Genomic DNA, 55,213 nt, shown 5'->3' on the forward strand with positions numbered 1-55,213 from the left:
TGGTACTGCGACCGGGAGGTCGTGGGAGAGTAGGACGCCGCCGGACATTCACACTGTTAAGGGCCACCCCATCCGGGGTGGCCCTTAACATTTGTCTGAGTAGATCCCCCACAGCCTGGGATGTCCTAGTGCCGTGACAAGAAACGTTGAGGTCGTCCATCAGCTCAGCGCGTCCCCCGGTTATCCGACCCTGGAGAGTCTCCCCAGCCAGGCATTCGAGCGGTTCACCCCTGATGTTGTCCCTGAGCAGTTGGCATGCCGCGTGGGAACGGACCATTTCTGAGGTGAACCCCTAAAACGGCGCCAGACTAAAACGGCGCCACGACGGCGCGTGCAGAGCCGGCTGAGGTCATCGCTGTCAGGGGCGGCAAGGGCCTGACAACCGAAGGCTTCTTGACGCGGCACTAGTGTCCTGAGTGGGAGGTTCGACGGCGCTTTCGGCGCCCAGGCACGCACCTCACGGCACGTGGCCAGCGCCCACGATGCTCCGCATCGAGGCCACTGACCACGCACCGCGATGCACGCACCTGACCACCGAAATCAGTCGCCGCGCCTCCGACTCAGGACACTAGGCTCTGGGGATGGCTGTACTGGTCTTGCTTGTAGGACTCCCGGGCGCGGGAAAGACGTTCTGGTCTCGCCGGCTCGAGGAAGAGCGTGATGCGCTCAGACTGACGCCTGACGAATGGATGCAGGCACTGTTCAACACCAACGAGGTCGACGGACGACGCTGGGTCCTCGAGTCGGAGATGTTCTGGGGTGTTGCCGCCAGAATGCTGGTGCTCGGCGTCGACGTGATCCTCGACTACGGCTGCTGGTCCATGGAAGAACGAGATCTCTTCCGCACCAGAGCCCACGAGCTCGGCGCGACCACAGAGATCATCCTGCTGAACCCGCCGTTCGACGTGCTGTGGGAGCGGATCGACAAGCGGAACGCGAATCTCCCGCCGGGCACGTTCCGGATCACTCGGGACGAGCTTCTCGAGTACCAGACGAAGTTCGAGGTGCCGACCGCGGAGGAGCTCGGCCGCTGGGACCGGCAGCGCGTCGTGACGGACTAGCTTTCCTGAGGCGCGATGCCGACGAGCGCGGCCGCGGCGCAGATGTGGACCGGCGTCAGGTCGACGGGGGACACCGGTGCCTGCAGCAGGGTGCCACGCTCGTACGGCGTGAGGTCGATGTCGATACCCGGTGCGCCGGCCACCATGCCACGGACGTACGTGAGCCAGCCCATCATCGGGATGCCGCGCCGGAACACGCCGGCGGCTGCCGCGAGCTCGGTGTCGGCGATGCTGGCCCACTGCGGTTCCCAGATCGTCACGACCGCGCGGAGGACCTGGGCGAACCGCTCCGACTGCAGCAGTGCGTCCTCGTCGCTCCAGTGCAGCGTGAGCTGATCCGAGATCGTCGTCATCGTGCCGCCCATGGACAGATCGAACAGCCACGGGAGGTCGCCGGTGCTCTGCAGGTGCAGACGGGTCGTACTCGTGCCGTTCGCGAGCACCTTCGTGGTCGCCTCGACCATCTCCTGCAGCGGCGTCGAACCGTCCGCCTCGAGGACGTGGTATCCCCAGCGCTCGTCCTGGGTCCAGTTGTGTACGTCGGGAAACGCGACAGCGACCGCGGTCAGCGTCCGCCCGACGCGGAGTGCGCGGTGCTCGACGGATTCGTCACGGTGCGACCATTGGGCGCGGAGCAGCCAGGAAGCCATTCACGCCCTCCGATCATGAGGCGGTCGGTGCTGCGGAGGTGACACCAAGCCCGGGAGCGGGCCGGATGCAGGCGACGGTACGCCGTCATACGACCGCTTGACCAGAGGTCCGCCTACTCGGTGTGAGGGGGTACGGCGGCGCTCCGGAACGATCACCGCACCAGTCTGCTGCACTCCCCGGTCGAGGGGCAGCACCGGGGTCCGATTTTGGTAACAACGCATCGAAATCTGGACAACTGTCAAGCCGCGCGCGGGCGACGTGATCGGGCCCGCCCCGCCCCGACGACTCAGGTGCCGCTGATCAGGTGATGCGCAAGCAGTGGCGAGAAGGCTCGAGTGGGTAGGTCCGGCGTGAGCCCGCACGGCCCGTCGGATTCTCCGGGGGTACGCAGCCAGAGGTGCAGATCGACCGGCGACGTCGACTTGGCAGGCGCTGTGCCGAGTTTCCTGGCAGGTGGGTTGCAGGAGCTGCCGTCGGAGCCGTTGCCGTTCCGGCTGGTGTCGATGACGTAGTGGGTGCCGCCGCCGAGCGCCTTCAGAATCTCCGTGCCGCGAGCGACGGACTGGTCGGTGGTGAAGTAGTTCGCGGTGTTCAGGGCGAACCCGCGGACCTTGCCGACATCGGCGAGCCGCAGCCGGCGTGCCATCTCCTTCGCGTCGCCGGACGTCGCGTTGCCCGCGTCGAGATACGTCCACGTGTTCGGGTTCTTCACCGCGAGCAGCCCGACGGCGTACTTCAGGAGCGCGAGCCGCCCGTCCCACTCCGACGTCGGATAGCAGTCGAGGCGCGCCAGCGCGTCCGGCTCGAGAACCAGCACCGCGGGCCGCGCCCCGATTCCGTCCGAGACGGCCGCGATCCACTGTCGGTACGCCGCGGCAGTCGGCGCACCGCCCCCGATCCCGCACTGCCGCCCGGGCAGGTTGTCCGTCACCAGTACCGGGAGCTTGCCGGCCTGGTCCGCAGCCGTCGTGTACGCCGTCACGCCCGCCTTCACGTCGCCGCTCCAGGCGCCGAGCCAGCGCGCCGACGGCTGGGATGCGATCTTCGACGCGAGTTCGGTGTCCTCCGGATGCCGTCGTACGTAGGCCGCCGCCGAGGAAGCCGGGTCCGCGTACATCCCGCTGGTCAGCTTCAGCGGATCGCCGGTCGCTTCGGCCAGCCCGGATTCGGGCCGGCCGAAGCCGAAGAGTGCGGCGGACAGCACGAGTCCTGCGGTCACCGACCGCAGGACCGGACGCACAGGACGCAGAGTCGGCATCGGTGAAGAATCCTTCCGTCCACGGAGCGATCACCCAACGTGCCGACGACATTACTCTCAGACGCCTCAGCTGTTCTCGTCGACCTCGCAGAAGGAGGCGTAGTGGTCGCTGGTGTAGTAGACATGTTCAGGCGTGGTCTTCGCGCCGCCGCCGATCAGCCGGCGGGCGCCGCGGTCCGGTGAGCCGGGCGTGATCACGGTGTACTCGTGGTAGTACCCGGACGACTCGGACGGAAGAATGCCCTCCCGGTTCGAGAACACCGTGCCGTCCTGCCGATACGGGAACGGCCCGCCGGAGTGGATCAGGTCGAGGGTGTCGGAGGCCTGGGAGGGCAGCGAGCTCAGTGCACAGGTGTCGATCGCGGCCGGTGCCGTGCCGGCATGCGGCGCGACGTACGACGAGGTGGTCGGGGCGGTTGGGGCGGCGTAGGCCGTGGACCCGAGGGTGGCGGTGGTCGCCAGGGTCACGGCAGCGATGAGGGTTCTCATGCTCGAGACGCTTCCCCGTCGAAGTGGCGCCGGTACATCCCAGCTGTGAATAACAGCTGGACTATGACCCGGCCGCTGGCCTAGAGTCTCCCGCGGCGAGAACATCCCGCGCAGTGGAAGGAGCGACCGATGAACACTCTGACTTGTTTTCCGGCGCGTCCCCTCCGCTCGCACAGCTCGCACTGAGCGGAGCCGCGCCTCCTTCTGGAGGATCTGTGACCATCCGCACCACCGTCGAGGCCGACCTCGACACCATCCTTGCTCTCATCGAGAACCAGTCCGTCAACACCGTCACGCTCGACCGGTACCGCGAGTACGTTGCCGCAGGCTACTACCGGCACGACTGGACCTGGGTCGTCGAGGAGAACGGCGCGATCCAGGCCCTCGCCATCTGGTGGGGCGGCCCGGATGACGAGTACCCGTTCAGCATCGACGGCTTGTACTACGCCGGCGACGGCGACGGCGACCCGGTCCCGGTGTGGACCGAGCTGATCAAGCACGGCATCGCGAGCCGGCCGTCCGGTGCCGAGCCGCCGGAGTACCACTTCTTCCTGGACAGTGACTGGGAGGACCAGCCCGACGTCGTCACCGCCCTCGAACAGCGCTCCCAGGCGGGTGCGGCGGCTGGTCTGACCGAGATCACCGACCGGCTGCGGTACGAGTGGAAGCCGGAGTACGGGCTGCCGGAGCGGTCCACCCGGCTGCGGTTCGCCGAGGCCGACGACGAGGCGTTCGTCGCTGTGTTCATGCAGGTCAGCCAGGGCAGCCTGGACGCCGCGACCGCGCGGGAGATCGCCCGGGTCGGTGTCGAGGCCTCGGCCCGCGAAGAGCTCGAGCTCTACAAGTCGATGCCGAACAGCGACCGCTCCTGGTGGCGGCTGGCGTACGACGGCGAGGGCAAGCTGATCGGGTTCGCGATCCCCTCGTCGAACGCGGCCGGCCCGACGGTCGGGTACCTGGGCGTCCTGCCGGAGCATCGCGGTCACCGGTTCAGCGACGACCTGCTGGCCGAGATCACGCACCTGCAGTCCGAGCTCGGCGCCACTCAGGTGCGCGCCGACACCGACTTCGGGAACGTGCCGATGGCGAACAGTTTCGAGCGTCAGAAGTACCGGAAGTTCGCCGTACGGCGCGTGCTGTCGTTCCCCGAGAGCTGACCTGAACCAGCACCGTTCGAGGTGCAGACGAGCGACGCCCCGACCCCTATGCTCCCTGACATGTCAGTTGGCTCGGGGGTCGGGGAGTCGCCGAAATGCGTGATATCGCGCTGATCCTGCACGTCGCGTCCGGGAGCCTCGCCGTCGTGTTCGGTCCGTTGGCGATCGTCCTGACGCTGCGCCGTCGCCGGCTGAACTGGGCCGGCGAGACGTACCACTGGGCGATCGCGCTGGTCTGCCTGACCGCGCTGGTGATGGTCCCGTACGACTGGGGCGGGCTCTGGTACTTCTGGCCGATCACAGTCGCGTCGTACCTGTTCGTGTACTTCGGTCAGCGCGCCGCCGAAGCGCCTGGCGGACTCTGGTACCGCGGTGTGCTGCGCGGGTACGGCGGTGGCTGGATCGCACTGTGGACGGCCGTCGCGATCGTCAGCCTTCCGCACCAGCCGTGGGCATGGGCGATCCCGATCGTCCTCGGCTCGGCCGCCGTCGAGTGGCTGTGCTTCAACCCCGCCCCGGGCTGGACCCGCGAGATCCAGCCCGGCACTACTCCTTAGGTCGTGTCTGGCCATTCCCTGCCTACTGCGCGGAATTGCCAGACACCACCTAGGCCTGGCCGGCGAGTTCTTCCGGGGTGGCCTTGCGGACGACGAGACGAGTCCAGGCGCCGACGTAGATGCGGTCGTCGGCGTTCAGCTCCTGGCGCTGGCCCGGGATGATCGGGGTTTCGGGGAGCGGGCCGGCCGCGGAGGCGACGTACGTGCCGTTGGAGGACTGCAGGTCCTCGACCCACCAGCGCTGGCCGTCGGTGGTGAGCTGGGCCTGGCGGCGGCTGACGCCGGTGTCGTCGCCGCAGTCGACCTCCGGCGAGATGCCGCGGCTGCGGGACGGGCGGCCGATCAGCAGGCTCTTCTCGGTCAGCGGGATGACGGCCGGGAGGCCTGGCGACGGGCAGGGGTCGTCGCTCTGCTGTACGGCGTACCAGTCGGGGTCGACCCAGCGCTCGACGACCCACTCGGCCACCGCCGCAGGTGCGGGCGGGGTTGCCGGCGCCGGGCCGCTGGACAGGTCGAGCGGTGACGCCGGACGCGGCATGGTGCCGGTGGTGAAGTCGTAGCCGCAGTTCTCGCAGAACAACGCGTCCGCCGAGGCAGGCTCGGAACAATTAGGACAGCTCTGCCCAGCTGGAGCTGCTTCCGGAACAGGAGGAGCTGCCGCAGCTTCTGGGGCAGCTGCCTCCGAAGCTGCGGTCATGGGGAGGCCGCAGACGTCGCAGTAGTCGGTTGACGTGGAGGGGTGTCCGCTCGGACAGTTCACGGTCATTTCCGCACCCGGGTGGTCTTGGTGGAGGCTGTGTCGAGCGCCATTTCGTCGGCCTTCTCGACCGTGCGCTTGAGCCGCACCGTACCCGTTTCCTGGTCGTCGATGTCCACGACCTTGCGCAGCCGCGTGGTCGCTTCCTCGTTCCCGGTCGCCGCCGCGAGCTGTACGGCGCGGCCGAGCTTCGTGGTCGCCGTCGCGGTGTCACCGGCCGCCTTCGCCGCCAGACCGTCCTGGATCGCCTGCGCCAGCTCGGTCTGCCCGGTGTAGTGCGCGACCTCCGGGCTGATCCGGGTGGTGAGCGCCTCGTCGGCCGACCACAGCGCCTTCACCAGGCCCTGCGCGACCACGTCGTCACCGAGCACCAGCTGTACGCGAGCGGCCAGCTGCTCCTGACCGATCGCCTTAGCGGCCAGCCGGATCGCCACGTGGTAGTCGCGCGACTCGTCACCCCACGACCCGGTCGGGTACGAGCCGGTCAGCGGGTTGACCGCCGTACGCCGGCTGGTCAGGTCCTCGACCGTCGGGGCGACCTGGCGGACGAACAGCACCTCGGCACCCTGCGGCGCCCAGACCCGCAGATCGGCCTGCGCGACACCACGGCTCATCGCGTTCTGGATGATCTTGGAGAACTCGGCGGCCAGCTGGTCCGGTGCCGGAATGATGTCGACCGTCCCGAGCAGCGCCTGCGCGATCCGCCGTACCTCGTCGACCTGCCAGGCCACGCCGACGCCGCGGGTGTCGCACTGGAACTGACCAGTCACCGACTCGATCGCCTGGGTCAGCGCCTCCGGCGTCTCGTGCTGGTTCTCGCCGTCGGTCAACAGGATCGCGTGCTTCTGCGACAGCGACGGCACGGTCGCGAAGACCCGCGACGCCAGTCGCAGCCAGGTGCCCATCGCCGTACCGCCGTCGGCGTAGAACCGGGACACCGCGTCCTTCGCGGCCTGCCGGGTGTACTGGTCCATCCGGACCATCACCGGTTCGGCGGACGGCGGGAACGCCAGCTGCGCCCGGTCGTTGCCGGAGATCACCGCGAACCAGACACCGTCGAGGATCTGGTCGATCGCGGTCTGCGCGGCGAACGCGGCAGCCTGGACGCCGTCGCGGCCCATCGAGCCGGAGGTGTCGACGATGATGATCTCGCCCGCGTCACCGGTGCCGGACTGCCCGGCGGAGCCGGCGCCGGCACAGTTCACCGTGACGATGGCGTGCACGTCGGTCCCGCCGTCGGGCAGGAACTCGTTCTGGTACACGGAGGCGGTGAAGTCGGCCATCTCGGGTCCTCTGTCTGGGGTGGTGGGGTGGGAAAGGCTAGATCCGTGCCAGGGCGACGGTGATGTTGTCCTGACCACCCTGGGCGTTCGCCCAGTCGACCAGGGCGGACGCGGTGGCCTTCGGCTCGTCACCGTTGCCCGCAGCTGTCTGACGTACGAGGTCGGCCAGCGGTGCCGCCTCCGAGCAGTAGTTCCACAGGCCGTCCGAGCAGACCAGCAGCCAGCCCGGCGCGGTCACCTGGACCGTCATGGTCCGCGGCGTGTGGTCGGGCGCGTCCTTGCCGAGCCAGCGGGTGATCGCGTGCGCGTGCGGGCCGGACTCGGCCTCAGCGCGGGAGATCCCGGTGGCGATCAGCTCGGCCGCCCACGAGTCGTCGACGGTCAGCGCGACCGCCTCCGCGTGGTCCGGGAACCAGTACGCGCGACTGTCCCCGACATTGCCCGCCACCAGCAAACCGTCCTCCAGCACCGCCGCCACGAACGTGCAGGACGCCGGGTTCGGGCTGTCCGGACTCGTGCTGTCCAGTACGGCGTCACTCGCAGCGTCGGCCGCCGCCTTCAGCCGGGCCGCGATCGCACTGCTTCGGGACGACTCGGTCCCGAGACCCTGCGCGTGACCGGCCGACAGCACCTCACACGCCGCGCGAGCCGCGGCGAGGCTGGCGACGTCGGAGTCGAGCGACGAGCTGACCCCGTCGCAGACGACCAGGAGCGCGCGGCTGCCCGGTGCCTCGTCCGCGGCGATCGCCATCGCGTCCTCGTTGCGGCTGTGCCGGATCCCGCGGTCGCACACTCCGGCGACCCAGGCGGCCGGCTGCTCCTCGAAGTGGTCCCGCGGCTTCGCGGCCTTGGTCCCACACGTCTCGCAGTACCCGTCGGCGCCGACCGTGCCGCCGCACGACCTGCACGGGCCGGCCGGGTCCGCCTCCGGAATCGCCGCCGTGGTGATCTCCACGGTCGGCTCGGTGTCGGTGTCCAGCGCCGGCGTGTTCGGTGTGGCCGCTTGCGGCAGCTCGGTACCGCAGGCCTCGCAGAAGCGGTCTGCCTCGGACACCGGGCCGCCACAGCTTGGGCAGACCGTCTCGGTCTTACTCGTCATCGCAACGTCCATCCTCGAACCTCGTTGGCCAGGTCGACCAGGGCGATCCGTTCCGGCCGGGTCTGGGCCTGGCCGGCCAGCAGCCGGTAGGTGGCCTCGAGCCCGTCCCGCAGAGCGGGCTCGGTCGCCGCCCGGCCGTCGATCCGCAGAGCCTCCTGCGGACCGGACTGCTGGACCTCGGTCAGCGCGGTCCGGAACACGTTCGCGGCCAGGTTGGCCCGGTCGACCGGGTCGATGGTCAGCGTCGCGATGCTGTCCATCGCCTCGGCGAGCGCGGGAAGGCCACGCCCCGATCCTGCCAGCAGACCGGCTCGCTGGCGACGGGCCCGTACGTACTCGCCGCTGGTGCGGGGCACCAGGTCGAGGGCGCCGAGCGCTCCGTCCAGGTCGTTGCGCTGCGTCCGGATCGTGGCCAGACCGAACGCCGACGGTGCGATGTAGTTGGCGTCCGTCCGCGCACAGGTCAGGTAGAGGCCCTCGGCAACGTCGTACTCGTTGCTGTGTTCACAGGCGATGGCGAGCGCCAGCTTCGGTGCCAGCTCACCCGGCACCTGGCCGTAGACGGCGTTGAACGCGGACTGGGCCGCAGCTGAGTCGCCACGGGCCAGCGCGACCAGTCCGGCCATCCAGACCGCTCGCCACTCCCACGGGTCGGAGTTGAGCAGGTCGGCCACCGCCGTGTCGACCATGTCGTAACGCTCCGGTCCGATCTCCAGAGCGGCCTCAGCGACCTCCAGCAGCGTCTGCGGGGACTGCTCCGGTGCGTCGACCAGCAGCTCCAGCCGCTTGGCCGGGTCCGGCACGCTGACCGTCTTGAGCCAGCCGGCCATCTTGTCGCCCTCGTCCGGCGCCAGTGACGGCAGCTGCTGCCACGGCGCGGCCGCCTCACCCAGTCCGGCTGCCTTGTCGCCCGGCGTCCCGAACAGCAGCGAGGACGCCGAGTGCTGGGCCGCCTTGACGCCCTGCTTGTCCGCCACCACCTCACGCAGTACGCCGAGAAGCTGCACGCGGAACTCGTCAGCGGACTGGAAACGGTCCGCAGGGTCCTTCGCGCACGCCTTGGCCAGCAGGCGGTACACCGAGTCGTACTTCTGGAACAGCGGTACTTCGCCGACCGGCGGCAGCGAGTCGACGTACCGGCCCTGGTAACCGCGGAACTCCATCGCCAGCACGCACAGTGTCCGGCCGAGCGTGTAGATGTCGGAGGCAACCGACGGGCCGACCTCGGCGACCTCGGGGGCCTGGAAACCGACCGTTCCGTAGATCGCCGAGTCGAGGTCGTCGATCCGCCGGACACCACCGAGGTCGATCAGCTTGACCGCGTCACCGACCTGGATGATGTTGTCCGGCTTGAAGTCGCAGTACACCAGGCCGAGGTCGTGCAGGTACGAGAACGCGGGCAGGATCTCCAGCAGGTACGCGATCGCCTGGTCGATCGGCAGGGCGTTGTACTGCCCGTGGTTCTCCGCCATCCGTTGCTTGAGCAACGTCTTCAGCGACGTGCCGCCGACGTACTCCATCACGATGTAGCCGGCGCCGTCGTGGGTGACGAAGTTGTAGATCTCGACGATCAACGGGTGCTCGACGCGGGCCAGGAACTGCTGCTCGGCGATCGCCGCCGCGACCGCGTCCGGGTCCTCGGAGTTCAGCAGGCCCTTCAGCACCACCCAGCGGTCGGACACGTTCTTGTCCTGGGCCAGGTAGATCCAGCCGAAACCACCGTGCGCCAGGCAGCCGCGGACCAGGTACTGGCCGCCGACCAGGTCGCCGTCCTTCAGCTTCGGCGCGAACGAGAACCGGTTGCGGCACTTCGGGCAGAAGCCCTCGGTGCGGCCGGGCTGTCCGTTGCGGGACCGGCCGACCGGGTTGCCGCAGCTCGGGCAGTTCCGGCGGTCCTCCGGGACCATCGGGTTCGCCAGGATCGCCTTGCTCGCGTCGATCGCGGGGATCGACGGTACCTGCGTCAGTCCGGCACCGAGGCGCGCGCCGCGCAGCCGCGTGGACGACGTACCGAGCTTGCGGGTCAGCTTCGAGCCGGCCTGCGCCGCGCGGGCCGAACCGAGCGGCGTCGAGGCCAGGCGGTTGGACGCGCGAGAGACCGTCGACGGGCTGCTGAGCGGGTCCGCCTCGTGGACGACGGCGGGAGCGCCGGAGACAGCCGAGGGGCTGGACGAGCCGTCGGGCGCGGGCGAGCCGCAGACGTCGCAGTACCCGTCGACGTACGTGCCGGTGCAACCGGGCTGGGTGCAGGCGCCCGTCGCGGGAGCCGACGCAGCCGGCGCGGCGGCGGGGGAGCCGCAGACGTCGCAGTACCCGTCCACGATCGAGCCGGTGCAGCCAGGCTGGGTGCAGGTCGTCATTTCGTTCCTTCCAGGTAGGCCTGGTAGGCCGCTACCAGTGCACCGAGGCGAGCCAGGTCCACCGGCTCGGCCTCGATCACCGCTCGGCCGCGCCGGTACAGCTCGGCGAGATCCTCGTTGCCCGGGGCAACACTTGCCGCCTTGACCTGATAGGCGTCCAGCAGCTGGGTCAGTTCGTCCCGTCGCCCGAGCGCCGCGCCGTACGCCGCCTGCGCCTGCCCGAGCGCCCGCCGCACGGCGTCCAGCCGGGTCAGGTACTGGGCCAGCTCCGCCGGGGTGTTCGGCACCGCTCCGAGCGCGGTCACATCCGGTACGGCGAGGCGCGGGGCCGGACTGACCGTCGCGACGGTCTTGTCGGCGAGCGCGCGGACCGCCGTACCTTGGGCCTCGAGCTCGCCTCGCAGCGCGCGGGCGCGGGCCACATCGGCGGCGCGTTCCTTGCGGGTCGCGGCGCCGACGATCAGGTCGCGTTCGGCCTTGGCCGCGTCGAGTTCGAGCGGGCCGATGAGCCCGCCGATGTCGGCGCCGCGTTTGTTGCGGTCGGCAAGGTCGATCAGGCGACGGTCGAGGTCGTGGTGTTCGGCGAGCGCCTTGTCGCGGACGTTCGCGGGCTCCTGCTTGACCAGGTCACTGATTCGCTCGACCTGGGCGCGCAGTTGCCGGAGGCGGGCGGCGAGGTCGGCGTCGCCGGGCTCCAGCGCGAGCTTCGCGCGCAGGCTGGAGGCCAGTGCGTCGGACAGTTTGCATGCCTCGGGCAACGAAACCGCGAGCGAGCCGCCGGCCGCGCCGGCATCCAGCCCACCCCAGATCAGCGCCGAGATCTGCTCGGTCTCCTTCGCGCCGACCCGGCCCGAGTCCCAGGTCACCAGGATCAGCTCGTACCGATCCGAGACCGCCTTCCAGACCGTCATGCTGAGCACGACGTCCGCACTCAGCGCGTCCGCCTCGGCCGCATGCAGAGCAGCCTGATCCAACTCGTCCAACTCGGCCTTCCGCCGATCCCGCCACTCCCCGAGAGCGTTCAAATAGGCCAGCAGCTCCGAAGCCGGAACGCCACTCCCCATCCTCCCCGGCGAAGCGGGCGCCGAGACAATCGGCGTACGAACGGTCATGAGCGTCCGTAGGCGGGCGTCGGTGGGGTCGTGAGCGCGCCCAGATCCGGGGCCAGCCACTTGTCGTACGAGATCATCCAGTCCGACGTCTTCTTGCCGGGCTTCGTCTGCTTCATCTGCTCGAGCACACCGTTCACGAACCGGACGAAATCGACGTTGTCCTTGTTGATGCCCAGGCCGTAGGGCTCATCGCTGATCCGCTCCTTCAGCACCTTCGCGTACGGGTCCTGGGCGGCGTCACCGGCCAGCACTGTGTCATCGCCGCTGATCCCGGCAGCCTTGCCCTGCTGGAACAGCACCAGGCACCCGGTGTCGGTGTCGGCGGTGACGGGCTTGATCTTCGGGTTCGCCTTCTTCAGGTTGTCCAGGCTGGTCGACCCGGCCGGGGCGCAGATCGTCTGGTCGGACAGGTCGGCCAGCTTGGTGGCCTTGGAGTCACTCTGGACCAGCGTCTTCTGGCCGGAGCGGTAGTACTCCGCCGAGAACGCGATCTGCTGCCAGCGCTCGCAGTTGATCGTCATGTTCCGTGCGACGATGTCGACGCTCTTGTTCTGCAGCGACGGGATCCGCTGTGGGCTGGAGATCACCCGGAGCTCGAGGTGACCCTTCCAGGTGCCGAAGATTGCCGTGGCGACCGCCTTCACCATGTCGATGTCGAAGCCCTCGATCACGCCGGTCAGCGGGTTCCGCGCACCGAGGTGCAGGCTGTCCGCCGAGACCCCGGCGATCAACCGGCCGCGCGCCTGGATGTCCGCCATCGTCGTACCCGCCGGCATCTGGTTCGGCGCGGGCAGCGGGCCCTCGGGCTGGTACGACTGCAGCTCGGTGGTCTTGTCGCAGCTCGACGGCGTTGCCGGCGCGGCCGACGGGGTAGTCGGCGCGGGCGCAGGCGGCAGCTGGGTCGCGGCGTAGTTGCCGTTGCCGCAGGCGGTGAGGAGCAGGGCCGCGGTGGCGGCGATCGGGATCAGTTTCTTCATCGGTACTCCTCCAGGCGCTGCGACATGCCCCAGGCGACGAGCAGAGCGGCGACGATGCCGATCGGTACGCCGAGCCAGCCGATCGGCGGCAGTCCGTCCCGAGCGTCGGACAGTCGGCTCTGCACCGCCGTACTCGTGTCGTTGAGCTGCTCGTTCGACGCGGTGTCGAAGGCCTTGAACGTGTCGACGGAGTTGAAGCTTTTGTCGCCGCCGACCGCCATCGCGACGGCACCGTCCCAGTTGCCGTCCTTGGCGTCGGTCTGCCGGATCCTGGCGTGGACCGTCGAGTACTCGTTCCACAGGTTCCGCAGGCTCATGTCGGTCGTGCCGAGCTTGCCGAGCTGTTCGTTAACCTGCCCGGCCGCCGCGTTGTACGCCTGGTCGAAGTTGTCACCCGAGCCGCGGGCGATCAGCGTGAGGCTTTCGTTCGAGCGGGCGTCGTACGCCGCGATACGGGCGCGCGACAGTGCGAGGGTGCGTTCGTACTCCGTGCTGCGCGTGTCCTTCGCCGCGCCGGACGCGCTCGCCAGCGCGACCCCACCGATCACGGTCGTCAGCAGCACGAGGAGTGCGCCGGCGGCGATCGGGACGTTGAGGTAGCGGTGCGTACGGCCGGCCAGCCAGCGCAGCGTGATGCCGAAGACGACCAGTGCGAGCACGCCGCCGACGACGATCCAGATGGTGCCGTAGCTGATCCCGTCGAACTCGGTGTCGACCCGCTTCTCGTTCGCCTCGACGAGTGCCTTCACGAGGGGGAGCGAGTTCTCCTGCAGGACCGAGTTGGCGTCCTTCAGGTACTGCGAGCCGATCGGCAACCCCTGGCGGTTGTTCGCCCGGGCCTGCTCGATCAGACCTTCGTACGTGATCAGGGTCTTGTTCAGCGCACCGAGTGCCTCGCGGTCCGCGGGCTGTGCGCTGGCGGCGTCGGAGATCAGCCCGGCGGCCGCGGCCATCGAGTCGACGTAGTGCTGGCGCTGGTCCGGCGGCTCGAGACCGCCGACCAGGAACGCGTTCGTCGCGTCGGCGTTCGCGCTGACCAGGTTGGTGTGGATCGCCTGGATGCGGACCAGTTGCGCGGCGTTCGCCTGCGCGCGGTCGAGCGCGCCGTCGGACTGGCTGAAGCCCTGCGCCGCGGCGAGTCCGAAGACCACGCTCATCGCGGCGGCGATGATCAGGAGCGCGCGCATCCGGCCCGGCGTACCCGCGAACCACTGGGCGACCGCGCCGCGCCGGCCCTGGACCTGACCGCCCTGGGCCTGGCCGGCCGTCGCCTGCTGCACCGCACCCGGCGACCAGGTCGCGGGCGGCGCACTCTGCGTCTGGGTCACGCCTGTACTCCTTGCTCGGCTTGTTCTTCGTCCTCGTCGAGATCCGTCGCCACGATCTGACGCAACTGCTCGGTCGTCGGTGCCGTCACGTCGCGCAACCGCCAGGCCTGCCGGCCGATCGCGGCCTCCAGCACGTTGCGGGCAAACCGCCCGTTACCGAACGAACCGTCCCGCGGCGTCGCGGTGAGAATCTCGTGGAACCGCTCCAGCGCTTCCGGCACCAACTCGTAGTCGGCCGCTTCCGCGAGCCCGGTGAGGATGTCGGTCAGCTCGTCGTCGCTGTAGTTCTCGAACTCGATCGTGGTCCGGAACCGGCTGGCGAGTCCGGGGTTCGCGGCGATGAACGCGGCCATCGGCCCGGGGTACCCGGCAACGATCACGACCAGGTCGTCGCGCCGGTCCTCCATCTCCTTGACCAGCGTGTCGACGGCCTCGCGTCCGTACTGGTCGGCGCCGTTGTCACCGGCGGTCAGGCTGTACGCCTCGTCGATGAACAGCACGCCGCCCGCCGCGGACTCGACGACCTCGGCGGTCTTCGTCGCGGTCTGCCCGAGGTAACCGGCGACGAGTTCGGACCGGTCGACCTCGACCAGTTGTCCCTTGGACAGCAGGCCGAGCGCCTTGTAGATCCCGCTCACAAGCCGCGCGACGGTCGTCTTCCCGGTCCCGGGATTCCCCACGAACACCAGGTGCCGGGTGATCGTCGCGCTCTTCAGCCCCGCCTCGGTCCGCAACTTCTCGACCCGCAGTACGGCGACCTGCCGATGCACTTCCCGCTTCACCCGGGCAAGTCCCGTCAGCTCGTCGAGCTCGGCCAGCAACTCCTCAACCGTCTTCTCCGGAACCTCTTCGGCCTTCGGAGTTTCCTGTGCGGGGGGAGCGGTGGGAGCAGGAGTCGGGGTGACCTGAAGCGGTCGTGCGCCGGCGGCCTGCAGTTGTGCCGCGGCTGCCACCGAAGCGTTTCCGATGACCCGCATCGTTGGTTCACCCAACGTGCACGCCGCGGACGCGATCTCCGCGAGAGCTTCGGCGTACGCCGCCTTCTCGGTCGAACCCGCCGCGATCAACTCGCTCAGCACGGCCGTCGGCGCGCCACGCCACCGCCGGCCGCGGACGGCCGCGTCGAAGAAGTCCTGGGTCGTCGCGTCGTCGACCGCTTTGCCCCAGTCGGCGGGTGCGCCCGGCGCCGACTCCGCCAGCGCGGCGGCCAGCGCCAGCGCCTCGGACCGGGCCCGGTCCTCCGCGATCCCGGCGCGGCCGGCGACCTCCAGCAGCGCGGACAGCGCCTGCTGCAGCGAGCTTCCCCCCGCGCCGGTCATGTCCCTCCTCGTCCAGGTGGTGGTGTCAACGGCCCCGCCGGTCCGCTGCTCGGTCCAGCGGCCGGTCCGGTGTTCGGAGTGCTGTTCGGCCCCGTGTTGGGTGCTGTGGGCGGTGCTGGGGTCGACTCGGTCGGGCCGAGCGCCAAGCCTCCGCCGGTGGAGCCGGTGCCGAATTTCTCCTGCAGGAACCTGCCATGGGCGATCAGCGCCGCCGCGTCGGCGCGGTTCACCGCGTCGAAGACCTTGTCCATCGTCGCTGCCAAGAGGTCCAACTGGTCGATCAGGATCATCAGCGACGTCTTGCCGCGGTCCACCGGCCGGGTGTCGGCCCACTGCCGCGGCAGCCGCAGGTAGCCGCCGATCGCCTCCGGCAGGTAGTCGGTCGCCGTCGCCATCACGGAGTACGCCTGCGCACTGCCGCCCAGGTTGCCGAGCCGCGGGATCGTCTCCCGCACCACCCGGACCACCCGCCCGACCCGCGACGCGACGACCGCCGGTACGGCGCCGCCCGCGACCAGCTGCTCGACGCGGACCAGCGCCGCCAGCAGGTCGTCGTTCGTCGGCGGCCGGGGTACGGGGGCAGGCTCGGGCTCCTCCTTACGGCCGGTCAGCCGTGCGAAGAAGTCACCGAGCGCCATGCAGTCCCCCGTCTCCAGGTGGTGAGTTGGTGTCAGCGACCGAGGTCGAGGTCGAGGCTGCCGTGCACGACCTGCTGGTTCTGACTCGCGACCCGGTCCAGGTACGAGCGCGACTTGGTCACCTCGGTCTCCAGCGTGCCGATCGTTGCGGCCATGTTGTCGAGCGCCTCGACCTTGAAGGTGTCGATCGCGTCCATCGTGGCGTAGATGTTCGCGAACGCGGCCTGCAACTGCGGCAGCCCGATCGTCGCCGAAGCGGCCTGCTGCTGGATCGCGACCGAGTTGTCCCGGAGCATCTCCGAGGTGCGCTCGATCATCCCGCTGGTCGTGGTGTTCAGCGCGGTGATCTGGTCCAGCACGAGCTTCTGGTTGCCGAGCGCCTGCGCCACGATGACCGCGGTCCGCAAGGCCGAGACCGTGGTGGTCGACGCGCGGTCGACGCCCTTGATCAGCTCGATGTTGTTCTTGATCACGATGTCGATGGCCAGGTAGTTCTGGATCGAGACCGCGAGCTGGGTGAGCAGGTCCTGGTGCTTCTGCCGGACGTAGAACAGCACGTCCTCGCGGAACGCCTTCGCCTTGTCCGGGTTCGTCGCCTCCAGCTCCGCGATCGCCGCGGACAGTCGCGCGTCGAGGCGCTCCGCGACGTACACGTACTGGTTGAGCCGGGTCATCGCGTCCCAGAGGTTCTGCTTCTCCAGGTTCAGCGCGGCGTTGTCCTTGCCGAGCTCGTCCTGGCCGTTGCGCAGGCTGTGCAGGATGCCCTCGAGGTGGCTCTGCGCACTCTGGTACTTGCGGAAATAGTCCTCGATCTTGTCGCCGAACGGGATCATCCCGAGCAGCTTCTTCGGGCCGCTCGCTTCCTTCGGGTCCAGGTCCTCGACCGTACGGCGGAGTTCGAGCAGCGTCTTGCCGACGGTCGAGCCCTCCGACAGGCCACCGCTCTGCAGCGCCTTCACCGGGGACTGCAGCAGCCGGTTCGAGCTCTCGGCGGCGGCGCGGATGTCGACGTCGCCCATGCTGCGGACGTCACTCGCCTTCGCGGCGAACTCCGGCGACCGCGGCTCGGCGGCCATCAGCGAGTTCAGGAACGTGTCGACCTTGGTGTCCAGCCCCGGCAACGCGGCCGGGTCGACCGCGGGCGCCATACTCGGCGCCGCGGTTTCCGCGACTGGCTGTGACGGCGGCGGCGCGGTCAGTATCAGGCCCGGCGCAGTCGCGGTCGGCGGCTGCAGCGGCGCCGCGGCCGGCTGTGCGGCGGCAGGCTGAGCAGCGGCCGCACCTGCGGTGTTGTCAGCTTCAGTCATCGTCTTCCCCTCCGAGAGGCCACCCTGGTACCTCCGTGACGCGCGCCCAATCTACGCGGTTCCAGGTCTTCCCGGCCCAGTCGTTAGCTACTCGTTGCGAGGTGGGGTCTGGTGATCACACGCCTACTGCGCGGTACTCGGTGCGGCACCTCGCTGCGCGTGAGCAAAGGTCACGATGCTCCGCATCGAGCCCTTCGCTCCCGCCCACCGAGCTACCACACCGAGCACCTGCTCGCTACGGCGTGTGATCACCAGACCCCACCTAGCTGCGGCGATAACTGACGAAGGAGAAGCCGTCGCGCGGGTCGCGGGCTGTTTCGGTCCAGTCTGCCGCGTCGATGGTGGGGAAGGTGACGTCGCCCTCGGGGGACTGGTGGACCTCGGTGAGTTCGAGGTGGGTGGCGTGCGGGAGGGACTGGCGGTAGATCTCGCCGCCGCCGGCCACGTAGAGCGTGCCGTCGTACCGCAGGGCGTCGTCCAGGGAGTGGGTGACGTCGACGCCGTCGGCGGACCAGTCGGGCTGGCGCGTGACGACGACGGTACGCCGTCCCGGGAGCGGGCGGCCGATCGAGTCGTACGTCTTGCGGCCCATCACCAGCGTGTGGCCGAGGGTGAGCTGCTTGAAACGCTGCAGGTCTTCGCGGATCCGCCAGGGCAGGTCGTTGTCCCGCCCGATCACACCGTTGCGTCCGACCGCGGCGATCAGGATGAGACTCATACGGCGATGGGCGCCTTGATCCCCGGGTGCGGGTCGTAGCCGGCCAGCTGGACGTCGGCGATCTCGTAGGCGTCGATCGAGTCGCGCTTCGTCAGCTCCAGCGTCGGCAGCGGCCGGGGCTCGCGGGTCAGCTGCAGGCGGGCCTGGTCGAGGTGGTTCAGGTACAGGTGCGCGTCGCCGAGGGTGTGCACGAAGTCACCCACCTCGAGACCGGTCTGCTGCGCGACCATGTGCGTGAGCAGCGCGTACGACGCGATGTTGAACGGCACACCCAGGAAGATGTCGGCCGACCGCTGGTACAGCTGGCAGGACAGCCGTCCGTCCGCGACGTAGAACTGGAACATGGTGTGACACGGCGGCAACGCCATGTCGTCCACGTCCGCGACGTTCCACGCGCTGACGATGTGCCGGCGCGAGTCCGGGTTGGTCTTGATCGACTCGACGAGCTTGGTGATCTGGTCGACGTGCCGTCCGTCCGGGGTCGGCCAGGAGCGCCACTGGTACCCGTACACCGGGCCGAGCTCGCCGTTCTCGTCGGCCCACTCGTCCCAGATGCTGATGTTGTTCTCGTGCAGCCACTTGATGTTCGTCGAGCCGCTGAGGAACCAGATCAGCTCGCCGATCACCGACCGCAGATGCAGCTTCTTCGTCGTCACCGCCGGGAACCCCTCGCGGAGGTCGTACCGCGACTGGTACCCGAACACACTCAGCGTGCCTGTCCCGGTCCGATCCCCCTTCTCGGCGCCGTGGTCGAGCACATGCTGGAGGAGATCGAGGTACTGCCGCATGCCGCCAACCTACAACTTGTCGCGACCGGTCAACATGTCAGACTCGCGGGGTGGACGAGTATGTGCTGACGCTGGTGGTCCGGGTCGAGAAGAACGCTCGGCCCGCCCAGACCGATGCTCTGGAGACCGCCGCCCGTGCTGTGCTGGCGATCCTCGCGGACGACCGCTCGACGGGCGAGGGCGAGTGGGCGGGGTCGATGGCCGCATGGCAGGACAACCGGATCCGCAAGATCACGAAGCGCGCCCGAGGAGCCGAGTGGCGCCGGGTCGAGGCGCTACCGGGCATCACGATCACAGGAACCGGAGCGGGCGCTGCACAGCCGGAAACCGGGGACGTGAGTCCCGTGGCTGAGGTTCGGGTGTTTCCGCCCAGTGGGGTGGATGTGGTGCCGGTGGAGTTGTTCAAGCTTCAGGTGAGTGGGACGGACTTCGAGGACACCGCGGAGCTTGCGGCGCCCGAACCCGGCGTACCGGTGCTGTGGGTCAACCCCGATCTGGAGATGTCGAGCGGTAAGGCGATGGCGCAGTGTGGGCATGCGGCGCAGCTCGCGTGGTGGGGGTTGTCGGCAGCGGCGCGCAAGGAGTGGGCGGCGGCCGACTTCGCGCTGGCGGTGCGGACCGCAGGCCGCGCCCAGTGGCAGGAACTGCTGGCCACGCGGCTCCCGGTGGTGCAGGACGCCGGTTTCACCGAGGTGGCGCCGGGCTCCCGCACCGTGATCGCCGATCATCCGCTGCTGACGCGATAGTGCAGATGGGTGACCCGGTCACCCGCGACGATCCGTGGGTTGTCGAGCAGTACCTCCGGCCCGACGTACTCACCGAAGAACTTCACGCCGGAACCGAGTAGTGCGGGGACGAGGTTGTAGGCGATCTCGTCGACCAACCCGGCCGCGATCGCCTGACCGGTGAGGTTGCCGCCGGTGACGCTGACGTCGGCGTCGCCCGCGTACGCCTTGGCCTGCGCGATCGCCTCCTCGATCCCGTTGACGAAAGTGAACGGCGCATCCGGGAACGGCCAGTCGGCAGGCGGCTCGTGCGTCACGACGAAGACGTGCTCGCCGACCGCGGGTACGCCGTTCCACCCGTTGGTGATGTCGAACAGCCGGCGACCGATGACGCACGACCGCACCTTCGGCCAGGTCGACCTCAGGTACGCCGCACTCGCCTCACTGACCCGGAACGGCCGCCCCGGGTCGGTCCCGTAGATCTCGACCGGCCCGTTGCCGTACCAGTCGAACAGCGGCCCGACCTGGTCCTTCTCGTCCGCGACGAACCCGTCCAGGGAGACTGCCGCGGTGGCGATCACGTTGCCCATGGCTACTTCACCACCCGGTAGGTCAGATGCTGCGCCGCCGGCGTGGACACCGCCTCGATCAACTCGAGCCCCACACCAGCAGCCGGCTCGGCCGGGAACAACCGCGTCCCGGCCCCGAGTACGACGGGTGCCACGTGCAGCCGCAGTACGTCGGCCAGCCCCTCGGCGAGCACCGCATGACAGATCTGACCGCCGCCCATCACGACCACGTCCTTGCCGCCGGCAACTTCCAGCGCCTGCGCGACGGCCTCGCCGGGACTGCCGGCGAACCGGAAGCGGTCGCCCAGCCGGGTCTTCTCCGGCGGTGCATGGGTGACGACGAAGACCGGCGGGTTGATCTCGCCGGTCGGCTTCGCGCCGTACCCCATTTCCTCGCTCCAGCCGTCCGGGGCGTCGATGATGTCGAACAGGTTCCGGCCCTGGACGACCGCGCCGCTCGCCTCGAAGGCGGCGTCGAGGACGGCGCGGTCCGCGTCGGTGCCGTGGAAGACCCAGTCGTGCAGGGCCATACCGCCGTCACCGAGGCCGTTGCCGATCCCGGCGTTGGGTCCGGTCACGTACCCGTCGACGGACACCGAGATGTCCACCACGACCTGGGTCATGGGTCAGCCCTCCTTGGCGACGACTTCGGCGAGCCGGTCCATCGAGTCGCGGACGCCGTGCTCCATCCCGGACGCGACGAACTGGTCCCGGCTCCCGACCGACGGGAACACCGACTGCTGGTGCAGCCGGACCCCGGTCGCGGTCGGCTCGAGGGTCGCCTTCTCCAGGCAGACCTCGCCCGGCGCGCCCTCCCACTCGAAGGTCTGGATGATCAGCTTGTCCTGGTCGACGGTGTGGAAGACGCCGCGGAACGCGTACTCACCGGAGTCGTCGCGGTGGATGTAGCGGTACCGGCCGCCGGAGCGTACGTCGTACTCCTCGACGGTCATCTCCAGCTCGCGCGGGCCCATCCACTGCGCGACCAGGTCGCGGTCGGACAGTACCCGGAACAGCTGCGCCGGCGTGGCGTCGAACTCCCGGGTGACCTCCACGAACGGGGTTCCGGCGGGGGCGTTGATCGTGGTCTCGCTCATTGGTCCTTCTCCTTCACGGTGTTCAGCAGCGCGTCCATCCGGCGGAAGCGGCGCTCGGTCTCGAGCCGGTACTCGTCGATCCAGCTCGTCAGGGCTTCGAGGGCGGCCGGCACCAGGTGACACGGGCGGCGCTGGCCGTCCCGGGTCCGGGTGATCAGCCCGGCGGCCTCGAGCACCTGGATGTGCCGCGACACCGCCTGTTTGGTGATCGGGAACGGTTCGGCCAGTTCGTTCACGGTGGCCGGGCCGCGCGACAGCCGCGCGATCATCGCCCGCCGGACCGGGTCCGCGAGGGCCGCGAAGGACCGGTCGAGCTGATCGTCGTCAACCGTCATCTTTATCAACCATTCCCTTGATCAACCGATATGTTGACTATAGGGACGGGCTGTCGCCACCGTCAAGGGGCGAGCCGGATCAGATCGTTTCGAAGGCCGCCATCATCGCCATGTCCTCGTGCTCGAGGTTGTGGCAGTGGATCAGGTACTTGCCCTTGTGTGCGGTGAACCTGACCAGCACCTCGACGACCTCGGCCGGCCGGATGTCGACGGTGTCCTTCCAGCCGTGGTCGTACGCCGACAGCTTGCTCTTCCCGCCCCGCGTGAGGACCTGGAACGGCGCCAGATGGACATGCACCGGGTGGTGGACATCGGTGACGAACGACCAGATCTCGTACTGGTCCAGCTGCACCTGCGCCTGCATCACCGCGGGATCGAAGCCCTTCCCGTTGATCGTCCAGCCGCGGTGGTCCCCGGCGTCACCGCGGCGGAAGCGCCACTCCCGCCGTACGACGCCGGTCGGTCGGGGCGTCACGGCGTACGACGAGAGCGTCACCGGAATGCTGGTGTCGTCGGCGGCCTTGCGGGCGACCTTGAAACGCAGGACGTTCGCGAACTTGTCCAGCTTGTTGACGACCGTGACCTCGTCACCCGGCTGGTACTGCGAGAAGTCGACGATCACGTCGAAGCGTTCGGCCGGTGCGATCACGAGCGTCTGGTGCTCGACCGGCTTGTCGAGCAGTCCACCGTCGCTCCCGATCTGGACGAAGGTCGCGGGACCCTTGTCGAAGGCGAGCTCGTACCGCCTGGCGTTGCTGGCGTTCAGGATCCGGAAGCGGTAGCGCACCGCGTCGACCTCGTGCACCGGCCACGGCGCACCGTTCACCAGCGTGACGTCCGCGACGACACCTTCCATGTACGCCGACTCGACGCCGGGACCGTCTTTCGCGGCGGGGTACAAGAACGACCCGTCGGCGTCGAATGCCCGGTCCGCGATAACGAGTGGGATCTCCCGATCGCCCTTCGGCAGCGGGAGTTTCGCCTCCTCGTCGTCGCGGATGATGTGCAGACCGAACAGTCCGCGGTACACCTGCGGGGCGGTGTAGTCCATCGTGTGGTCGTGGTACCAGAGCGTCGCGGCGCGCTGCGTGTTCGGGTACGTGTAGGTGCGGCGGCCCATCGTCATGTCGCCGCCACCCATCATGTGATGGCCGGCGCCGTGCGCGCCGTTCGCGGGCATGATCATGTCGAGCGGCCAGCCGTCACTCGGCGCGGGCGTGTGACCGCCGTGCAGGTGCACCACGGTCGACACGTCGAGCTCGTTCACCTGCTCGACCACGGTGGTGCGTCCACTCCGTACGTCGAAGGTCGGGCCGGGGAGCAGGCCGTCGTACCCCATCACTTCGGTCTTCAGGCCGGGGAGGATCTCGAGGCTCGCCTTGCGCTGGACGACCTGGTAGTAGTCGGCCTGCGCGTCCGAACGGATCGGCTTCTTCACCGGCGGGATCGGGAGCGGGACCTGGAACGGTGTGGGGAGTTTCGCCTTGCTGCGCAGGAGTTCGCCGGCCTGCGCGGGCTTCGCCTCCTCGCCGCATCCGGTCACGGTCAGGGCGGCACCGGTGCCTCCGGCAACGGCCAGGAACCCGCGGCGGGACATCTTCATCGCTTCGCCTCCCGGCGACTCAGGCCTGCGGTGGAACGGAACGACCAGACCGTCATCCAGACGACGGTGGTGACGATGGCGGTGCCCAGCGGGATGTGGACCGCGAAGTTCTGCTGGTAGCCGTAGACGAGCTGGACGAACTCCGCGACCACGAGCAGTACGGAGGCGACGGACGGCCAGATGCGGCCGCGCCCGGCGAGTGTGTAGAACGCGGCGACGACGGTCTGCAGCAGTGCGATCATCCACACCGATCCGCCGATCGCACCGTGCACGTTCGTCATCGCGTCCACGTTTCCGGACAGGAAGTACCCGGCGGCGATCGGTTGCGCGATCACGAGAAGGGCGTGCAGGACCAAGGTGATCCGAAGGAGCTGCAGGCTGACGCGGGGCCGGCGTACCGTCGGGGCCGCGATGGTGGTCATGCGGGCACGACCTGTCGTTGGCGCGCGATCCAGTACGCGAAGGCGAGCGAGCCGGCGACGAGCGCGATGCCGAGCGGGATGTGGATCGCGAGCTGGCGGCTGTACCCGACGACCACCTGGAGGACCTCGCCGGCCACGATCAGCAGGCCGGCCGCGGGTGCCGTCCAGCGACCACCGGACCGCCACCAAATCGTTGCTAACAGCAACTGGGCGAGCCCGAGGAAGGCGAGCGCCAGTCCGGTCGGCTCGTGCATCCGGACGCCGGTGGGGGAGCCGTTCAGGTAGACCCCCGCGAACACCGGTTGCAGGCAGATCCCCACCGCATGTACGCCGGCCACTACCTGGAGTGCCCTCAGCCTCATCATGTAGACAGACAATAGTAGTCTGCCTACATGTAGATCAATCAGGTATTACCCGGAGGGTCAGGTGAGCTGCCCCAGGGGTGCGACGCTGATCCCTGCCCGCTCGCAGACCCAGTGTGGGTCGGGGCCGAGCTCCGGCTCGATCCGCAGTTCGTGATCGTGCAGGTCGTCGCAGGCGGTGCAGCGCGGCCACCGGACGCCCGAGTCGACCAGGCGGTCCTGGACGTCCTGCGCGACCAGGCCGGCGATGTGCTCGGCGCCGTCCGGCCACTGATCCAGCCACCACTGGCGGCCGGCGACGGCGTCCTCCAGCAGGGACACCATCGTCGCGTCGTTGAAACCGCGTGCGGCGAGGTCATGGAGGACCATCGCCCGCGCGGTCAGCAGCACCCCTGGCTCATTCATCGCCCTTCAGGGTGCCAGAACCCACCGACAAAACCCCGCCAGAGCCCCGCCGCACTTGAGGGGTGAACCTCCCGGCTTGCCCCTTTGCCCCATGCGTGCGGGGAGGGAACGGTGCGTTCGGGAGGTTCACCCCTCAAATGGTTCGAGGGTCAGGATGCGGGGTGGGGGCAGGTGGGGGTGGGGTCGATGCGGTTGGCGAGGCGGAGTTCGCGTTCCGCGGCGGTGCGCAGTACGGCGCCGACGCGGGCCCGGACCGCCCACGCGCGGCGCGGCGCGGGCTCGTCGTACGGCTGCTGGGGAGCGTTCGGGAGAGCCGACTGGCTGAGGCTGCGGGCGTTCTCGACCGCGGTGTTTCCGGGGGTGAAGTACGACATGGTTCTGCTCCCTCCTGAGAGCGTGGTTGATCGATCGGCGACCGGGTGCGGCCGTCGGAGACGTGTTTGATCAGCTCAGGTGCCGCAGTGGCCCTGAGGGGTGTGTGCGGTTGTCAGCGCTTCGGTGCCGGGCCGCTGCTCGAGCGGACGATCAGCTGGGTCGGCATCAGCAGTTGGCGCTCAGTGGTGGCGGGATCGAGCAGGATCCGGCCGACCGCGCGTCCTTTGTCCTTGATCGGCTGCCGGACCGTTGTCAGCCCGGCGCCCTCCGCGGCGGGGATGTCGTCGAATCCCGCCAGCGTCAGATCGCGACCCGGGGTCAGTCCCCGGACCTTCATCGCTTCCATCGCGCCGAGCGCCTGGACGTCGCTCAGCCCGACGATCGCCGTCGGCCGGTCCTGTGAGTCGAGCACGTACTCCGCTCCACGTAGCCCGGACGCGATCGCGTTGTGCCCGCCCGAGACGATCCGCAGCCGGGCATCGGGCATCGCCTTCTGCAGGCCCTGGATCCGCAGCTCGCAGTCGGTGTACCCGACCTCGTCGAGCGTCAGCTCCACCGGCCGGCCGCCGGCTGCCTGCGCGTTGTCCACCAGGACGACGACGTCGCGGTGCCCCAGCCGGGCCAGGTGCTCACCCAGTTGCGCGGCTGCCTCGACCTCGTCGATGGCCACCCAGGACAGGTCCGGGTGGTCGCCCCGATCGGTCGACACCGCGGGGATGCCGCGGTTGGCGAGGATCTCGAGCGCCGGGTTCCCGCTCGGCACGCAGAAGATCGCCGCCGCGTCGATCGCCGCCTGCTGTACGGCGTTGCTCCCGCTCGCAGGGTCCGTCGAACTCAGGGGCATCAGTAGCAGGCTGGTGGCGAACTCCTCGGCGACCTCCGCGAGACCGGCGAGGAAACCGACCGCGTACGGGTCCGAGAACGCGTACGCGAGCTTGTCGGTGAACAGCACCCCGACGGCCCCGGCCTTTCCGCTGCGCAGGGCGCGGGCGGAGGCGTCCGGACCGGCGTACCCGAGCTCCTGGGCGGCGGCCAGGATGCGCTCGCGGAGCGCGGCGGAGAGCTGGTCGGGCTTGTTGTAGGCGTTGGAGACCGTCGACGGTGACACACCGACGGCCTTCGCCACGGTCTTCAGTGTCACCCCGGCCATCCCGCACACCTCTTCTGTATCGTTCTTCTAAATCGTTCTAGAAAAACGATACAGAAGCCCGGCGGCGAGTGCAACACCAATTCCCGGCGGGTGCGAGAGGATAGCCCCCATGGGTTCGTTGCTGGAGATCATCGCGCTGCACCCGGCGGACGCCGAAGCGGCTCAGGAGGGTGGGGCGGACCGGCTGGAGCTGTGCGCCTCGATGGAGGCGGACGGGCTGTCCCCGTCGGTGTCGACGGTCAGTGCGATCCGGCGGGTCACCGACCTGCCGTTGCGGGTGATGCTGCGGCTGGAGAACTCCTTCACCACGGACGGCGCCGAGCTGAACCGGCTGACCGCGATGGCGCAGTCGTACCTCGCCGCCGGGGCGGACGGGTTCGTGCTGGGCTTCCTGACACCGGACAACCAGGTGGACGTCGACTCGGTGTCCGCACTGGTCAGCACCTTCGCCGGTACGCCGTGGACGTTCCACCGCGCGATCGACGCCGTACTCGAGCAGCAGCAGGCTTGGCGCGCACTGCGGACTCTGCCTGGGCTGGACTGTGTTCTGACTGCCGGCTCGTCCATCGGGGTCAGTCACGGGCTGGACGACCTGTGCAAGCTGGCCCGCGACGACTCTGCTGTTGCGGGCGTGATGATGGCCGGCGGTGGCCTCCAGCCGGAGCACGTCCCGTGGCTGTTCCAGAGCGGGGTACGCCGGTTCCACGTCGGTACGTCGGTCCGCCAGGACGGCTCGTGGACGAAGGCGTACGTGAACTCCCGTTTCGTCCGCTCCTGGCGCACTCTGCTCGACGCGCAGGACGCGCGCGGATGATCCTCATCGACCCACCCGCGTGGCCGGCCTGGGACCGGATCTGGTCGCACCTGGTCAGTGACGAGTCGCTCGAGGAGCTGCACGCCTTCGCGAAGGCGGCCGGCATTCCGGCGCGAGGCTTCGACCGGGACCACTACGACGTACCCAGTGATCGCTATGACGACCTGATCGCTGCTGGTGCGGTTCCCGTCTCCAGCAAAGAGCTGGTCAGCAGACTGATCGCTTCTGGTCTCAGACACAGGAAGAGGCCCTCAGCGGGCTGAGGGCCTCTCCGTTCCAGCCGTGTTCTGGTTCGTTCTAGTCGAGCAGTTCGGTCACCGTGCCGGCGGCGACCGTGTGGCCGCCCTCGCGGACGGCGAAGCCGAGGCCGACGTTCATCGCGATCGGCTTCTCCAGCTCCACGCCGAGCTCGATCGTGTCGCCGGGCATCACCAGGGAGATCTCACCCAGGTCGATCCCGCCGGACACGTCCGTCGTCCGGAAGTAGAACTGCGGCCGGTAGTCCGCGGCGAAAGGCGTGTGCCGGCCACCCTCGGCGGTGGACAGCGCGTGCAGGGTCGCCCGGAACTTCCGGTGCGGCTGCACGCTGCCCGGCAACGCCACCACCTGGCCACGGCGTACCTCGTCGCGCTTCACGCCACGCAGCAGCACCGCCGCGTTGTCGCCCGCGTCCGCGGACTCCAGCGACTTGCCGAACGTCTCCATCCCGATCGCCGTACTGCTGACCGTCGGGCCGAGGCCGACGACCTCGACCGCGTCGCCGAGCTTCAGCGATCCGCGCTCGACGGCACCGGTGACCACCGTGCCGCGACCGCTGATCGTGAGCACGTTCTCGATTGGCATCAGGAACGGCTCGCCGAGCTCGCGGTCCGGCACCGGCACGTAGTTGTCCACCGCGTCCAGCAGCTCGCCGATCGCACCGGTCCACTGCGGGTCACCCTCGAGTGCCTTCAGACCGGACACGCGCACGACCGGTACCTCGTCCCCCGGGAAGCCGTACTCCGAGAGGAGTTCACGGACCTCCAGTTCGACCAGGTCGAGCAGCTCCGGGTCATCGACGGTGTCCGCCTTGTTCAGCGCGACCACCAGGTACGGGACGCCCACCCGGCGCGCGAGCAGCACGTGCTCCCGCGTCTGCGGCATGGCGCCGTCCTGCGCGGAGACGACCAGGATCGCGGCGTCCACCTGGGCGGCGCCGGTGATCATGTTCTTCACGTAGTCGGCGTGCCCGGGCATGTCGACGTGCGCGTAGTGCCGGGTCGCGGTCTCGTACTCGACGTGCGAGATGTTGATCGTGATCCCGCGCTGCATCTCCTCCGGCGCACGGTCGATGCCGTCGAAGGCGACGAAGCGGTTCACACTCGGGTCGCGCTCCGCGAGCACCTTGGTGATCGCCGCGGTCAGCGTGGTCTTGCCGTGGTCGACGTGACCCATCGTCCCGATGTTGAGGTGCGGCTTGGTCCGCACGAACTGGCTCTTGGCCATGAGAATTCCTTTGCCTGTCAGAAGATTCGGTCTGAGCCAGGACCCTCCGGCAAGCCCTCGCAGCGCTGTCACCGCGTGGAGGGGGCCGGTTCGGGCCACCCTCCTCCGCGGGTCCTGCGAGGCAGGAGGAGGGTCAGCTTCGAGCGCCGGTGCAATCGACTGACGGGGCCCACGTGGGAGCGCCCGTCAGGCCGGTGCCTGACAGGTCGGACTCGAAAACCACGCGGAACATGCGGATCACGGTAGACAGTAACGCTGCCTACAGCAACGGAATTCCCCACCGCCGACGGCGGCGAAGGAAAGAAGACGATGATGAGCAGGGTGGGCGCTAGTTGAGCGCGAACAGCCGGGTGCCGTCGGAGAAGATCGGGCGCGCGGCGGCGACCGTGACGGCCGGCTGGTCGCAGGTGACCTCTTCGGACTTGGCGACCGGCTGGGCGTTCGGGCTCGGCAGGATCGCCCGCGGCTGGATGCCGGTGGTGCCGATCATGACGGGGGAGCAGCTGCCGTTGGCCTGCGGCATCAGCGTCACCACGCGCCCGTCCGGCAGCAGCCCGAACCCGTTGCGCGGGTACTCCGGCTCCTGCAGCTTCGGCGGCACCTGCAGGAGGTGGTGCCACTGCGGAGTCCCGTCTGCGGGGCTCGACGAGGACACGTCGTACGTCTGCGGCTGGCCGGGGTCGTCGCCGGTGCGGCAGGTGATGAGGACCAGAGAGGCGTGCGTGGCGGCCAGTTGGGCGTCGCAGGACGACGATCCGAGCCGTGGGCGCGGCGTGCCTGGTACCGGCGTCGTCCAGATGAGGCGGCCCTCACTGACATCCACCGACCACTGGTAGAGCGTTCCGCCGGCCGCACCGGTCCAGATGAGTCCCGACACCTCACGCGTGTCCGGTACGGCGACCAGGTCGCCGACCCACGTCGTCGGGTCCAGCTCCGAGCTCAGCTCGATCCGCGAGCCCAGGTCGACCTCCCAGCGCTGAGCGCCGGTCTGGAGATCCAGACCGCGGACAACGGCACCGTTCCCGGCGCACGCATCGACCACGACCGCCTGGTCGCCGACCAGCTCGCCCTGGGTCACGGTGCAACGCACCTGCGCCCGCCAATGCGTCGGGCTGCTCACGCCGTGCGCAACGACGTAGTTCCCTTCCGCCACGAGCAGCTGGTCCTGGTCGACCGCCAATGCGGTCCCGTCGGTGTCGACCTCGGTCAGCACCTTGCCGCTCACCGCATCCAGTACGGCGTACGTCGGCAGGTCGATGCCCGCCGGCTCGCGGTAGTCGGACCGCGGCAGATGCGCAGCGATCGTCCGCCCGTCCGGGGACACCAGCAGACCCTTCGCGCCGCTCGACGCGGCGTCCTGTACGTCGGCCCGCGAGTACCGCCAGCGGATCTGACCGGTGGCCGCGTCGGACATCACGACGCCGTCCGACCGCAGTTCGGCCACCCCACCCGCCGTACCGGTGATGGCGCCGGTGGCCGGGACCTCCCGGCTCCACGCCAGCGTCCCGTCGAGCTGGACGGGCAGCTGGGTCGGCTGGATCGTGGTGGTCGTGCTGACCGTGTTGGCGGTCTCCAGCCGGGCCTGCACGAACGGCTCACCGGCCGACACCACAACCCACGCCAGCAGTGCGCCGAACGCAGCCGTAGCGCCGACACCCAGCCAGCGCGGAGGAGCCTGTGCGTACGGCGGTGCCAACCGCAGCCGCCGCGCCAGCGCCAGCAAGGCACTGGCGAGCACCAGGGCCACGGAGGCGATCAGCAGGTACGGCCAGCGCTCCGACATCGCCGCGCCGGGCTGCGCGGCCGGCCAGCGCCACCAGCACACGCCGATGGCGACCATGCCGACCACGCCGAAGACGATCGCCGGGATGGTCACCAGCCGCTGCTGAGCACGCCGGAACCAGGCGCAGGTCAACGCGGCCGCTACCGCCGTACCGGCGATCGGTGCCCACACCGGGAAACCACCGACGTCGGACGGGTCGGCCGGCCACTTGGCGGCCGCGCCGAGGCCACGGCCGAGGAGGACCGAGGACGCCACGACCGCACCGAGGGCAGCACCGAAGTAGATGATCGGGATCAGCCCGCCGATCGGTCGGGCGGCCTTAGGGCCCAGGGACTCGACCTCCCGGGTCAGGTTGTCCCTGGCCGGTCGTTCCCATTCCTCGTGGCCGCGCGGTGTCGCATACAGCCGGGTCTCGCTCAGCGTCTGCAGGAACGACATCCGCCCGCGGGCGAAGTCCCGGTCGGCGACATGCTCGTACTCCTGCCGGATCCCGGCCGCGTACTCGTCGTACCGCTCCGCCGGCAGGCTGAGGATGCGCAGGTCGGCGTCGCAGAGCACGGCACCGTTGCGGTCGTCCGGGGCGCAGTCGTGCTTGGCGGTCAGGCGGACCAGCCGCCCGATCTCCGCGACCTGCTCGGCTTCCACGCCGTACGCCGCGAGTTCGAGCTCGGCCAGCTGCGCCGAGACCTCCTCGTTCTCGCCGGGGTCGGCCTGCGGGTCGTAGATCGCGTCGTGGAACCAGGCCGCCAGCCGGACGCTGTCCGCGTCGTCGGCGTACTCCGCCAGTTCGTCCACGGTCCGCAGTACCTCGGTCAGGTGCTGCTGGTTGTGATAGTGGCGATGTTGCTCTGCGTAACGAGCCAGCAGATCATCGCCCAACGGCTGCGCGTGCGGCAGCAGGCGATTCCACTGGTCGCGCAGGTCCATGGCTATGGAGTCTGGCACCGGTTGGGAGTCTCGGCCGACCCGATCCGGGCTTCCCTATAGGGTCGTGGCCAAAGCGATATCGGCTCGTCACCTGACCGCTTCACCAGCGGCGCGTGACAACGGATATTGCGGTGCAGATCACATTTCGGCTCTGGGAGGACGGTATGCGCTTCGGTCTGGTCGGGACGGGTCCGTGGGCGGGGCGGACGCACGGTCCAGGGCTCGTGGCGGCCGCCGGGGTCGAGCTGGCCGGAGTCTGGGGCCGGCACCCGGAGCGGACCGCCGCGCTGGCGGAGCAGCTAGGAGCCCCTGCGTACGACGACTACGCGGAGTTATTGGAGTCGGTCGACGCGGTCGCGTTCGCCGTACCGCCCAAGGTGCAGGCGGCGATGGCGCTGGAGGCGGCCGCGATCGGGAAGCACCTGCTGCTCGACAAGCCGGTCGCGGACTCGCTGGACGACGCCCGCGCGCTGGTCGAGGAGGTGGCGGACGAGGGCATCGCGTCGGTGGTCTTCCTCACCCAGCGGTTCGACCCACTGATGCGCACGTTCTTCGCGGACCTGGAGACCACCGGCGGCTGGAAGGGTGGCTGGAGCCGGATGCTGGCCGCGCTGGACCGGCCCGGCAACCCGACGGCCGACTCGCCCTGGCGGCGTGAGCAGTGGGGATCGCTCTGGGACGTCGGCCCGCACGCGCTGTCCAACCTGTCCGCCATGCTCGGCCCGATCGGTGAGCTGACCGCCGTGGGCGGTGCGGACGGTCTGATCCACATGGTCCTCACTCACGAGTCAGGCGCGACCAGCACCGCCAGCATCACCCTGTTCGCCCCACCAGCCGGCAGCAACTTCGAGACCGGCGTCTGGGGCGACTCCGGTACGGCGCTGCTCCCGGAACGCCGTACCGCCCCGGCCGACGCGCTCCGACTCGCTGCCGAGGAGCTGGTCACCGCCGCCGAGTCAGGCGAGTCCCATCCCATCGACGTCGCCTTCGGTACCCGAATCGTCGAGCTCCTCGCCACCGCCCAGCAACAGCTCAGCGGAGGGCGATGACGGACTCGGTGCCGGAGGCCAGGACGACGTTGCCGACGGCTCGGGGGTCGCGGCCGCACTGGATGCCGGTGGGTAGGCGGACCTGGCGGTAGCCGGCGCGGCTGATGATGTTGGCCATGCAGCCTGTGGCGCCGCGGCTCAGAGAAATGACGCGGCCGTCGGCCGTGACGGTGACCTTCACACGCGGGCTGACCGGCGCCTTGGTCTGCCAGGCGGTCAGGCCGGTGTTGGCGTCGATCGCCGTGACCACGCTGGTCCGGTTCTCCAGACTGCTCGGGCCGGGACAGTCGACGACGACCAGGTACTTGCCGGCCGCGTTGAGCAGCGTGCGGCAGGACCAGGTCCGCGGCACGTCCCAGCGCCAACGGATGTCACCGGTCCGCGGCTCGATCGCGGTCAGTGCCGCAGGTACGTCGGAGTCGCCGCCGGGCTCGGCCACGACCACCAGACCGGCCACGACCACCGGTCGGCGGTAGGTGTCCGTCGAGGTCCTGGTCCACAGCTTCTTGCCCGACTGCACGTCCAGTGCTGTCATCTGGTCGGGCCGGTCGTCGCAGGTGTGGCTGACGAACGTGAGCACGGTCTCGGCGGTCGCGACGGCCCCGAGAGAAGTGCAGTCGCCAGGCTCGTACGTCCACCGCTGGTGACCGGTCGGATCGACGCCGTGCAGCTTGCCGGAGCGTTCGGCGGTGAGCAGCGGCTGGGCCTGCAGGACGAAGCGGTCCCGGGTGTTGCCGGGCCAGGCGGCCTTGCGGTGACCGGTGTTCGCGTCGAGCAGGAGGTACCCGACGTCGGCGAACAGTGCGAGGACGTAGGCGCCGTTGTCGGTGGCCACGATGACTGGCTTCTCGTCGGAGTCGGACCGGCTGTAGCGCCAGCGCAGCTCGCCGGTGGCCGCGTCGAGCATCTCCACCACGCCGTTGGGTCGGGGGATCGCGATGCCGTAGCGGGTGCCGATCGCTTCTTCCGCGCCGGTTCCGACGACCGAGTCGCTGACCCAGGCCACCCCGCCGTCGAGAACGGACGGGACCGCCTTGCCGGCTTCCTGCGGTGATCCCTCGACCCGCTCGTTGGAGCTGAGCACATAGCTGCGCGACAACGGCTGGACGATCAGCAAAAGGATGAGGGCGACCACCGCCGGCACCGCGAGCCAGGCGAGCTGCTGGCCGAGGTTGCGGGCCGGCAGGTAGCGAGCGGTCTTCGTCCGGAGCAGCGAGGCGACCAGAGCGGATGTGCTGGCAAGGACGAGCAGGATCAGTGCGGAGATCAGCAGCGGCACACGAAGGCCGACGCCGACGGCCACGTTGGTCCGCGGCGCTTGGGCCCACGCGACGAGCAGTCCGGTCACCGCAATCGCCAGTACGGCGCCTGCGATGAGGCGGGCCCGTTGACTCGCACTGCGGGCACAACGGAACAGGACCGGTGCGCTGAAGAACGAGACGACGGCCAGGGCGACTGTCGGCCAGCCTGCCTCGTCCTGTGCGGCCGGGATCTGCCACGAGGCGCCGGACGCGGCGATGGCGACGACCGCGGCGGCGATCGCGGTGAAGGTGGCGGTCGCGGTCAGTGCGGCCTGTTGCCAACCACGCCACGGGGCCGGGAGCTCGCTGTCCAGTCCGGAGAGCTCGGACTCGAGGTTGAGGCGGGCCACCGGGCCGAGGCGCTGGCGGGCCAGTTGGGTCCGGTAGAGGTGCCCCGCGAGCAGCTCGCGAACTTCGTCGTACCGGTGCTCGAGTGCGGCCTTGCGGTCGCCGGCGTCGCGGCGTACCTCGGCGGTGTGGACGGCGTACCGGCTGGGGTCGGCGGCGAGGGTGGCGTTGACGGCGTCGAGCAGTACGTCGCCGTTCGCGTCCCGGCGTGGTGGCGCGTAGGCATCCGGTGGCGGGGCGGCGAGTTCGCCGGTGAGGCGGATCAGCCGGGCCACTTCGGCGATCCGGATCGACGGTACGCCGTACTCCGGGAGAAGCCGCTCGGCCAGGCGGGCGGAGGCTTCAGCGTCCTCGGCCGGAGTACCACCGGGCTCGTGGACGGCGCGGTGGAACCACGCCGCGAGCCGGACGCTGGTCGGGTCTGTGGACAGCTGGATCAGCGAGTCCAGGGCGGTGAGGACGGTGCCGAGATAGTGGTCGCGGTACGCGCGGCGGGTGCGTTCGACGTACCGGCCGACCAGTTCGTCGGCCAGCGAGGCAGACCCGGGCACCAGGTCGTCCCATCGCGCCCGCAGCTCCACCACTGCTTCAGTCTGCCAGCCGCACTTCTACAACCACCCCACGATCACCCCTACAGCACCTTGCGGTTGGTTACTGCTTGGCGGACAGGACGCCGGTGAGCAGGCCGGGGTAGAGAGCCTCCAGGTCGTCGCGGCGCAGGATGCTGATCCGCCGGGTGCCGTCGGTGTGCGTGGACAGCACGCCCGCCTCGCGCAGGATCTTCAGGTGGTGGGCCCGGGTGGACGCGGTGACCGGCAGCTCGATCTCGCCGCAGGCGACACCGGCCGGCTGGTCGGCGAGCGCGCGGACGATGGTCAGCCGGACCGGCTCGCCCAAGGCCTGCAGCACCGCCTCGACGCGGATCTCGGCCCGCTCCGGCTGCGGGAGAACTTTGGTCGCCATACAGCCATAGTACGACGCTTGTCGAAGTTCGATGATCTTCGTAGTACGATGACCGTCGAACTACTGATCCCCTGTCTCCGGAAGGTCATTCGATGTCCGCACGGATCTATTTGCTCGGCGCCGGTGCGTTCGCGGTCGGAACCAGCGCGTACGTCGTGTCCGGTGTGCTCCCGGACGTCAGCTCCGAGCTGCACGTCTCGCTGACCGCCGCGGGCCAGCTCGCCACCGCGTTCTCGCTGTCGTACGCGATCGGCGCGCCGATCCTGTCGACGCTGACCGGCCGGTGGGAGCGCCGTACGCTGCTGATCGCCGCACTGGTCCTGGCCGCGCTCGGCAACCTGATCGCCGCGCTGGCCGACAACTACCCGGTCCTGATCGCCGGTCGCGTCGTGGCCGCGTTCGGCGCCGCCGTGTACACCCCTGCCGCCACGCTGTTCGCCACCAGCCTGATGCCACCCGAGGAACGCGGCAGAGCCGTTGCGGTCGTGTTCGGCGGCTTGACGTTCGCCCTGGTCCTCGGAGTCCCGGCCGGCACGCTGCTGGGCCCGTCACTCGGGTACAAGGGCGTGTTCGCGCTCATCACCGCAGTCGCCGTACTGGTCGCCATCGCCGAGCGCGCCGCGCTCCCGAAGGTCGACGCGCCGCCAGTGGTCAGCCTGCGGGAACGCTTCGCCGGCGTCACCGACCGGCGGGTGCAGATCGTCCTCGCGATCACTGTGCTGGCAGTGCTGGCCGCGTTCAGCGTGTACATCTACATCGTCCCGCTGCTGAAGCACACCGCCGGCCTGACCGGCAGCGTCACCGGCCTGCTCCTTCTCCTGTACGGCGTGGGCGCTGTCATCGGCAACTTCCTCGGTGGGCGGATTACTGACCGTTTCGGCAGCCTGCGCACCCTGGTCGTCCTGATGATCGGTATCACCGCAGTCCTCGCCACGCTCGACCTGACGCTGACGACCGAGGTCGGTGCCGGTGTCGCTCTGGTGGTGTGGGGCATGCTGACCTGGGCGTTCAACCCTCCGATCCAGAACCTGCTGCTGGAGCTCGGCGGTGGTCTCCTGATCTCGCTCAACGCCTCCGCGATCTACCTGGGCGCCGGACTGTCGGCCGTTGTCGGCGGACTGGTCATCCAGGCCTTCGGCGTCGGCTACCTCCCGGTCCTGGCCTCGGCGCTGTCGCTGGTCGTGGTCGGCCTGGTCTACGTCCTCTGGCGGGACTCCTCCCTGCAGAAGGTGGAGGAGCTCGAGCGTGACGAGGACATCTACGTCACAGCGGTCGCTGACTAGTGTCCTGAGTCGGAGGAACCGGCCGTAGGGCAGGCTTCTGCCCATGCGTCTGCTTGCCGGTGTGCTGTTGCTCGTCTCGACTCTGACGGGCTCCAGCGACCCCACCGCGGTGGTCGACGGCTGGAAGACCTCACCGGTGTACGTCGATCCGACGCAGCGGTCCCTGGTCTCGGACAAGGACGCCACCGAGCTGGCGCAACGGGTGAACGGGCACGACCCGGCGATTCGCATCGCGGTCGTGCCCGCCGCCGTACTAGCGGCCGGTGACCAGAGCGCCGCGGCCCATACGTACGTCGATCAGCTGGTGGATGCTCAGAAGGCGGACGGCATCTACCTCGTCGTGTTCGGCGGAGCCATCAGCTGGGGGAGCGCGGTCGGCGTCGACACACCGATCGCGGAGATCCTGAACGACGAGCTCGGCAAGCACAGCCGGTCCGATCCGGTCGGGACACTCAACGGGGTGATGGACCAACTCGACGTACCGAAAGCCTCCAAGGGGACACCCGGGTGGCTGTGGCCGCTGGTGATCGTGCTGGTGCTTCTGGTCGCTGGTGGGTTCGGACTGCGCTGGTGGAGGTCGCGTCTGCGGAAGGACGCCGGACCGGCGCTGTACCGGCCGTCGTACGACGTGCTGCCGGACGAGGTGGACACGGTGGACGAGCGGCGGGCGGCTGCTCGTGAGGACGTCACGCGATTCGGTGAGGAACTGGATTCGGCCGACGTGCGTCTCGATGGCGTGGATACCGCAGCGGACGTCCAAGCAGCGATGGACGCGTACGCCGATGCCGGCCGTGTCGTCGACGGTGAACCCGGCGACGACAAGCTGCGGGAGGTCCGGGCCACGGTCGAGTACGGGCGCTGGCGGCTGGCGTGCGCGCAGACGAAGGTCGCCGGTACCCCCGCACCGGCCCGCCGGGCCACCTGCTTCTTCGACCCGGCGCACGGCATGTCCGTGACGGACTGGATGTACACGCCACCTGGCGGGCGGGCCCGGGAGATCCCGGTCTGCGGTTCCTGCCGCGATCGGCTCTCGGGAGGAGCACGATGAAACGCCTGCTCGCTGCATTCGCCGTCGTCGGGCTGTGGGTCCTGCCCGCGCTGCCCGCGCACGCGGCCACGGACCCCGCGGCGTACATGAACACCGTCGCCAGTCACCTCGGCGACCCCGGTGTGTACGTCGACCCGGGTGTCACGGAGCTGAGCGAGTCCGAGATCGCCGAGCTCGACGCCGCGGCGAAGAGCGCGGCCGCGCCGATCCGGATCGCAGTCATCCCGGCGTCCAAGATCAACACCTCCGGCAACGCGTACTACGTCGAGCTCGCCTGGGAAGGTGAGGAGATCGCCGACCAGCTGTACGACCGGGTCGGCGTCGAGGGCGTGTACGCCGTACTTGTCGACGCGGAGTCGGAGTCCGACGGGCGCGGCTTCCACGCGGTGCAGCGGGCCGACCACGGACCGACGTACTACGTGGGCGACGCGGTGGACGAGGCGGTCGACTGCTGCGCACCGAACTACGAGCCGATGCTGAAGCAGTTCATCCAGCGCGCGCAGATCGTGGACAAGCCGTTCTACGTCGACGCCGCGCCGTTCGCGGGTGGTGCGGCCGGCATCATCGGGCTCTGGTGCGCCGTGACCGGTCTCGGCGCTCGCCGGGAACGGCGGCGGGACGAGAAGAACCATCTCGAGGTCACCAGGCCGCTGCTGAACGAGGAGATCATCGCGCTCTCGCAGCAGGTCTCCGAGCTGCCGACGACCTCGGACCCGCAGCAGTCCAAGCTGTCCAAGGACGTCCTCGACACGGTCGAGAAGGCCCGGCACCGGCTGGACGCGGCCCAAGGGGACCGTGATGTCGAGGCGGTGACGACGCTGCTCGGTTCGGCGCGCTACGGGATGGTGTGTCTGGACGCCGTACGGGCCGGCAAGCCGATCCCCAAGCCGACCGCACCGTGCTTCTTCGACCCGCGGCACGGGCCGAGCACCGACCAGATCGAGTGGAAGCCCGACGACGGGGCGGCGCGTAACGTCGATGTGTGCGCGGCGTGCAAGCAGCGCGACGTCGACGATGCACAGCCGCAGATCCGGATGGTCACCAGAGTGGAGACGCCGCGCCCGTACTGGGAGTTCGGTGAGGACCTCGGAGCGTACGTCGATGGCTATTGGTCCCGCGGTGACGGCAGTGCCTGGTGGTTCCCGGACAGCGACTTCCGGCGGCGTGGCGAGGAGATGCGGTCGCGCTGGCACTCCCGCCGTCCGGGCAGCCGCTTCCGGCGGTTCGGCTCGAGCGTTGGCAGCACCATCGGTGACTGGGCGGCCTCGTCGAGCAGCGGCTCGGGCGACGACGGCGACAGCAGCTGGTACGGCGGATCGAACCGGCGCAGCTCGTGGTCGTCGCGGACCCGCTCCAGCGGAGGCGGTTCGTCCCGCCGCTCGTCCCGCCGCTCCGGTGGATCACGCGGCTTCTAGCACCACTGGAAGGTCTTCGTTGTGCAGGACGACCAGTGAGGTGACGGCACGCGTCAGACAGACGTAGAGCCGCCGGAGTCCGGTCCGCTCGTCGGCCTCACCGGCGACGATGCCGGCCGGCTCCACCAGCACCACATGGTCGAACTCGAGACCCTTGGCCAACGACGCCGGTACGACGTCCAGGTGCGCGTCCACGTCGTCCTCGTCACCGAGCACCGAGAACGGGACGCCCTCGCTCTCCAAGGTCTTGCGGGTCGCCGGCACCAGTGCGTCCGGGACGATCAGACCGATCGAGCCGGGCCGTTCCGACACCTCCCGAACCGCGTTGGTCGCAGCGGCGAGGCTGTCCGGTACGCGAGAGATGGTGAGCTCACCGCGCGCTCGCCGTACCGCTGTGGGTGGCTTGAGGTGCGGAGCGATCGTGGGAAGGAGACGGGCGGCGTACTCGATCACCTGACCGGGGACGCGGAAGCCGGCGGTCAGCTCCTCGGTGTGGGCGCCTGTCTTGCCCAGGTGCTTCAGTGCCTCGTCCCATGACGGCGTGGCCCACGGCGTGGTGCCCTGCGCGATGTCGCCGAGCACTGTCATCGAGCCGGTCGAGCAGCGGCGGCCGACGGCGCGCAGCTGCATCGCGGACAGGTCCTGTGCCTCGTCCAGGACGACGTGGCCGAGTGACGGCGTACGGTCGACCAGGTCGGCGATCTCGTCGATCAGAGTGGCGTCGGCGACCGACCACTTGGCCGCACCGGCCGATCGGGGCACCTTGTCCCAGATCAGCATCGCCTGCTCCTCCGCGGTGAGGATTCCGTCGGCGTACTCGGCCAGACGCTCCGGGTCGGTGAAGAGCTGGAAGAGCAGCTTCGCAGGGTCGACGGCCGGCCAGAGCGCGTCGGCGTACTGCTTCACCGGGCGGCTGCGGGCCACAGAGTCCTGCACGCGGTCGTCGGGGGAGTCGCCCGCCGCCTCCATCCGCAGCAGGACCGCGTGGGCCAGTCGCTGCGGCAGCATCGCCCGACCGGCGCCGTACCGGATGCCGCGGGTGCGCAGCTCGGTGACGAGCTCCTCGGCCTGGTACGTCGCCACGCGCCAGCGGTGCGCCCCGCGAGGCACGACGAGCGCCTCCTCGGGCAGCTTGATGTGCGACCACACGGCCCGGTGCAGTACCTCGGCCATCCGCGCGTCGCCCTTGAGTACGTCGACCGGCGCGGGCCCCGGCCCGGCGATCTTCACCCGGCCGACCAGCTCCTCGACCGTGGTCTGCTTCGCCTCGATCTCACCCAGCGCCGGCAGCACGTCCCCGATGTAGCGCAGGAAGCTCGCGTTCGGACCCACCACGAGCACACCGGCCCGGCTGAGCTGGTCCCGGTACGCATAGAGCAGGTACGCCGCCCTGTGCAGCCCGACCGCGGTCTTCCCGGTGCCGGGTGCTCCCTGCACGCAGATCGTGTCGTCGACGCCGGCCCGGACGATCACGTCCTGCTCCGGCTGGATCGTCGCCACGATGTCGCGCATCGGGCCGGAACGCGGACGCTCGATCTCGGCGTCCAGGATGTCGCTGTGCTGCTCGGCCGGACCGCCCGCGGTGAGGTCCTCGTCCTCGAACGCGGTCATCTCACCGTGCGTGAAGCCGAACCTCCGGCGTACCCCGACACCCATCGGCTCGGTCTTGCTGGCCCGGTAGAACGGCACCGAGATGTCGGCCCGCCAGTCCACCACCAGCGGCTCGCCGAGCGCGTCGTTCACGTGCCGGCGGCCGATGTGGAACGTCTCTTCGGTCGGCTCCAGGTAGTCCAGCCGCCCGAAGAACAGCGGGACGTCCGGGTCGTCCTCCAGCTCCTTCATCCGCCGGAAGATGGCGGCCTTCAGGAACTCCTGGTTGACCCGGTCCGCGCTGTGGATCTCCAGCGCGCCGGTCTTCTCCCGCATCACCGCCAGCGCGGCACGGGAGGTCTTCAGGTAGTCCTTCTCGGCCTGGAGGGTGTCGGACGTCTCGGGGGGCATGACTGAACCTCCAACAGCACAGCACAGCGGGTGGGGAGCCTGGCTACGTTACTTGAGCACCCTGCGCGGCGGAACCGAATTACGCGACTGCGGCCTGTCGGCGTGCAGCCCCTGCCGGAGCAGGAACGGCAGACTGGCCGCCAGCAGCACCAGCGCGACGATGCCGTCCAGCCAGTAGTGATTGGCGGTCACCACGACCACGCTGAACGTGATGATCGGGTGCAGCAGCCACAGCCAGCGCCAGCGCGACCGGGTGATCAGGATCATCGACAGCGCGATCAGCGCCGCCCATCCGACGTGCAGGCTCGGCATCGCGGCGAACTGGTTCACCGGTCCGCCGGCGTGGTCCGCGCCGTACACGGACTGACCGAACCGCAGACCGGTGTCGATGAAGCCCGGCATCATCCGCGGCGGCGCGAGCGGGTACGCGATGTGACCGATCAGCGCGAGTCCGGTGAGGGACACCAGCGTCCAGCGCACATGCGCGTACGCCTTCGGTCGCCAGATGCTCAGCCAGAGCAGTACGGCGGCGGTCAGTGGCGCGTGCACACTCGCGTAGTAGAGGTTCGCTCCCTGGACCAGATGCGGGAACTGCAGGGCCCAGTGCTGGATCGATGTCTCGCTCGGCAGGTGCAGCCAGTTCTGGAACGACAACACCTGGTGGGCATGATCGAACGCCGGCCCGGTGTGCCGCGCCGCTATCTGCCGTCCCGCACTGTAGACCAGGAACAGGGTGGCCAGCAGGACCGCTTCCCGGACCACCCTCCAGAAAACCTGGACCCCTCTTTGCTGGTCTTCCCCGCCCTGCCCCACCCGCTCCAGCGCCTGTATCCCCATACCGTTCGACGGTACTCCCAGTTCCCACAGGGTTTGCCCAGGCGCACCCCTGATGTTGCCCTGGGCAACCCCCGGTCGACCCGTCGTGACCCATTCGCGAACTGGCTGCGATCAGCCCTTCACGGCGCCGGTCAGAACGCCCTTCGCGAAGTGGCGCTGGAGGAACGGGTAGATCACCAGGATCGGCACGATCGACACCACCAGGATGGCCATCTGGATGGACGCCTGCGGTGGCAGTAGTTCGGTGCCGAGCTCGGCGCTGCCGAGTTGTGTGTCGTTGATGACGTAGGTCCGCAGTACCAGCTGCAACGGCCAGAGCTTGGAGTCGTTGAGGTAGAGCAATGCGGAGAAGAACGCGTTCCAGTACGCCACCGCGTAGAACAGGCCGATCACCGACAGCACCGCCTTCGACAGCGGCAGCACGATGTACGAGAACGTCTTCAACTCACCGGCGCCGTCGATCCGGGCGCTCTCCGTGATCTCGCTGGGCAGGTTCATGAAGAACGCCCGCAGTACGACGACGTTGAACGCGCTGATCATCGTCGGGACGATCAGCGCCCAGATGCTGTCCAGCAGCCCGGCGCCCTTCACCGTGAGGTACAGCGGGATGATGCCGGGGGAGAACAACATGCTGAACAGGACGATCAACAGGATCGGCCGGCCCGCCGAGAAGCCGGGCCGCGACAAGGCGTAGGCCAGCAGACACGACACGGTCAGGCTGAGCAGCGTGCCGACGATCGTCACGAAGATGCTGACGAACAGTGCCCGGGTGACCACGCCACCGGCGAACAGCGACTCGTACGCCGCGAAGTTGACCGACTTCGGGAACAGCACCAGGCCGCCGGACTCGTTGATCTGTTTGTTCGGCGCGACGCTGGTCGAGATCACCCCGACGAACGGGATGATCACGACCGCGCAGAAGACCAGCAGCACGAGGCCCTTGAAGACCCGCATCGGCCAGCCCGGCATCGGGACGCCTTGGACGATCTTCCTGCTCATCGCTGGTACACCCCTTGCTCGCCGAAGATGTGGGCGACCTTGTTCGCGGTCAGCACGAGGATCACGCCGACGACGCCCTTCACCAGACCCACCGCGGCCGCCACGCCCCAGGCCCCGCCGAGGACACCGTTGTTGTAGACGTAGGTGTCCAGTACTTCGCTGATGTCCCGGCCGACCGCCTGCTGCTGCAGGATGATCTGCTCGAACCCGACGGTCAGCGAGTCACCGAGCCGCAGGATGAACAGCAGGATGATGATCCCGCGCAGCCCGGGCAGCGTGACGTGCCAGAGCTGCCGCATCCGGCCGGCACCGTCCACACTCGCCGCCTCGTACAGCTGCGAGTCGATCTGGGACAGCGCGGCCAGGAACAGGATGGTGGCCCATCCGGTGTCCTTCCAGATGATCTGCGACGTCAGCAGCACATGGAACAGTTCGGAGTTGCCGATGATGTTGACCGTCGACAGGTCGTGTGAGCGCAGGTAGTTGTTCAGCAGACCGCTGCCGCCGAGCATCTGCTGGAACAGCGCGACCACGATCACCCAGGACATGAAGTGCGGCAGGTACAGGATGCTCTGCGCGATCCGTTTGATCCGCTCGGAGAACAACGAGTTCAGCAGCAGCGCGAGCAGGATCGGCGCCGGGAACACGAAGATCGACTGCAGGCTGGTGAGGATCAGCGTGTTCTTCAACGCCCGCAGGAACGCCGGATCGCCGTTGAAGATGACACCGAAGTTCTCCCAGCCCGACCAGTCGCTGCCGCCGATCCCGAGGAACGGCTGGTAGTCCTTGAACGCGATCACGTTGCCGAGCAACGGCACGTAGTGGAACACGATGATCAGCGCGACGCCCGGCAGGGCGAACAGCAGCAGCACGCGATCCCGCAGCAGCCGCCGGCCGAGGCTCAGCTGCTGCTGCGGACGCTTCGAGGAACGTTGCAGCATTACTTCCCTGCCGTGTCGGCGTGCGCCTGCTCGAGTTCGGCGCGGATCTTGTCGCCACCGGACGACTTCCAGGTCTGCACCGCGGCCGCCCAGTCCGACACCGGCTTCTTGCCCTGGACGATCTGGTTCTCCAGGTCGTCCAGCGTCTTCTTGAGCTGCGCCTGCTTCTTCGACGCCGTGTCGGAGTACAGCCCGTACGACGCGTCGTACACGAGCCGCTTGGCGACCTTCTGCTGGATCGCGTGCTGCTTCTGCGGGACGTCCGGCTTGCCGGCCCAGTACAGCGCCAGCGTCGAGTCGCTGATGTACTGCAGGCCGATGCCGGTCTCCACGGTGCCGGCCTTCGACGGGATCGGGTCCGTGCCCTGCAACGTGTAGTGCCGGCCCGCGACGCCGTACTTGCGGAACATGTACTCCTCGGTGCCGAACGGCGCGGCCATCCAGTTCGCGATCTTCAGCAGCGTCTCCGGCGAGTGCTTGGTGTCCTTGTTGAACGCCGTGACGTTGTTCAGCGCCGCACCCATCCACGGCGCACCGTCACCGCCGTCGAAACCCGGTACGTCGAGCATGTTCACCGCGAACGCGTCACCGGCGGTGTTGTCGGCGTAGTACTGGTTCCAGGCCACGAAGCTGTCGTAGTCGAACGCGGCGATGCCACCGTTGAACCACTGCTTGCGGGCGCTCGCCTTGTCGTTGAAGGCGTCCGGGTTCACCACGCCGGCGGCGACCATCTTGCGGCCGGCCTCGAGGGCCTGCTGCTGCGCCTCGTGCTCGTACATCGAGGTGAACTTGCCACCGTCCTCCTTCCAGACGTTCGGGATCCCGAGCATCATCCGGATCGTCGACATCGGCACCCGCGTCCAGGCCCACTTGTTCTGCTTGGCGGCGGTCATCTCCTTCGCCAGGTCGAAGAACTCCTGGAAGTTCTTCGGTGCCGGGTCCTTGATGCCCTTCGCCGCGAGCAGGTCCTCGCGGTACAGCGCGAGCGACGTACGGGACATGCCGCGCGGAACCGGCACGCCGTAGATCGCGCCGTTGAAGACGCAGCCCTTCCAGAACTCGGCCGGGAGGTTCGCCAGGAACGGGTACTTCCGCACCGCGTCGCCGGACAGGTGCTCGGTCAGGTCCAGGCACTTGGACTTCACCAGGCCCGGGATCTGCGGCGTGTCCGTCGGGATGTTCAGGATGTCCGGCAGGTCGCCGCCCGCGATCCGGGTCGCGAACTTGTCCTTGTACTCGTCGTTCGACGCCATGCTGATCTGCAGCTCGGAGCCGAGGCGCTTGTTCAGTTCCTGCCAGAACTGGTTCTTGTCGACGGCGGGCGGGATGGCGCCGGGGATGTTCGTCATGAACGTGATCGGCTTGCCGTCACCAGGAGCCTCGGCAATCGCCCGCACCGGGTTCGCCGGGTACTTCAGGAACCCGTCCAGCACCACGTCGGTGCCCGGCAGGTCCGGCTTGATCTCGCCGTACTTCGTGTACGTCGGCAGCTTCACCGCCGCGTTGGCGACCGCGGTGTTCTTCTTGTCCGACGCGCACCCCGCCAGCAGCGGCGTACCCGTGACCGCGACAGCGGCGGCGGCCAGACCGCCACCGAGGAATCTTCTTCTGCTGACCGGCATGAGGCCTCACTTCCATCGGAGGGCCACACCATGACATAGTACGTCCTATGTCTTCAAGAGTCGGCGCGCTGGAAACCGTCTTCGAATCCGGCGGCAGCGACTACCACACCTTCCGCATCCCGTCCGTCCTGGTGCGGGGCTCGCTGGTGCTCGCCTTCTGTGAGGGCCGCCTGCACGGGGCCGGCGACGCGGGCGAGATCGAGGTCGTACTGCGGCGCTCGCTCGACGGTGGACAGACCTGGCTGCCGCTGCAGGTGGTGTCCGCGGTGGAGGGCAAGACCTGTGGGAACCCGGTGCCGTTGTTCGATCCGGTCAGCGGTGACTTCGTGCTGATCACTGTGGAGAACGGCGCGCACGCGGTCGAGATGTCGTTGGCCCGCGGGACCGATCCCGAGTCGGGCCGGCGGGTGTTCGTGCAGCGGTCCTCCGACGACGGTGCGACCTGGAGTCCGAGCGTAGAGATCACCGCGCAGGTCAAACAGGCGGACTGGGGCTGGTATGCGACCGGCCCGTGTCACGGCATCACGCTGCGATCCGGGCGTCTCGTCGTACCGGCGAATCACTCTTATGTGCCGTCGGAGCCGGTGGAGGACCTGATCCGGCTGAACGGCGGGCACTGCATCTACAGCGACGACGGTGGTGTCACCTGGTCGATCGGATTCGTGGACCGCAACGACGGCGCCGAGATCAACGCCAATGAGACCACCGTGGCCGAGCTGCCCGATGGTCGGCTGTACTTCAACGCCCGCAACCACCAGGGCACTGGACCGGCCCGCGTGCACGCCTGGTCGTCCGACGGCGGTCAGACCCTCGACGCGCCGTACGTCGGGATTCCCGAGATCACCGCACCGGGGATCCAGGGGAGCGTGCTGTGCCTGCCGGACGGTCGCCTGCTGTTGTCGACTCCGGTCAACCCGTCCTCACGGCGGGAGCTGACCGTCTTCGTGTCCGAGGACTCCGGTGCGTCCTGGAAGCCGTCCCTGGTCGTGCACGAGTCCATGGCCGGGTACTCCGATCTGACGCTGCTGCCCGACGGCTCGGTCGGCATCTTCTACGAGGCCGGTGAGACGTCCTCGTTCGCGACCCTGCGCTTTGCCACATTCGACCTCTGAGGTTGGGAGACCCCTTGAGCACATCCGCCCATTTGACTGGCGTCGTACCGCCGCTCGTCACTCCGCTCACGCCCGAGTACGACGTCGACACCGCATCGCTGGCGCGGCTGATCCAGTACCAGTTGGCCGGGGGTGTCAACGGGGTGTTCGTGCTCGGCACCTCAGGTGAGGGCACGTTCCTGACCGACGAGCAGCGGCAGGTCGTACTGGAGACGACTGTCGCCGAGGTGGCCGGACAGGTACCAGTGCTGGCCGGCGTCATCGACACGTCGACCAATCGGGTTGCTGCACACGTGACCGCCGCTTTGAAGGCCGGTGTGGACGGACTGGTCGCCACAGCTCCGTTCTACGCCGCTACGCATCCTGCAGAGATCGAACGGCACTTCACTCGGTTGTCCACGCTGGCTGGGGACACGCCGCTCTACGCGTACGACATTCCGCCGCGGGCCGGTACGAAGCTGCCGTCGTCGTTGATGATCTCGTTGGGCGAGCAGGGCGTGATTGCTGGAGTGAAGGACTCCAGTGGTCAGGAGACTTCGCTGCGGCAGTTGGTGTTGTCGCGGCGGGAGGCGGGTCTGGAGGGCTTCGCTGTGATGACCGGGTCGGAGGTGACGGTCGACTCCGCGCTGGCGTTCGGGGTGGACGGCGTCGTACCCGGTCTGGGGAACGTGGATCCGGCCGGGTACGTGCGGTTGTTCAACGCCGCAGTGGCCGGTGACGCCGCAGCGGCGCGGGCCGAGCAGGACCGGTTGTTCCGCTTGTTCGAGATCATCAATGTGGCGGACCGGTCCCGGATGGGGGCGAGCTCGTCGGCGCTGGGTGCTTTCAAGGCCGGACTGTATTTGCTCGGGGTGATCGACTGCCCGATCACGGCGTACCCGTGTATTCCTTTGAATGACACGGAGATCGCCGCGCTCCGGCCCCTGCTGGACCGAGCCGGATTACACTGAGCGGTCCTAGACGAGGAGGCCGGCAGTGACAACGGGTGGGCTCAGCCGGGCACGTGGTGCGGCGGGGAATCAGTCCTTCATCCGGGATGCGATGAAGTCGTACATCCTGGAGCGCGGGTTGAAGGCAGGTGACCCGCTGCCCAACGAGCAGGAACTGATGGCCCAGCTGGGCGTCGGCCGGCACCCGCTGCGCGAGGCGATGAAGGCGCTGCAGGCGGTCGGCATCATCGAGATCCGGCACGGGTACGGCACGTACGTCGGCGAGGTGAACCTGCAGTCGCTCGAGGACGGTCTCGCGTTCCGCATGTCGCAGTCGATGGCGGGGGACCTCCGCGACGTACAGAACGTCCTGGAGGTCCGCCAGGCCATCGAGGTAGGGCTCGCCGACGACGTGGTCGAGCACTTCAAACAGCACGGCTACGACACCCTCGAGCCCATCGTCGAACGGATGGAAGCCAGGGCCGCCGAGGGCAAGTACTTCCCCGACGAGGACTGGGCCTTCCACCAGGCCCTCTACGAGCCCCTCGGCAACGCCCTCGTCATCGACCTCCTGTCCGTCTTCTGGCGAACCTTCGCCCAGGTAGACGCCCGCTTGCCCGGGGCCCGCTACACCCCCTCAGACGCCGCCGCCTGGCACCGAGACCTCCTCAACGCCCTCGAGTCCGCCAACCCCGACACCTACGCCCACTCCATGAAGTCCCACTTCAACGGCATCCACACCCGCCTGGACAGCTGACTGTCGTCTCTAGTCCGGCCACGGTCCGGCGTCGTCGGGGTCGACGCCGGCGAGTGCGGAGATCATTCGTTCGAGACCCCAGCCCGGGTCGAGGATCGGAACCTCACGCGTTCGCCAGCTGTAGCTGAGGTTCGCCACCTGTTCGGCGAGATCCACGTGGTCCTCCTCAGGGGCGAGCAGCGCCACGACGTGCTTGGGTGAACGGAAGTTGAAGTCGCCTACGTGGCGCCATTCTCGTTCCCACCAGAACTCCTTCCGGGTGCCGTTGGGTTTGCCCATTTGTTCGATGAACGGCGTGATGCGCAGGACGGACTGCTCCGCAAGGGCTTTGCGGTCGATGGTCCCATTGCTGTCGGTCGACTCGCCGACTGCGCGGCAGACCTGCTCACGGATCGGTTCGGTCAGCCAGTCATGTCCTCTGGTGATGTCGAGATACCAGACCGGATTGCAGCCTCTGCGCCGGCAGAACGGCTTGGTGAAGACAACGCCGTACCGCTGGAACGACTGCTTCCGGCCCTGGATGTCGCGCGCCATCATCCAGGTGTGTTCCAGCGGCGTCTCCGAGAAGCAGGCGACTCGCTGTGTGGCTGGTGTGGCCCTCAGATGTCGATCGAGATCGGCGGCCATGCCGAGAGCGGTTCGTGCCTCGATCATCTTGCTCTCTGCGATCGAGAGAAGGTTCTCCAAGGCGCTCTGGGCGGTGTCCTTGGTCAGGTGGACCAAGAAGGTGCCGAGGTCGGTACGCCGATGCAGTAGTTGCTCGATGCGGTCAGGCACGCGAGTGCTCCCCTCCTGCGCTGAACCCTCAGAAGGAGTGTTACTCACTCAGCGTGTGCACGCCGATTACCGCGTGTCGCCGAACCACTCTCCGTCGACCTTTGTTCTCAGGCGAAGAGGTTTTCGGCGTCGACGATGGTGTAGGCGTAGCCCTGTTCGGCGAGGAAGCGTTGGCGGTGGGCGGCGAATTCGGCGTCGATGGTGTCCCGCGCGACGATCGAGTAGAAGCGGGCGGTGCGGCCGTCGCCCTTGGGGCGGAGGACCCGGCCCAGCCGCTGTGCCTCTTCCTGGCGGGAGCCGAAGGTGCCGGAGACCTGGATGGCGACCGACGCCTCGGGGAGGTCGATGGAGAAGTTCGCGACCTTGCTGACCACCAGGCGGGTGATCTCGCCGTGCCGGAACGCGTCGAACAGGCGCTGGCGTTCGCGGACCGTGGTCTCGCCCTTGATCACCGGGCATTCCAACCGTTCGCCGAGCTCGTCCAGCTGATCGATGTACTGACCGATCACGAGCAGCGGCTCACCGGCGTGATGGTCGGCGATCCGTCGTACCAGCCGGGACTTCGCCGGGGTGGACGCGGCCAGGCGGTAGCGGTCCTCGGGCTCGGCGGTCGCGTACACGAACCGCTCGGTCTGCTCGAGGTCGACCCGCACCTCGATGCAGTCCGCCGGTGCGATCCAGCCCTGCGCCTCGATGTCCTTCCACGGCGCGTCGTACCGCTTCGGGCCGATCAGCGAGAACACGTCGCCCTCGCGGCCGTCCTCGCGGACCAGCGTCGCGGTCAGACCGAGCCGGCGGCGGGTCTGCAGGTCGGCGGTCATCCGGAAGATCGGCGCGGGCAGCAGGTGCACCTCGTCGTACACGATCAGGCCCCAGTCGCGGGCGTCGAACAGCTCCAGGTGCGTGTAGACACCCTTCCGCCGCGTCGTCATCACCTGGTACGTCGCGATGGTGACCGGCCGGATCTCCTTGCGCGCACCCGAGTACTCGCCGATCTCGTCCTCGGTGAGTGTGGTGCGGCGCAGCAGCTCGTCCTTCCACTGCCGCGCGGACACCGTGTTCGTGACCAGGATCAGCGTGGTCGCCGAGGCCTGAGCCATCGCGGCCGCGCCGACGATCGTCTTGCCGGCACCACAGGGGAGTACGACGACTCCTGAGCCGCCGTGCCAGAACGAGTCGGTCGCCTGCTCCTGGTACGGGCGCAGCTCCCAGCCGTCACGTACAAGGTCGATCTGGTGCGCCTCGCCGTCGACGTACCCGGCGAGGTCCTCCGCGGGCCAGCCGAGCTTCAGCAGGGTCTGCTTGAGGTGACCGCGCTCCGACGGGTGCACCAGGACGGTGTCGTCGTCGATCCGCGCGCCCAGCATCGGCTTCACCTTGTTGCTGCGCAGCACCTCTTCCAGCACCGGCCGGTCGGTCGTCACGAGCACCAGCCCGTGCTGCGGGTGCTTCTCGAGCCGCAGCCGCCCGTACCGGTCCAACGTCTCAGCGATGTCGACCAGCAGCGAGTGGGGGACCGGATAGCGGCTGTAGCGCAGCAGTACGTCGATCACCTGCTCCGCGTCGTGTCCCGCGGCGCGGGCGTTCCACAGTCCCAGCGGTGTCAGCCGATAGGTGTGCACATGCTCCGGCGCTCGCTCCAACTCCGCGAACGGTGCGATCGCCTTCCGGCAGTCATTCGCCTCCGCATGCGCGGTCTCCAACAACAGGGTCTTGTCCGACTGCACGATCAGTGGACCGTCTGTCACCAACAGCTCCTATCCTCGCCCCGACCTTCCATTGTGCCTGAGCGGTTCAATCGACGGCGCGGGCGGCGGAGATTCGGTGGAGGGCGTAGGTGCGGGGGTTGTCGGTGGTGTCGTCGTAGGCGGTGAGCCAGCCGTCGGCGACGCGGACGGGTTCGACGATGCGTTCCGAGGAGTGACCGTTGTGGTCGACGTATGCGATCCAGGTGCGGGTGTGCGCCTCGGCGGCGTTGGTGAGGACGGCGATGGTCTCGGCGGGGGCGGCGGGTTCGACGAGGCCCTGGTCGTCGGGGCGTTCGGCGGCGATGCGGTCGCCGGCGCGGACCTTCTCGATGACGGCCTTCACCTGGTCGTCGGTCAGGTCGAACGCGCTCTCGTTGAAGTCCCGGCTGGTACGGCGTCGCGGCGCCTCTCCACGCCGCGGCGCGCCGGTCACGTGCACCGCCCCGTCGAAGGTCTCCGCCAGCGGCGCCAGCCCGGCGTCCCGCAGGCGGCTCAGCACCATGTCCGGCGGTGACGGCGACACCACCACGGTCGGTGCCAGTCGCCGGAACCGCACCCCGGGCAGGTTCGAGTTCAGCAGTTGGGTCAGCACGTCCTCGTCATCACACCGCAGGTACGTCGACGCAGTCCCGAGCCGCAGTACGCCGTGACGCCGCGCAACGTCGTCGATCAAGTACGCCAGCGGCTGCGGCACCGGCGTCCGCGAATGCTCCGCCAACCAGCTGTGCAACTGCGCTGCGGTCCGCCCGAGGTCGAACGCGCGCCGCACCGAGCTGTCGCTGAACCGATAGACCCCAGCGCCACCGTCCGACTCGACATCCGCCATCGTGGACAGCTCATCCTGCACAGCGCGCACCAACGGCCCAGGAGCGACCGCGGTGAGGTCAGCCTGCAGCAGCACCTCGGACACCGGCTCCGGCATCAACGAGCTGATCGCTTCGGCCAACTCGTCGACGGTCGGCTCAGCACCCAGCAGCGGCTGCGCATGCTTCGCCAGCGAGCCCAGCCCGGTCAACCCGAGCAGCGCGGCCTCGGACACGCTCCACTGCACCAGGTCGTCCCGGAACTGCCCACCGCGCCGCGGCCGATGCCAGGCCACCCACGTCACCACGGTCTCCGGAGCAGGCGCAGTACCAGTACCCGCCTCGGCCAGCGCCTGCAGCGTCAGCACCCGGATCTCCGGTGCCAGCAAGCGCTCCAGGTCCGGAGCCAGCGCGTTGATCAGCCGCTCCCGCGCAGCCGCCGTACCCCCGCCGCTGTCTCGCCGGCCGATCAGCCCGATCGCTCTGAGCCCGTTGAACCAGGCAACGACGAGCTGCGCCCACCGGTGCGCCAGATCGAGCTCCAGCCAGTCGTCGTACGCACTCGTCGGGAGCCACAGCTCACTGGTGCCGACTTCGACCGCAGCGACCAGCCCAGCGGCGTACGCCATCTCCAGTACTGCTGCGGCGGTCTGCTCTTCCGCACCGATCTTCCCGGCCAGACTGCGCAGCTCACGGACGCCAACGCCACCAGTACGCAGTACCGGAGGCGGCTCGGTCCCCAGCTGCTCCAAGGCCCGGTCAACCAGTCGCACCAGGTCCAGCGCCGCACCAGCAGCGGCCCGGTCGGCGATCGTCGCCGACACCTTCTTCCCGTCCAACGGCGGCGGCACCGGCCGAGTCGACGCCAGCACCCGCCCACCGCGCAGATGCAACCCGATCTGCCGCGGCAGCACCACAGTGTTGGGATCCTTGGGTACGACGAGCCCGCGCGCCAGCAACCGCTCCACGGGAGTCCGGGCCGAGGCGATCGTGACCGGACGCTCCGCCTTCTCCACCGAACCGGTCGGCGGACCCCAGGTCAGTTTGTCCAGCACCGCCCGCGCATCCGGACCGGCGTCGTCGATCAGCTTGTCCAGATCACCGAAGTGCCGTGTGGTGACCGGACCGAGCCCAGCCGGTGTCGGTCCGAGCAGTTCGTGCACCGCGCGGATCGGACGGAGGTCGTCCGGGGTTCCCCACACCAGAGCGAGGTCCAGCAGCTCGTCGACCCGCGGCCGGACCACCTCCTCCGGCTGGTCGACACCGCGCGCCAACGTCTCCAGATCCACCGGCTCGGGCAGTGCGGACAGCGACTCGAGCAGGTCCACGCCGAACTCGTCCAGCCGGTTGATCGCCCGGGCGGCCGACGCGTTGCTGGTCGCCCGCGCGGCCAGTTGCCCGGTGTCCGCGGGAATCGGCAGCGCCAGGTCAGGCCGCCGGCGGAGCAGCTCACCGAGCGCGGCGTCGTCCCACGTCCGCAGGGCCTCAGCGAGGGTACGGGGGCGGGTCGGATCGGCGGTGCTCATCCTTCCAAAGGTACGGCCCCGGTGGTCTGCACCCCAAGGTCGGCCAGGATCTGGCCCAGGGTTTCTTCCAGCGGACTGTCCGGACCGATCACGGTCTGCTCGATCCGGTCCAGGACGTCGTGCTCCCGGTACCACTCCCGCATCATGTCCGGATCCACCCCGGGCATCACCCGTGTCCCGTGCCGTACGACGGTCTCCGCGAACGGGATGTCGAAGTAGTAGTGCAGCGTCGTCCCGCGATGGTCGGCGGTCAGTCGGCGCAGCATGTCGCCGTACCGGCCGGCGTCCAGGATGCCCTCGAGCACCACGTCGTACCCGTGGTCGAGGGCGTAGCGGACGTTGGTGTCGATCAGCCCGACGTTCACCCCGCCTGGTACGTCGCGTTCGCGGAGCAGGATCCGCCGGAGGTAGTCCTGCTCGACCCACGCAGTACCGCGGCCGAGTCGTTCCCGCAGCGCCTTCGCGGTCGTCGACTTGCCGGAGCCCGAGTTGCCACGTAGTACGACGAGTCGTGTGCTCGGACTGCCCGTCACTCCGCTGCTCCGGCGCTCCCGATCCGGTGAAAGCCGACACGCTCGTAGACGGCGGCGACGGCGTCGGACTCGGCTGACAGCAGTACGAGGTCCACTCCGTTGGCGAGTGCGTGCTCGACCAGCGTGGAGGTCACCGCGGCTCCCAGACCGCGGCGGCGCATGGAGGGCAGTGTGCCGACGCCGACGATCTCAGTGGTCGAGTTGACCGGCTGATGGGTCCCACTGGCCACCATGCCCTGCTCGGTGAACGCACCGGCGGTGACTGCCACACCCCGCAGTACCCGGCTTCGCAGCGTCGCGACGACGTTGTCCGGCACCGCTGCGGCCGCTACTTCCCGCTCAGCCGCGCCAGCATCGCCGACCGCGGTACCGGGATCACCGAAGGCGAGGCCTGCGACGGCACGCGCCTGCCGGACCATCTCCTCGTCGGCGGAGAGGATCTCGCAGCGCGCATCAGCCGTGGCAGGCCGGAAGTCATCGCGCCGCAGCACCAGCAGCGGATGCTCGACCACGGACAGACCCGCGGCGGCAGCGGCGGCGCCCAGCGACGGGCAGGCCTCCACGACCCACTCGAAGCTCAGCGGGATCTCCAGTTCGGCACACCGCGCCCGTACCAACTCGATGTCGGCCGGCTCGATCGTCGCACCGGATCCGGGGACCGGGCGGGCGTAGTACGGCCAGACGGTCGTACTACGGAACAGCGTGAACGGACCGACCTGTTCGGGAACCGCGCCGGACAGAGGGACGCTGTGAAGGTACTCATCGACTGTGCTGATCATCGCGAGGCAGTGAACCACCCGGACCGGGTCGACGCCAGTGGTTATGTCGAGACGCGCCGAACGGCTCCGACGTACCTCCTGTCAGCTAACCCGACCGAGGAGCAACAGATGCAGAACGTGACGTCAGCGGACGGTACGACGATCGCCTACGACCGTCTGGGCAGCGGCCGGCCGGTGATCCTGGTCGGTGGGGCGCTGTGCGACCGGCAGTCGTTCCGGCCGCTCGCCGACGAGCTGGCGAGCGAGTACGACGTGGTCACGTACGACCGGCGCGGCCGCGGTGACTCCGGCGCGGGTACGCCGTACAGCGTGGAGCGCGAGGTGGAGGACATCGCCGCCCTTGTCGCGGCCCTCGGCGGTACGTCGGCCATCTACGGGCACTCGTCCGGCGCAGGGCTGGCGGCGATCGCGGCGAGTACCGGACTGCCGTTCACCAAGGTCGTGATGCACGAGCCGCCGTACGGACCGGACGACGTCGACCCGTCGGATGACGGGGAACAGGTGCTCGAGCGGATCCGGGACGGGCGCAACCTGGAGGCGGTCGAGCTGTTCCTGATGATGACGGGCATGCCCAAGCCCCAGGCGTTGCAGTGGGCTGCCACGCCCGGTCTGGCCGATCTCGCGCCGACGCTTGCCTACGACTTCGCCGTCATGGAGCACGGCCTGAACGGCACCGGCACGCCGGTCGAGCTGCTCCGGACGATCAAGCCCGAGACGCTCGTCCTCGCCGGCACCGCCACCGCGCCGTTCATGCTCGACGCCGCCCACCGCGTCGTCGGGCTCATCCCGAACGCGACGTACGCCGAACTCCCCGACCAGCACCACGCCGTACCACCCGAGGTGCTGGCCCCGGTAGTCGCTGAATTCCTCAGGCGATGATCTCGATGGACACCTTGTCCGGGTAGAAGGCGACGTGGTCGCGGATGTCGGCGACCGCGTCGTACGGCTGCTCGTAGGTCCAGACCGCGTTCACCCCGTCCGCCCCGGCGGGGAGGACGCTGTAGTACGCCGCGTCGCCCTTGTACGGGCAGTACGTCTGGTGCTCGGTGCGCTCGAGCTGCGTGAGGTCGACGTCCTTGCGCGGGATGTACTGCACCGCCGGATAGTTCGCCTCCTGCAGCGACAGCGCGTCCCGGGTGTCCGCGACGACCCGGTCGCCGACCTTCACGACCACGCGGTCCGGGTTCTTGCCCACGGTGATCGGATGGTCCGGCCCGGGGATCTTCACAGTCTTCTCCGCCATAACTGCTGACAACCCCGCTCGCGGTCGCGCCATTCCCCGGACCGCCAGCACTCACCAACTCAGTCGCATCCGACCGCGCCACGCTCAGCCGGCCACGCCGAGCGGGCGCTATGGCTGGTTAGTGAGTGGTGGACGTCCGCTGTCACGGCGCACTGATGACGAACTTCGCTCCCGCAGCCTCCGCGAGTTCGGCGCCGAGAGCACCTGCCGGGGTATACGCACCGGGTCGGCCCTCGCCGCGCGCCAGCCGTACGGCGGTCTCCGCGGTCGCGTTGGCGGTGAACTCCA

At 68.9% G+C, this 55,213-nt stretch carries 55 protein-coding genes (1 of these 55 cut by a window edge); 14 read left to right on the plus strand and 41 right to left on the minus strand.

The window, feature by feature from the left end; genetic code table 11:
• Positions 1 to 581 precede the first annotated feature (581 nt).
• On the plus strand, positions 582 to 1,061 hold the full coding sequence (locus tag ACFYRH_RS38980) for an AAA family ATPase (RefSeq protein WP_387785563.1): 480 nt from the start codon (positions 582 to 584) through the stop codon (positions 1,059 to 1,061).
• Here ACFYRH_RS38980 and ACFYRH_RS38985 read toward each other — a convergent pair.
• The 3 genes from ACFYRH_RS38985 to ACFYRH_RS38995 form a co-directional block, all read right to left on the minus strand.
• Positions 1,058 to 1,711, minus strand: coding sequence for a hypothetical protein (locus ACFYRH_RS38985; RefSeq protein ID WP_387785565.1), 654 nt, complete (start codon positions 1,709 to 1,711; stop codon positions 1,058 to 1,060). The two genes, ACFYRH_RS38980 and ACFYRH_RS38985, sit on opposite strands and share 4 nt — an antisense overlap.
• Before the next feature lie 287 nt (positions 1,712 to 1,998).
• On the minus strand, positions 1,999 to 2,970 hold the full coding sequence (locus tag ACFYRH_RS38990) for a glycoside hydrolase family 6 protein (RefSeq protein WP_387785567.1): 972 nt from the start codon (positions 2,968 to 2,970) through the stop codon (positions 1,999 to 2,001).
• A gap of 66 nt (positions 2,971 to 3,036) precedes the next feature.
• The gene (locus ACFYRH_RS38995) at positions 3,037 to 3,459 is read right to left on the minus strand and encodes a ribonuclease domain-containing protein (RefSeq protein WP_387785570.1); all 423 of its coding nucleotides are present in this window, start codon (positions 3,457 to 3,459) and stop codon (positions 3,037 to 3,039) included.
• A gap of 215 nt (positions 3,460 to 3,674) precedes the next feature.
• Between ACFYRH_RS38995 and ACFYRH_RS39000 the strand changes: the two genes are divergently transcribed.
• Positions 3,675 to 4,616 (plus strand): GNAT family N-acetyltransferase, encoded by a 942-nt coding sequence (locus ACFYRH_RS39000; protein WP_387785571.1) that lies wholly within the window; start codon positions 3,675 to 3,677, stop codon positions 4,614 to 4,616.
• Positions 4,617 to 4,711: 95 nt separating this feature from the next.
• Positions 4,712 to 5,173: a hypothetical protein gene (locus ACFYRH_RS39005; RefSeq protein WP_387785574.1), complete on the plus strand. Its 462-nt coding sequence runs from the start codon at positions 4,712 to 4,714 to the stop codon at positions 5,171 to 5,173.
• Between the two features lie 49 nt (positions 5,174 to 5,222).
• On the opposite strand, the gene ACFYRH_RS39010 is transcribed toward ACFYRH_RS39005, so the two are convergent.
• The 12 genes from ACFYRH_RS39010 to ACFYRH_RS39065 all read right to left on the minus strand — a co-directional run bounded on the left by ACFYRH_RS39010 (position 5,223) and on the right by ACFYRH_RS39065 (position 18,859).
• Positions 5,223 to 5,711: an FHA domain-containing protein gene (locus tag ACFYRH_RS39010; protein WP_387785577.1), complete on the minus strand. Its 489-nt coding sequence runs from the start codon at positions 5,709 to 5,711 to the stop codon at positions 5,223 to 5,225.
• 224 nt (positions 5,712 to 5,935) lie between these two features.
• A complete protein-coding gene (locus ACFYRH_RS39015; RefSeq protein ID WP_387785580.1) occupies positions 5,936 to 7,213 on the minus strand; it encodes a VWA domain-containing protein in 1,278 nt (425 codons plus the stop codon).
• A 37-nt stretch (positions 7,214 to 7,250) separates the two neighbouring features.
• Positions 7,251 to 8,312: a protein phosphatase 2C domain-containing protein gene (locus ACFYRH_RS39020; protein WP_387785582.1), complete on the minus strand. Its 1,062-nt coding sequence runs from the start codon at positions 8,310 to 8,312 to the stop codon at positions 7,251 to 7,253.
• The gene (locus ACFYRH_RS39025; RefSeq protein ID WP_387785585.1) at positions 8,309 to 10,672 is read right to left on the minus strand and encodes a tetratricopeptide repeat protein; all 2,364 of its coding nucleotides are present in this window, start codon (positions 10,670 to 10,672) and stop codon (positions 8,309 to 8,311) included. Before ACFYRH_RS39025 ends, ACFYRH_RS39020 begins: the two co-directional genes overlap by 4 nt.
• Positions 10,669 to 11,784 carry a hypothetical protein gene (locus ACFYRH_RS39030; protein ID WP_387785587.1) on the minus strand — a complete coding sequence of 372 codons (1,116 nt, stop codon included), beginning with the start codon at positions 11,782 to 11,784 and terminating at the stop codon, positions 10,669 to 10,671. Before ACFYRH_RS39030 ends, ACFYRH_RS39025 begins: the two co-directional genes overlap by 4 nt.
• Entirely contained in the window at positions 11,781 to 12,761 is a 981-nt protein-coding gene (locus ACFYRH_RS39035) for a glutamate ABC transporter substrate-binding protein (protein ID WP_387785588.1), read from the minus strand. The genes ACFYRH_RS39030 and ACFYRH_RS39035 overlap by 4 nt, the downstream gene beginning before the upstream one ends.
• Positions 12,758 to 14,089, minus strand: a complete 1,332-nt coding sequence (locus ACFYRH_RS39040) for a hypothetical protein (protein WP_387785591.1) — start codon at positions 14,087 to 14,089, stop codon at positions 12,758 to 12,760. Before ACFYRH_RS39040 ends, ACFYRH_RS39035 begins: the two co-directional genes overlap by 4 nt.
• Positions 14,086 to 15,408 carry an AAA family ATPase gene (locus tag ACFYRH_RS39045; protein ID WP_387785593.1) on the minus strand — a complete coding sequence of 441 codons (1,323 nt, stop codon included), beginning with the start codon at positions 15,406 to 15,408 and terminating at the stop codon, positions 14,086 to 14,088. Before ACFYRH_RS39045 ends, ACFYRH_RS39040 begins: the two co-directional genes overlap by 4 nt.
• Positions 15,405 to 16,046: a hypothetical protein gene (locus ACFYRH_RS39050; protein WP_387785596.1), complete on the minus strand. Its 642-nt coding sequence runs from the start codon at positions 16,044 to 16,046 to the stop codon at positions 15,405 to 15,407. The genes ACFYRH_RS39045 and ACFYRH_RS39050 overlap by 4 nt, the downstream gene beginning before the upstream one ends.
• 32 nt (positions 16,047 to 16,078) lie before the next feature.
• Positions 16,079 to 17,353, minus strand: a complete 1,275-nt coding sequence (locus ACFYRH_RS39055; RefSeq protein ID WP_387785598.1) for a toxic anion resistance protein — start codon at positions 17,351 to 17,353, stop codon at positions 16,079 to 16,081.
• Between the two features lie 262 nt (positions 17,354 to 17,615).
• Positions 17,616 to 18,071, minus strand: coding sequence for a dihydrofolate reductase (locus ACFYRH_RS39060; RefSeq protein ID WP_387785600.1), 456 nt, complete (start codon positions 18,069 to 18,071; stop codon positions 17,616 to 17,618).
• Positions 18,068 to 18,859 (minus strand): thymidylate synthase, encoded by a 792-nt coding sequence (locus tag ACFYRH_RS39065; protein ID WP_387785603.1) that lies wholly within the window; start codon positions 18,857 to 18,859, stop codon positions 18,068 to 18,070. The genes ACFYRH_RS39060 and ACFYRH_RS39065 overlap by 4 nt, the downstream gene beginning before the upstream one ends.
• A gap of 50 nt (positions 18,860 to 18,909) precedes the next feature.
• Here ACFYRH_RS39065 and ACFYRH_RS39070 point away from each other — a divergent pair, with 50 nt between their 5' ends.
• Positions 18,910 to 19,605: an aminoacyl-tRNA hydrolase gene (locus tag ACFYRH_RS39070; protein ID WP_387785605.1), complete on the plus strand. Its 696-nt coding sequence runs from the start codon at positions 18,910 to 18,912 to the stop codon at positions 19,603 to 19,605.
• On the opposite strand, the gene ACFYRH_RS39075 is transcribed toward ACFYRH_RS39070, so the two are convergent.
• From ACFYRH_RS39075 to ACFYRH_RS39120, 10 genes are all read right to left on the minus strand, one after another.
• Entirely contained in the window at positions 19,584 to 20,174 is a 591-nt protein-coding gene (locus ACFYRH_RS39075) for a dihydrofolate reductase family protein (protein ID WP_387785608.1), read from the minus strand. The genes ACFYRH_RS39070 and ACFYRH_RS39075 overlap by 22 nt on opposite strands.
• Before the next feature lie 2 nt (positions 20,175 to 20,176).
• A complete protein-coding gene (locus tag ACFYRH_RS39080) occupies positions 20,177 to 20,776 on the minus strand; it encodes a dihydrofolate reductase family protein (protein ID WP_387785610.1) in 600 nt (199 codons plus the stop codon).
• A gap of 3 nt (positions 20,777 to 20,779) precedes the next feature.
• A complete protein-coding gene (locus ACFYRH_RS39085; protein ID WP_387785613.1) occupies positions 20,780 to 21,250 on the minus strand; it encodes an SRPBCC domain-containing protein in 471 nt (156 codons plus the stop codon).
• The gene (locus ACFYRH_RS39090) at positions 21,247 to 21,585 is read right to left on the minus strand and encodes an ArsR/SmtB family transcription factor (RefSeq protein WP_387785614.1); all 339 of its coding nucleotides are present in this window, start codon (positions 21,583 to 21,585) and stop codon (positions 21,247 to 21,249) included. Before ACFYRH_RS39090 ends, ACFYRH_RS39085 begins: the two co-directional genes overlap by 4 nt.
• 79 nt (positions 21,586 to 21,664) lie before the next feature.
• A complete protein-coding gene (locus tag ACFYRH_RS39095) occupies positions 21,665 to 23,188 on the minus strand; it encodes a multicopper oxidase domain-containing protein (protein ID WP_387785616.1) in 1,524 nt (507 codons plus the stop codon).
• On the minus strand, positions 23,185 to 23,610 hold the full coding sequence (locus ACFYRH_RS39100; protein WP_387785619.1) for a hypothetical protein: 426 nt from the start codon (positions 23,608 to 23,610) through the stop codon (positions 23,185 to 23,187). The genes ACFYRH_RS39095 and ACFYRH_RS39100 overlap by 4 nt, the downstream gene beginning before the upstream one ends.
• Entirely contained in the window at positions 23,607 to 23,975 is a 369-nt protein-coding gene (locus tag ACFYRH_RS39105) for a hypothetical protein (RefSeq protein ID WP_387785621.1), read from the minus strand. The genes ACFYRH_RS39100 and ACFYRH_RS39105 overlap by 4 nt, the downstream gene beginning before the upstream one ends.
• Positions 23,976 to 24,032: 57 nt before the next feature.
• On the minus strand, positions 24,033 to 24,377 hold the full coding sequence (locus ACFYRH_RS39110) for a hypothetical protein (protein WP_387785623.1): 345 nt from the start codon (positions 24,375 to 24,377) through the stop codon (positions 24,033 to 24,035).
• A gap of 149 nt (positions 24,378 to 24,526) precedes the next feature.
• Entirely contained in the window at positions 24,527 to 24,751 is a 225-nt protein-coding gene (locus ACFYRH_RS39115; protein ID WP_387785626.1) for a hypothetical protein, read from the minus strand.
• Between the two features lie 113 nt (positions 24,752 to 24,864).
• Positions 24,865 to 25,902 (minus strand): LacI family DNA-binding transcriptional regulator, encoded by a 1,038-nt coding sequence (locus ACFYRH_RS39120; RefSeq protein WP_387785628.1) that lies wholly within the window; start codon positions 25,900 to 25,902, stop codon positions 24,865 to 24,867.
• A 109-nt stretch (positions 25,903 to 26,011) separates the two neighbouring features.
• On the opposite strand from ACFYRH_RS39120, the gene ACFYRH_RS39125 reads away from it, so the two are divergent.
• Positions 26,012 to 26,716 (plus strand): copper homeostasis protein CutC, encoded by a 705-nt coding sequence (locus tag ACFYRH_RS39125; protein WP_387785631.1) that lies wholly within the window; start codon positions 26,012 to 26,014, stop codon positions 26,714 to 26,716.
• Entirely contained in the window at positions 26,713 to 26,979 is a 267-nt protein-coding gene (locus ACFYRH_RS39130) for a DUF4031 domain-containing protein (protein ID WP_387785633.1), read from the plus strand. The genes ACFYRH_RS39125 and ACFYRH_RS39130 overlap by 4 nt, the downstream gene beginning before the upstream one ends.
• Before the next feature lie 34 nt (positions 26,980 to 27,013).
• On the opposite strand, the gene tuf is transcribed toward ACFYRH_RS39130, so the two are convergent.
• Both tuf and ACFYRH_RS39140 read right to left on the minus strand, forming a co-directional pair.
• The gene (gene tuf, locus ACFYRH_RS39135; protein WP_387785635.1) at positions 27,014 to 28,201 is read right to left on the minus strand and encodes an elongation factor Tu; all 1,188 of its coding nucleotides are present in this window, start codon (positions 28,199 to 28,201) and stop codon (positions 27,014 to 27,016) included.
• A 328-nt stretch (positions 28,202 to 28,529) separates the two neighbouring features.
• Positions 28,530 to 30,911 carry a hypothetical protein gene (locus ACFYRH_RS39140; RefSeq protein WP_387785637.1) on the minus strand — a complete coding sequence of 794 codons (2,382 nt, stop codon included), beginning with the start codon at positions 30,909 to 30,911 and terminating at the stop codon, positions 28,530 to 28,532.
• Positions 30,912 to 31,042: 131 nt separating this feature from the next.
• On the opposite strand from ACFYRH_RS39140, the gene ACFYRH_RS39145 reads away from it, so the two are divergent.
• Positions 31,043 to 31,960: a Gfo/Idh/MocA family protein gene (locus ACFYRH_RS39145; RefSeq protein WP_387785640.1), complete on the plus strand. Its 918-nt coding sequence runs from the start codon at positions 31,043 to 31,045 to the stop codon at positions 31,958 to 31,960.
• Here the strand turns inward: ACFYRH_RS39145 and ACFYRH_RS39150 are convergent.
• Together ACFYRH_RS39150 and ACFYRH_RS39155 are read right to left on the minus strand one after the other, a co-directional pair.
• On the minus strand, positions 31,944 to 34,193 hold the full coding sequence (locus tag ACFYRH_RS39150) for a PQQ-binding-like beta-propeller repeat protein (protein WP_387785642.1): 2,250 nt from the start codon (positions 34,191 to 34,193) through the stop codon (positions 31,944 to 31,946). The genes ACFYRH_RS39145 and ACFYRH_RS39150 overlap by 17 nt on opposite strands.
• A 67-nt stretch (positions 34,194 to 34,260) precedes the next feature.
• Positions 34,261 to 34,572: an ArsR/SmtB family transcription factor gene (locus ACFYRH_RS39155; protein WP_387785643.1), complete on the minus strand. Its 312-nt coding sequence runs from the start codon at positions 34,570 to 34,572 to the stop codon at positions 34,261 to 34,263.
• A 92-nt stretch (positions 34,573 to 34,664) separates the two neighbouring features.
• On the opposite strand from ACFYRH_RS39155, the gene ACFYRH_RS39160 reads away from it, so the two are divergent.
• The 3 genes from ACFYRH_RS39160 to ACFYRH_RS39170 are packed head-to-tail and all read left to right on the plus strand — an operon-like array spanning position 34,665 to position 38,318.
• The gene (locus tag ACFYRH_RS39160; protein WP_387785646.1) at positions 34,665 to 35,855 is read left to right on the plus strand and encodes an MFS transporter; all 1,191 of its coding nucleotides are present in this window, start codon (positions 34,665 to 34,667) and stop codon (positions 35,853 to 35,855) included.
• A gap of 43 nt (positions 35,856 to 35,898) precedes the next feature.
• Positions 35,899 to 36,903, plus strand: a complete 1,005-nt coding sequence (locus ACFYRH_RS39165; RefSeq protein ID WP_387785648.1) for a hypothetical protein — start codon at positions 35,899 to 35,901, stop codon at positions 36,901 to 36,903.
• Complete coding sequence (locus ACFYRH_RS39170) at positions 36,900 to 38,318, plus strand: hypothetical protein (RefSeq protein ID WP_387785649.1); 1,419 nt, start codon at positions 36,900 to 36,902, stop codon at positions 38,316 to 38,318. The genes ACFYRH_RS39165 and ACFYRH_RS39170 overlap by 4 nt, the downstream gene beginning before the upstream one ends.
• Here ACFYRH_RS39170 and ACFYRH_RS39175 read toward each other — a convergent pair.
• From ACFYRH_RS39175 to ACFYRH_RS39195, 5 genes are all read right to left on the minus strand, one after another.
• Entirely contained in the window at positions 38,304 to 40,319 is a 2,016-nt protein-coding gene (locus ACFYRH_RS39175; protein WP_387785651.1) for a HelD family protein, read from the minus strand. The two genes, ACFYRH_RS39170 and ACFYRH_RS39175, sit on opposite strands and share 15 nt — an antisense overlap.
• Before the next feature lie 48 nt (positions 40,320 to 40,367).
• Positions 40,368 to 41,081 (minus strand): phosphatase PAP2 family protein, encoded by a 714-nt coding sequence (locus ACFYRH_RS39180; protein ID WP_387785652.1) that lies wholly within the window; start codon positions 41,079 to 41,081, stop codon positions 40,368 to 40,370.
• A gap of 186 nt (positions 41,082 to 41,267) precedes the next feature.
• Positions 41,268 to 42,155, minus strand: a complete 888-nt coding sequence (locus ACFYRH_RS39185; protein ID WP_387785654.1) for a carbohydrate ABC transporter permease — start codon at positions 42,153 to 42,155, stop codon at positions 41,268 to 41,270.
• Positions 42,152 to 43,096: an ABC transporter permease subunit gene (locus tag ACFYRH_RS39190; protein WP_387785657.1), complete on the minus strand. Its 945-nt coding sequence runs from the start codon at positions 43,094 to 43,096 to the stop codon at positions 42,152 to 42,154. Before ACFYRH_RS39190 ends, ACFYRH_RS39185 begins: the two co-directional genes overlap by 4 nt.
• On the minus strand, positions 43,096 to 44,718 hold the full coding sequence (locus tag ACFYRH_RS39195; RefSeq protein ID WP_387785660.1) for an ABC transporter substrate-binding protein: 1,623 nt from the start codon (positions 44,716 to 44,718) through the stop codon (positions 43,096 to 43,098). The genes ACFYRH_RS39190 and ACFYRH_RS39195 overlap by 1 nt, the downstream gene beginning before the upstream one ends.
• Before the next feature lie 47 nt (positions 44,719 to 44,765).
• Here ACFYRH_RS39195 and ACFYRH_RS39200 point away from each other — a divergent pair, with 47 nt between their 5' ends.
• The 3 genes from ACFYRH_RS39200 to ACFYRH_RS39210 are packed head-to-tail and all read left to right on the plus strand — an operon-like array spanning position 44,766 to position 47,516.
• The gene (locus ACFYRH_RS39200; protein WP_387785663.1) at positions 44,766 to 45,830 is read left to right on the plus strand and encodes an exo-alpha-sialidase; all 1,065 of its coding nucleotides are present in this window, start codon (positions 44,766 to 44,768) and stop codon (positions 45,828 to 45,830) included.
• A 14-nt stretch (positions 45,831 to 45,844) separates the two neighbouring features.
• Entirely contained in the window at positions 45,845 to 46,780 is a 936-nt protein-coding gene (locus ACFYRH_RS39205) for a dihydrodipicolinate synthase family protein (protein ID WP_387785665.1), read from the plus strand.
• A 25-nt stretch (positions 46,781 to 46,805) separates the two neighbouring features.
• Positions 46,806 to 47,516, plus strand: coding sequence for a FadR/GntR family transcriptional regulator (locus tag ACFYRH_RS39210; protein ID WP_387785667.1), 711 nt, complete (start codon positions 46,806 to 46,808; stop codon positions 47,514 to 47,516).
• Positions 47,517 to 47,525: 9 nt separating this feature from the next.
• Here ACFYRH_RS39210 and ACFYRH_RS39215 read toward each other — a convergent pair whose 3' ends face one another.
• The 5 genes from ACFYRH_RS39215 to ACFYRH_RS39235 form a co-directional block, all read right to left on the minus strand.
• Positions 47,526 to 48,293, minus strand: coding sequence for an abortive infection system antitoxin AbiGi family protein (locus tag ACFYRH_RS39215; protein ID WP_387785669.1), 768 nt, complete (start codon positions 48,291 to 48,293; stop codon positions 47,526 to 47,528).
• Positions 48,294 to 48,400: 107 nt separating this feature from the next.
• Complete coding sequence (locus ACFYRH_RS39220; RefSeq protein ID WP_387785670.1) at positions 48,401 to 50,041, minus strand: DNA repair helicase XPB; 1,641 nt, start codon at positions 50,039 to 50,041, stop codon at positions 48,401 to 48,403.
• A gap of 46 nt (positions 50,042 to 50,087) precedes the next feature.
• Positions 50,088 to 52,370 carry a helicase-associated domain-containing protein gene (locus ACFYRH_RS39225; protein ID WP_387785672.1) on the minus strand — a complete coding sequence of 761 codons (2,283 nt, stop codon included), beginning with the start codon at positions 52,368 to 52,370 and terminating at the stop codon, positions 50,088 to 50,090.
• Positions 52,367 to 52,903: a kinase gene (locus ACFYRH_RS39230; protein ID WP_387785675.1), complete on the minus strand. Its 537-nt coding sequence runs from the start codon at positions 52,901 to 52,903 to the stop codon at positions 52,367 to 52,369. Before ACFYRH_RS39230 ends, ACFYRH_RS39225 begins: the two co-directional genes overlap by 4 nt.
• On the minus strand, positions 52,900 to 53,682 hold the full coding sequence (locus tag ACFYRH_RS39235; protein ID WP_387785676.1) for a GNAT family N-acetyltransferase: 783 nt from the start codon (positions 53,680 to 53,682) through the stop codon (positions 52,900 to 52,902). Before ACFYRH_RS39235 ends, ACFYRH_RS39230 begins: the two co-directional genes overlap by 4 nt.
• A 108-nt stretch (positions 53,683 to 53,790) precedes the next feature.
• On the opposite strand from ACFYRH_RS39235, the gene ACFYRH_RS39240 reads away from it, so the two are divergent.
• Entirely contained in the window at positions 53,791 to 54,561 is a 771-nt protein-coding gene (locus ACFYRH_RS39240) for an alpha/beta fold hydrolase (RefSeq protein ID WP_387785678.1), read from the plus strand.
• Here the strand turns inward: ACFYRH_RS39240 and ACFYRH_RS39245 are convergent.
• Together ACFYRH_RS39245 and ACFYRH_RS39250 are read right to left on the minus strand one after the other, a co-directional pair.
• The gene (locus tag ACFYRH_RS39245) at positions 54,551 to 54,925 is read right to left on the minus strand and encodes a DUF427 domain-containing protein (RefSeq protein WP_387785681.1); all 375 of its coding nucleotides are present in this window, start codon (positions 54,923 to 54,925) and stop codon (positions 54,551 to 54,553) included. The two genes, ACFYRH_RS39240 and ACFYRH_RS39245, sit on opposite strands and share 11 nt — an antisense overlap.
• Positions 54,926 to 55,067: 142 nt before the next feature.
• A protein-coding gene (locus tag ACFYRH_RS39250; RefSeq protein WP_387785683.1) for a hypothetical protein crosses the window boundary here: on the minus strand, positions 55,068 to 55,213 show its 3' portion. 913 nt of this gene lie beyond the right edge of the window; only the last 146 of its 1,059 coding nucleotides appear in the window; its start codon lies off the right edge, out of view — the gene reads right to left on this strand; it ends in the stop codon at positions 55,068 to 55,070.

Origin of the sequence: Kribbella sp. NPDC004875 (assembly GCF_042873375.1) — a bacterium.
Classification (GTDB): Bacteria; Actinomycetota; Actinomycetes; order Propionibacteriales; family Kribbellaceae; genus Kribbella.

Bases quoted from the DNA above. Each gene is read 5' to 3' on its own strand.
- ACFYRH_RS39140 (WP_387785637.1), bottom strand. From the start codon at position 30,911: ATGGACCTGCGCGACCAGTGGAATCGCCTGCTGCCGCACGCGCAGCCG.
- ACFYRH_RS39165 (WP_387785648.1), top strand. From the start codon at position 35,899: ATGCGTCTGCTTGCCGGTGTGCTGTTGCTCGTCTCGACTCTGACGGGC.
- ACFYRH_RS39020 (WP_387785582.1), bottom strand. From the start codon at position 8,312: ATGACGAGTAAGACCGAGACGGTCTGCCCAAGCTGTGGCGGCCCGGTG.
- ACFYRH_RS39005 (WP_387785574.1), top strand. From the start codon at position 4,712: ATGCGTGATATCGCGCTGATCCTGCACGTCGCGTCCGGGAGCCTCGCC.
- ACFYRH_RS39100 (WP_387785619.1), bottom strand. From the start codon at position 23,610: ATGACCACCATCGCGGCCCCGACGGTACGCCGGCCCCGCGTCAGCCTG.
- ACFYRH_RS39185 (WP_387785654.1), bottom strand. From the start codon at position 42,155: ATGAGCAGGAAGATCGTCCAAGGCGTCCCGATGCCGGGCTGGCCGATG.
- ACFYRH_RS39195 (WP_387785660.1), bottom strand. From the start codon at position 44,718: ATGCCGGTCAGCAGAAGAAGATTCCTCGGTGGCGGTCTGGCCGCCGCC.
- ACFYRH_RS38980 (WP_387785563.1), top strand. From the start codon at position 582: ATGGCTGTACTGGTCTTGCTTGTAGGACTCCCGGGCGCGGGAAAGACG.
- ACFYRH_RS39085 (WP_387785613.1), bottom strand. From the start codon at position 21,250: ATGAGCGAGACCACGATCAACGCCCCCGCCGGAACCCCGTTCGTGGAG.
- ACFYRH_RS38995 (WP_387785570.1), bottom strand. From the start codon at position 3,459: ATGAGAACCCTCATCGCTGCCGTGACCCTGGCGACCACCGCCACCCTC.
- ACFYRH_RS39160 (WP_387785646.1), top strand. From the start codon at position 34,665: ATGTCCGCACGGATCTATTTGCTCGGCGCCGGTGCGTTCGCGGTCGGA.
- ACFYRH_RS39170 (WP_387785649.1), top strand. From the start codon at position 36,900: ATGAAACGCCTGCTCGCTGCATTCGCCGTCGTCGGGCTGTGGGTCCTG.
- ACFYRH_RS39120 (WP_387785628.1), bottom strand. From the start codon at position 25,902: ATGGCCGGGGTGACACTGAAGACCGTGGCGAAGGCCGTCGGTGTGTCA.
- ACFYRH_RS39015 (WP_387785580.1), bottom strand. From the start codon at position 7,213: ATGGCCGACTTCACCGCCTCCGTGTACCAGAACGAGTTCCTGCCCGAC.
- ACFYRH_RS39225 (WP_387785672.1), bottom strand. From the start codon at position 52,370: ATGAGCACCGCCGATCCGACCCGCCCCCGTACCCTCGCTGAGGCCCTG.
- ACFYRH_RS39095 (WP_387785616.1), bottom strand. From the start codon at position 23,188: ATGAAGATGTCCCGCCGCGGGTTCCTGGCCGTTGCCGGAGGCACCGGT.
- ACFYRH_RS39240 (WP_387785678.1), top strand. From the start codon at position 53,791: ATGCAGAACGTGACGTCAGCGGACGGTACGACGATCGCCTACGACCGT.
- ACFYRH_RS39025 (WP_387785585.1), bottom strand. From the start codon at position 10,672: ATGACGACCTGCACCCAGCCTGGCTGCACCGGCTCGATCGTGGACGGG.
- ACFYRH_RS38985 (WP_387785565.1), bottom strand. From the start codon at position 1,711: ATGGCTTCCTGGCTGCTCCGCGCCCAATGGTCGCACCGTGACGAATCC.
- ACFYRH_RS39075 (WP_387785608.1), bottom strand. From the start codon at position 20,174: ATGGGCAACGTGATCGCCACCGCGGCAGTCTCCCTGGACGGGTTCGTC.
- ACFYRH_RS39175 (WP_387785651.1), bottom strand. From the start codon at position 40,319: ATGCCCCCCGAGACGTCCGACACCCTCCAGGCCGAGAAGGACTACCTG.
- ACFYRH_RS39245 (WP_387785681.1), bottom strand. From the start codon at position 54,925: ATGGCGGAGAAGACTGTGAAGATCCCCGGGCCGGACCATCCGATCACC.
- ACFYRH_RS39200 (WP_387785663.1), top strand. From the start codon at position 44,766: ATGTCTTCAAGAGTCGGCGCGCTGGAAACCGTCTTCGAATCCGGCGGC.
- ACFYRH_RS39090 (WP_387785614.1), bottom strand. From the start codon at position 21,585: ATGACGGTTGACGACGATCAGCTCGACCGGTCCTTCGCGGCCCTCGCG.
- ACFYRH_RS38990 (WP_387785567.1), bottom strand. From the start codon at position 2,970: ATGCCGACTCTGCGTCCTGTGCGTCCGGTCCTGCGGTCGGTGACCGCA.
- ACFYRH_RS39115 (WP_387785626.1), bottom strand. From the start codon at position 24,751: ATGTCGTACTTCACCCCCGGAAACACCGCGGTCGAGAACGCCCGCAGC.
- ACFYRH_RS39125 (WP_387785631.1), top strand. From the start codon at position 26,012: ATGGGTTCGTTGCTGGAGATCATCGCGCTGCACCCGGCGGACGCCGAA.
- tuf (WP_387785635.1), bottom strand. From the start codon at position 28,201: ATGGCCAAGAGCCAGTTCGTGCGGACCAAGCCGCACCTCAACATCGGG.
- ACFYRH_RS39035 (WP_387785588.1), bottom strand. From the start codon at position 12,761: ATGAAGAAACTGATCCCGATCGCCGCCACCGCGGCCCTGCTCCTCACC.
- ACFYRH_RS39055 (WP_387785598.1), bottom strand. From the start codon at position 17,353: ATGACTGAAGCTGACAACACCGCAGGTGCGGCCGCTGCTCAGCCTGCC.
- ACFYRH_RS39060 (WP_387785600.1), bottom strand. From the start codon at position 18,071: ATGAGTCTCATCCTGATCGCCGCGGTCGGACGCAACGGTGTGATCGGG.
- ACFYRH_RS39010 (WP_387785577.1), bottom strand. From the start codon at position 5,711: ATGCCGCGTCCGGCGTCACCGCTCGACCTGTCCAGCGGCCCGGCGCCG.
- ACFYRH_RS39110 (WP_387785623.1), bottom strand. From the start codon at position 24,377: ATGAATGAGCCAGGGGTGCTGCTGACCGCGCGGGCGATGGTCCTCCAT.
- ACFYRH_RS39105 (WP_387785621.1), bottom strand. From the start codon at position 23,975: ATGATGAGGCTGAGGGCACTCCAGGTAGTGGCCGGCGTACATGCGGTG.
- ACFYRH_RS39065 (WP_387785603.1), bottom strand. From the start codon at position 18,859: ATGCGGCAGTACCTCGATCTCCTCCAGCATGTGCTCGACCACGGCGCC.
- ACFYRH_RS39045 (WP_387785593.1), bottom strand. From the start codon at position 15,408: ATGACCGGCGCGGGGGGAAGCTCGCTGCAGCAGGCGCTGTCCGCGCTG.
- ACFYRH_RS39080 (WP_387785610.1), bottom strand. From the start codon at position 20,776: ATGACCCAGGTCGTGGTGGACATCTCGGTGTCCGTCGACGGGTACGTG.
- ACFYRH_RS39155 (WP_387785643.1), bottom strand. From the start codon at position 34,572: ATGGCGACCAAAGTTCTCCCGCAGCCGGAGCGGGCCGAGATCCGCGTC.
- ACFYRH_RS39190 (WP_387785657.1), bottom strand. From the start codon at position 43,096: ATGCTGCAACGTTCCTCGAAGCGTCCGCAGCAGCAGCTGAGCCTCGGC.
- ACFYRH_RS39030 (WP_387785587.1), bottom strand. From the start codon at position 11,784: ATGACCGTTCGTACGCCGATTGTCTCGGCGCCCGCTTCGCCGGGGAGG.
- ACFYRH_RS39130 (WP_387785633.1), top strand. From the start codon at position 26,713: ATGATCCTCATCGACCCACCCGCGTGGCCGGCCTGGGACCGGATCTGG.
- ACFYRH_RS39235 (WP_387785676.1), bottom strand. From the start codon at position 53,682: ATGATCAGCACAGTCGATGAGTACCTTCACAGCGTCCCTCTGTCCGGC.
- ACFYRH_RS39050 (WP_387785596.1), bottom strand. From the start codon at position 16,046: ATGGCGCTCGGTGACTTCTTCGCACGGCTGACCGGCCGTAAGGAGGAG.